The organism is Enterococcus mundtii (assembly GCF_013394305.1).
GTDB classification, from domain to species: Bacteria; Bacillota; Bacilli; order Lactobacillales; family Enterococcaceae; genus Enterococcus_B; species Enterococcus_B pernyi.
On sequence record NZ_AP019810.1, the window covers coordinates 1,615,172 to 1,672,842 of the forward strand.

Annotated in this window: 52 protein-coding genes and 1 riboswitch (1 of these 53 cut by a window edge); of the genes, 38 read left to right on the forward strand and 14 right to left on the reverse strand. The window is 37.3% G+C overall.

The window, feature by feature from the left end; translation table 11 throughout:
- A protein-coding gene (locus HZ311_RS07665) for an ATP-binding cassette domain-containing protein (protein ID WP_010734530.1) crosses the window boundary here: on the reverse strand, nt 1-498 show its beginning. 1,098 nt of this gene lie to the left of the window's left edge; only the first 498 of its 1,596 coding nucleotides appear in the window; it begins with the start codon at nt 496-498; its stop codon lies beyond the left edge, outside the window.
- A gap of 650 nt (nt 499-1,148) precedes the next feature.
- Between HZ311_RS07665 and HZ311_RS07670 the strand changes: the two genes are divergently transcribed.
- From HZ311_RS07670 to HZ311_RS07730, 13 genes are all read left to right on the forward strand, one after another.
- The gene (locus HZ311_RS07670) at nt 1,149-2,219 is read left to right on the forward strand and encodes a radical SAM/SPASM domain-containing protein (RefSeq protein ID WP_041684159.1); all 1,071 of its coding nucleotides are present in this window, start codon (nt 1,149-1,151) and stop codon (nt 2,217-2,219) included.
- Between the two features lie 17 nt (nt 2,220-2,236).
- Nucleotides 2,237-2,500 (forward strand): hypothetical protein, encoded by a 264-nt coding sequence (locus HZ311_RS07675; RefSeq protein WP_010734528.1) that lies wholly within the window; start codon nt 2,237-2,239, stop codon nt 2,498-2,500.
- 696 nt (nt 2,501-3,196) lie between these two features.
- Nucleotides 3,197-3,940, forward strand: a complete 744-nt coding sequence (locus tag HZ311_RS07680; RefSeq protein WP_010734527.1) for an ATP-binding cassette domain-containing protein — start codon at nt 3,197-3,199, stop codon at nt 3,938-3,940.
- Nucleotides 3,915-4,586, forward strand: a complete 672-nt coding sequence (locus tag HZ311_RS07685; RefSeq protein WP_023518871.1) for a methionine ABC transporter permease — start codon at nt 3,915-3,917, stop codon at nt 4,584-4,586. The genes HZ311_RS07680 and HZ311_RS07685 overlap by 26 nt, the downstream gene beginning before the upstream one ends.
- Nucleotides 4,587-4,596: 10 nt before the next feature.
- Nucleotides 4,597-5,412 carry a MetQ/NlpA family ABC transporter substrate-binding protein gene (locus HZ311_RS07690; RefSeq protein ID WP_178946566.1) on the forward strand — a complete coding sequence of 272 codons (816 nt, stop codon included), beginning with the start codon at nt 4,597-4,599 and terminating at the stop codon, nt 5,410-5,412.
- A 356-nt stretch (nt 5,413-5,768) separates the two neighbouring features.
- Complete coding sequence (locus tag HZ311_RS07695) at nt 5,769-6,935, forward strand: carbohydrate binding domain-containing protein (RefSeq protein ID WP_023518872.1); 1,167 nt, start codon at nt 5,769-5,771, stop codon at nt 6,933-6,935.
- A 556-nt stretch (nt 6,936-7,491) separates the two neighbouring features.
- A complete protein-coding gene (locus HZ311_RS07700; protein WP_153830001.1) occupies nt 7,492-7,665 on the forward strand; it encodes a hypothetical protein in 174 nt (57 codons plus the stop codon).
- Between the two features lie 566 nt (nt 7,666-8,231).
- Nucleotides 8,232-8,810, forward strand: a complete 579-nt coding sequence (locus HZ311_RS07705) for a recombinase family protein (protein WP_010734523.1) — start codon at nt 8,232-8,234, stop codon at nt 8,808-8,810.
- A gap of 290 nt (nt 8,811-9,100) precedes the next feature.
- Entirely contained in the window at nt 9,101-9,463 is a 363-nt protein-coding gene (locus tag HZ311_RS07710) for an LPXTG cell wall anchor domain-containing protein (protein ID WP_023518874.1), read from the forward strand.
- An 11-nt stretch (nt 9,464-9,474) separates the two neighbouring features.
- Nucleotides 9,475-10,266 carry a WxL domain-containing protein gene (locus tag HZ311_RS07715; protein ID WP_023518875.1) on the forward strand — a complete coding sequence of 264 codons (792 nt, stop codon included), beginning with the start codon at nt 9,475-9,477 and terminating at the stop codon, nt 10,264-10,266.
- 101 nt (nt 10,267-10,367) lie between these two features.
- On the forward strand, nt 10,368-11,423 hold the full coding sequence (locus HZ311_RS07720) for a DUF916 and DUF3324 domain-containing protein (RefSeq protein ID WP_023518876.1): 1,056 nt from the start codon (nt 10,368-10,370) through the stop codon (nt 11,421-11,423).
- A gap of 1 nt (nt 11,424) precedes the next feature.
- Nucleotides 11,425-14,427, forward strand: a complete 3,003-nt coding sequence (locus tag HZ311_RS07725; RefSeq protein WP_137071893.1) for a WxL domain-containing protein — start codon at nt 11,425-11,427, stop codon at nt 14,425-14,427.
- Between the two features lie 402 nt (nt 14,428-14,829).
- Nucleotides 14,830-15,300, forward strand: coding sequence for a TspO/MBR family protein (locus HZ311_RS07730; RefSeq protein WP_178946567.1), 471 nt, complete (start codon nt 14,830-14,832; stop codon nt 15,298-15,300).
- A 151-nt stretch (nt 15,301-15,451) separates the two neighbouring features.
- Here HZ311_RS07730 and HZ311_RS07735 read toward each other — a convergent pair whose 3' ends face one another.
- The 3 genes from HZ311_RS07735 to HZ311_RS07745 all read right to left on the reverse strand — a co-directional run bounded on the left by HZ311_RS07735 (nt 15,452) and on the right by HZ311_RS07745 (nt 19,575).
- Nucleotides 15,452-16,180 carry a LytR/AlgR family response regulator transcription factor gene (locus tag HZ311_RS07735; protein ID WP_023518878.1) on the reverse strand — a complete coding sequence of 243 codons (729 nt, stop codon included), beginning with the start codon at nt 16,178-16,180 and terminating at the stop codon, nt 15,452-15,454.
- A gap of 14 nt (nt 16,181-16,194) precedes the next feature.
- Nucleotides 16,195-17,475 carry a GHKL domain-containing protein gene (locus HZ311_RS07740; RefSeq protein ID WP_023518879.1) on the reverse strand — a complete coding sequence of 427 codons (1,281 nt, stop codon included), beginning with the start codon at nt 17,473-17,475 and terminating at the stop codon, nt 16,195-16,197.
- A gap of 1,161 nt (nt 17,476-18,636) precedes the next feature.
- Entirely contained in the window at nt 18,637-19,575 is a 939-nt protein-coding gene (locus tag HZ311_RS07745) for an AraC family transcriptional regulator (RefSeq protein WP_023518881.1), read from the reverse strand.
- 113 nt (nt 19,576-19,688) lie between these two features.
- Here HZ311_RS07745 and HZ311_RS07750 point away from each other — a divergent pair, with 113 nt between their 5' ends.
- The 6 genes from HZ311_RS07750 (at nt 19,689) to HZ311_RS07775 (ending at nt 26,183) form a co-directional block, all read left to right on the forward strand.
- Nucleotides 19,689-20,969: an ABC transporter substrate-binding protein gene (locus HZ311_RS07750; RefSeq protein WP_096081296.1), complete on the forward strand. Its 1,281-nt coding sequence runs from the start codon at nt 19,689-19,691 to the stop codon at nt 20,967-20,969.
- Between the two features lie 47 nt (nt 20,970-21,016).
- Nucleotides 21,017-21,883: a carbohydrate ABC transporter permease gene (locus tag HZ311_RS07755; RefSeq protein ID WP_023518883.1), complete on the forward strand. Its 867-nt coding sequence runs from the start codon at nt 21,017-21,019 to the stop codon at nt 21,881-21,883.
- Nucleotides 21,880-22,719 carry a carbohydrate ABC transporter permease gene (locus tag HZ311_RS07760; RefSeq protein ID WP_178946568.1) on the forward strand — a complete coding sequence of 280 codons (840 nt, stop codon included), beginning with the start codon at nt 21,880-21,882 and terminating at the stop codon, nt 22,717-22,719. Before HZ311_RS07755 ends, HZ311_RS07760 begins: the two co-directional genes overlap by 4 nt.
- A gap of 11 nt (nt 22,720-22,730) precedes the next feature.
- Nucleotides 22,731-24,992, forward strand: a complete 2,262-nt coding sequence (gene yicI / locus HZ311_RS07765; RefSeq protein WP_023518884.1) for an alpha-xylosidase — start codon at nt 22,731-22,733, stop codon at nt 24,990-24,992.
- Nucleotides 24,993-25,454: 462 nt separating this feature from the next.
- Nucleotides 25,455-25,940, forward strand: coding sequence for a tyrosine-type recombinase/integrase (locus HZ311_RS07770; RefSeq protein WP_023518885.1), 486 nt, complete (start codon nt 25,455-25,457; stop codon nt 25,938-25,940).
- A 51-nt stretch (nt 25,941-25,991) separates the two neighbouring features.
- A complete protein-coding gene (locus HZ311_RS07775) occupies nt 25,992-26,183 on the forward strand; it encodes a hypothetical protein (RefSeq protein ID WP_023518886.1) in 192 nt (63 codons plus the stop codon).
- A gap of 102 nt (nt 26,184-26,285) precedes the next feature.
- Here the strand turns inward: HZ311_RS07775 and HZ311_RS07780 are convergent, their stop codons facing one another.
- Genes HZ311_RS07780 through HZ311_RS07790 form a run of 3 tightly spaced genes read right to left on the reverse strand, consistent with a single transcriptional unit; the run spans nt 26,286 to nt 27,748 of the window.
- Nucleotides 26,286-26,450, reverse strand: coding sequence for a hypothetical protein (locus tag HZ311_RS07780; protein WP_023518887.1), 165 nt, complete (start codon nt 26,448-26,450; stop codon nt 26,286-26,288).
- Nucleotides 26,443-26,898: a thioredoxin family protein gene (locus HZ311_RS07785; RefSeq protein ID WP_080674300.1), complete on the reverse strand. Its 456-nt coding sequence runs from the start codon at nt 26,896-26,898 to the stop codon at nt 26,443-26,445. Before HZ311_RS07785 ends, HZ311_RS07780 begins: the two co-directional genes overlap by 8 nt.
- A 4-nt stretch (nt 26,899-26,902) precedes the next feature.
- Nucleotides 26,903-27,748 carry a hypothetical protein gene (locus HZ311_RS07790; protein WP_023518889.1) on the reverse strand — a complete coding sequence of 282 codons (846 nt, stop codon included), beginning with the start codon at nt 27,746-27,748 and terminating at the stop codon, nt 26,903-26,905.
- A 299-nt stretch (nt 27,749-28,047) separates the two neighbouring features.
- Here HZ311_RS07790 and HZ311_RS07795 point away from each other — a divergent pair, with 299 nt between their 5' ends.
- Entirely contained in the window at nt 28,048-28,947 is a 900-nt protein-coding gene (locus HZ311_RS07795; RefSeq protein ID WP_178946569.1) for a helix-turn-helix domain-containing protein, read from the forward strand.
- Between the two features lie 327 nt (nt 28,948-29,274).
- Here HZ311_RS07795 and guaA read toward each other — a convergent pair whose 3' ends face one another.
- From guaA to HZ311_RS07810, 3 genes are all read right to left on the reverse strand, one after another.
- Nucleotides 29,275-30,840 carry a glutamine-hydrolyzing GMP synthase gene (guaA, locus tag HZ311_RS07800; protein ID WP_023518891.1) on the reverse strand — a complete coding sequence of 522 codons (1,566 nt, stop codon included), beginning with the start codon at nt 30,838-30,840 and terminating at the stop codon, nt 29,275-29,277.
- Nucleotides 30,841-30,898: 58 nt separating this feature from the next.
- Nucleotides 30,899-31,822, reverse strand: a complete 924-nt coding sequence (gene coaA, locus HZ311_RS07805; RefSeq protein WP_019723173.1) for a type I pantothenate kinase — start codon at nt 31,820-31,822, stop codon at nt 30,899-30,901.
- A 369-nt stretch (nt 31,823-32,191) separates the two neighbouring features.
- Entirely contained in the window at nt 32,192-33,118 is a 927-nt protein-coding gene (locus tag HZ311_RS07810) for a LysR family transcriptional regulator (protein ID WP_137071895.1), read from the reverse strand.
- A gap of 406 nt (nt 33,119-33,524) precedes the next feature.
- A riboswitch (M-box (ykoK) riboswitch) is annotated at nt 33,525-33,692 on the reverse strand.
- Between the two features lie 330 nt (nt 33,693-34,022).
- Here HZ311_RS07810 and HZ311_RS07815 point away from each other — a divergent pair.
- From HZ311_RS07815 to HZ311_RS16055, 13 genes are all read left to right on the forward strand, one after another.
- Complete coding sequence (locus HZ311_RS07815; RefSeq protein ID WP_023518893.1) at nt 34,023-34,628, forward strand: class I SAM-dependent methyltransferase; 606 nt, start codon at nt 34,023-34,025, stop codon at nt 34,626-34,628.
- 503 nt (nt 34,629-35,131) lie between these two features.
- The gene (locus HZ311_RS07820; protein WP_010734491.1) at nt 35,132-36,148 is read left to right on the forward strand and encodes a LacI family DNA-binding transcriptional regulator; all 1,017 of its coding nucleotides are present in this window, start codon (nt 35,132-35,134) and stop codon (nt 36,146-36,148) included.
- 141 nt (nt 36,149-36,289) lie between these two features.
- Nucleotides 36,290-37,591: a pyrimidine-nucleoside phosphorylase gene (locus HZ311_RS07825; protein ID WP_023518894.1), complete on the forward strand. Its 1,302-nt coding sequence runs from the start codon at nt 36,290-36,292 to the stop codon at nt 37,589-37,591.
- A 13-nt stretch (nt 37,592-37,604) separates the two neighbouring features.
- Nucleotides 37,605-38,267: a deoxyribose-phosphate aldolase gene (gene deoC / locus HZ311_RS07830; protein ID WP_023518895.1), complete on the forward strand. Its 663-nt coding sequence runs from the start codon at nt 37,605-37,607 to the stop codon at nt 38,265-38,267.
- Between the two features lie 18 nt (nt 38,268-38,285).
- Nucleotides 38,286-38,684, forward strand: a complete 399-nt coding sequence (locus HZ311_RS07835) for a cytidine deaminase (RefSeq protein WP_010734488.1) — start codon at nt 38,286-38,288, stop codon at nt 38,682-38,684.
- A 63-nt stretch (nt 38,685-38,747) separates the two neighbouring features.
- Entirely contained in the window at nt 38,748-39,833 is a 1,086-nt protein-coding gene (locus tag HZ311_RS07840) for a BMP family lipoprotein (RefSeq protein ID WP_010734487.1), read from the forward strand.
- Between the two features lie 248 nt (nt 39,834-40,081).
- A complete protein-coding gene (locus tag HZ311_RS07845; protein ID WP_019723072.1) occupies nt 40,082-41,644 on the forward strand; it encodes an ABC transporter ATP-binding protein in 1,563 nt (520 codons plus the stop codon).
- Nucleotides 41,637-42,770 carry an ABC transporter permease gene (locus HZ311_RS07850; RefSeq protein WP_010734485.1) on the forward strand — a complete coding sequence of 378 codons (1,134 nt, stop codon included), beginning with the start codon at nt 41,637-41,639 and terminating at the stop codon, nt 42,768-42,770. Before HZ311_RS07845 ends, HZ311_RS07850 begins: the two co-directional genes overlap by 8 nt.
- Nucleotides 42,770-43,726, forward strand: coding sequence for an ABC transporter permease (locus tag HZ311_RS07855; protein ID WP_010734484.1), 957 nt, complete (start codon nt 42,770-42,772; stop codon nt 43,724-43,726). Before HZ311_RS07850 ends, HZ311_RS07855 begins: the two co-directional genes overlap by 1 nt.
- Nucleotides 43,727-43,820: 94 nt before the next feature.
- The gene (deoB, locus tag HZ311_RS07860) at nt 43,821-44,987 is read left to right on the forward strand and encodes a phosphopentomutase (protein ID WP_023518897.1); all 1,167 of its coding nucleotides are present in this window, start codon (nt 43,821-43,823) and stop codon (nt 44,985-44,987) included.
- Between the two features lie 85 nt (nt 44,988-45,072).
- Nucleotides 45,073-45,888, forward strand: a complete 816-nt coding sequence (locus HZ311_RS07865) for a purine-nucleoside phosphorylase (protein WP_010734482.1) — start codon at nt 45,073-45,075, stop codon at nt 45,886-45,888.
- Nucleotides 45,889-45,911: 23 nt separating this feature from the next.
- A complete protein-coding gene (gene deoD / locus HZ311_RS07870) occupies nt 45,912-46,619 on the forward strand; it encodes a purine-nucleoside phosphorylase (RefSeq protein WP_010734481.1) in 708 nt (235 codons plus the stop codon).
- Between the two features lie 824 nt (nt 46,620-47,443).
- A complete protein-coding gene (locus HZ311_RS16055; RefSeq protein WP_080637952.1) occupies nt 47,444-47,695 on the forward strand; it encodes a CPBP family glutamic-type intramembrane protease in 252 nt (83 codons plus the stop codon).
- Nucleotides 47,696-47,967: 272 nt separating this feature from the next.
- Here the strand turns inward: HZ311_RS16055 and HZ311_RS07880 are convergent, their stop codons facing one another.
- Nucleotides 47,968-48,594: a hypothetical protein gene (locus HZ311_RS07880; RefSeq protein WP_041684161.1), complete on the reverse strand. Its 627-nt coding sequence runs from the start codon at nt 48,592-48,594 to the stop codon at nt 47,968-47,970.
- A 497-nt stretch (nt 48,595-49,091) separates the two neighbouring features.
- On the opposite strand from HZ311_RS07880, the gene HZ311_RS07885 reads away from it, so the two are divergent.
- Complete coding sequence (locus HZ311_RS07885) at nt 49,092-49,682, forward strand: response regulator transcription factor (protein ID WP_023518900.1); 591 nt, start codon at nt 49,092-49,094, stop codon at nt 49,680-49,682.
- Between the two features lie 375 nt (nt 49,683-50,057).
- On the opposite strand, the gene HZ311_RS07890 is transcribed toward HZ311_RS07885, so the two are convergent.
- The 3 genes from HZ311_RS07890 to rpiA form a co-directional block, all read right to left on the reverse strand.
- Nucleotides 50,058-50,744 (reverse strand): 2,3-diphosphoglycerate-dependent phosphoglycerate mutase, encoded by a 687-nt coding sequence (locus HZ311_RS07890; protein WP_010734478.1) that lies wholly within the window; start codon nt 50,742-50,744, stop codon nt 50,058-50,060.
- Nucleotides 50,745-51,020: 276 nt separating this feature from the next.
- Entirely contained in the window at nt 51,021-51,605 is a 585-nt protein-coding gene (locus tag HZ311_RS07895; RefSeq protein WP_010734477.1) for a recombinase family protein, read from the reverse strand.
- Between the two features lie 111 nt (nt 51,606-51,716).
- Nucleotides 51,717-52,400 (reverse strand): ribose-5-phosphate isomerase RpiA, encoded by a 684-nt coding sequence (rpiA, locus tag HZ311_RS07900; protein WP_010734476.1) that lies wholly within the window; start codon nt 52,398-52,400, stop codon nt 51,717-51,719.
- Between the two features lie 306 nt (nt 52,401-52,706).
- Between rpiA and rpsL the strand changes: the two genes are divergently transcribed.
- From rpsL to tuf, 4 genes are all read left to right on the forward strand, one after another.
- Nucleotides 52,707-53,120 (forward strand): 30S ribosomal protein S12, encoded by a 414-nt coding sequence (rpsL, locus tag HZ311_RS07905; protein ID WP_010734475.1) that lies wholly within the window; start codon nt 52,707-52,709, stop codon nt 53,118-53,120.
- A gap of 91 nt (nt 53,121-53,211) precedes the next feature.
- Complete coding sequence (rpsG, locus tag HZ311_RS07910) at nt 53,212-53,682, forward strand: 30S ribosomal protein S7 (RefSeq protein ID WP_010734474.1); 471 nt, start codon at nt 53,212-53,214, stop codon at nt 53,680-53,682.
- 78 nt (nt 53,683-53,760) lie between these two features.
- Complete coding sequence (gene fusA, locus HZ311_RS07915; RefSeq protein WP_010734473.1) at nt 53,761-55,845, forward strand: elongation factor G; 2,085 nt, start codon at nt 53,761-53,763, stop codon at nt 55,843-55,845.
- Between the two features lie 172 nt (nt 55,846-56,017).
- Nucleotides 56,018-57,205 carry an elongation factor Tu gene (gene tuf / locus HZ311_RS07920; protein ID WP_010734472.1) on the forward strand — a complete coding sequence of 396 codons (1,188 nt, stop codon included), beginning with the start codon at nt 56,018-56,020 and terminating at the stop codon, nt 57,203-57,205.
- Nucleotides 57,206-57,671 lie beyond the last annotated feature (466 nt).

Consider the following 57,671-nt stretch of genomic DNA (forward strand, 5'->3'; position numbering starts at 1 on the left):
ATTGATAAAAAGATAAGAGAAGATGTTAATAGGGATCAAAAGAAGCGTAATCAGGAAAATAGTTGCATCGAGAGTTAAAAATATACCTAACACGATAAGAATAGAGATGGCTGATTTCAGTACTAAAAAGAAGCTGGTCGTCATAAACATATAGGAGGTATCTACAATTCTGAAAATTCGAGTGACTAGATTACCAGATTCTAAATTGATATATTTCTCAAATTTCAAAGTATATATTTTGGCTAACAAATCGGAAATTGAGTTCAAATTGAATTTTTTTGCAAAATTTTCTCGGTAAATGATCAAACAAACCTGAAAAAGATAAGAGAGTGTCATGGCACCAATTATTAGGAAGATAATAGGAAAAATAGTGGTTGACTGATAACTATTGATACTATTAAGGATGAAGGGAGCAATCAAGGTGGTTAGTACGGTTACTAAAACTAATAACATAGATATAAATAGATATATGTAGCCTTTCTTTGAAAAAAAATTCATTTTCCATTACACTCCTTAAGTACGTGGTTGACAAATCATTATAAAGAATATTATACTTTTATTAGGAAAAAAATGGAAAGGTTATTTTTCTCTTTTTTTCATAAATTTGTGAGTGTGTAAAGACAGAAAAATTAGGTAGTTACTTAACAGAATTTATGTTGTTTCGTATGCTCATGCTGATTTTTTGATATGGTTTGAAAACGTAAAGGAGGAATAGTAATGTTCAAAAAACCTGACTTGAAAAGAATTACAGGTACATACGCAGTTCCATGCAACTGTGGGATTATTGCTGGTCAAGGATCGTAAATAGAGATGAGACGATGACAACATGTCTTACCTCAAGAAATAAGCTGAAGATTACGGAAATTGTTCATGCGATTTTTGTGACTTTCAGCTTGTTTTTTTGAAAGGGGTTTCAAATGTTTGCTACTTATTTTTGGTGCAGAAAGTGGGCGCTCCCTTCGGTTTACCCTGCGAAAATGAATTTGTGGTTTAAAAAATGAGGTGATTTTATCCGAATCAAAGAGAATCTTCATGCCTATCGATTCAATGAACAATTTATTGTACATAATGTCCTACGTAGTACATGGATATTAGTTGATCAAGAAGAATTAAACAAAATAAAAAAGCAAGATTACAAACATCTACCAATGGCAACCCAGAAAAAGATGGATCTGTTTCAAATCCTTTTAGAAGACCCGATTGAAGTAGAAAAAACGGAGCATGGAATACCAGAGACAGCTTATTTGGTTATGACCCATCAATGTAATTTGAAGTGTGTTTACTGCTATGCAGAAGCCAGTCCTGAAAAGGAATATGAGGATAGTTTAAATTTTGTCGAATGGATCGACGTTCTCAATCAATTGAAGGATTGCGGTGTAAAGAAAATTATCTTTACTGGCGGTGAGGTTGGGTTAAGTAAGGATGCGCTAAAATATATCGATTATGCCAAAAAAATTGGTCTAACTATTGGTTTGATCACGAATGGGACTTTAGTGCGGAATGCAAAAGATGCAGCGTTTCTAGCTGAAAGATGTGCTTCGATCACCATCAGCTTAGATTCGATCGATCAAGTTGCAAATGATAAAAATAGAGGGAAAGGCTGCTATCGCATAGCAATGAGAGGGATTCAAAATCTATTAGACTTGAATTATCCAAATATTGCAGTCAATACGATCATTACCAATAATAATTTCAATAATATTGACGAAACGGTGGAATTTTTAAAGAAGAATAACATCAATTATAAATTAGGCGGATTCAGTGAACTAGGACGTGCAAAAATGGCAGAGATTTCTTTAACTGATAGTGAGAGAACAGAAATCGAGTTAAAACAAAAGAACAAAAATCGTTCACCATTTTTAAAACCTTTCACCATCAAAGAATCCTGTGGACTTGGCGTTGGAGAATTTGCAATCAATCCTGTTGGTGATATATTTGCCTGTAAACTGTTAGAAACTGCTGACTACAAACTGGGAAATATTAGAGAAAAGCAACTTAGCGAGGTTTTTGGCGAAGAGAATATTGCTTTTATTCGCTCTCAAAGCATCAATCATTTAACAAAATGTAATGATTGTTCATTCCGTTACTTATGCGGTGGAGGATGTCGTGCACATCATTATTATGCAACCAATGATACCCAAGGTGTAGACGAAGTAGAGTGTAATTTGATCAAGGAAATCCTAAAGCATCAAATGGTTCGTAGCTGTACAAATGAATAACGAAAAGAGTGGAAGACATGAAACTCAATGAGCACATCACTTATGAAAAAATGGGTAATGACTTATACATCATGGTCGAGGATGAACGTTATGTTTTAGACAATGACGTAGCAATTGATATATTTAATTTGTTAAAGGCTGAATCGACGAAAGAAAACATAAAAGCCTTTGTGCGAGACAAGTATCGTTTAGATCAAGAATTTACAGATGATGAAAAAGATAGTTATGTAGAGGAATTTTTGACCGTACTTAAAATTAATGGAATTATGATTGGATCTTGAAGATCGTTGAATCTAGCAAAATAAGCAGCAACCGATCAAATTTGATGGGTTGCTGCTTATTTTTTCGAGAGGAGACCGATTTGTTCTACTCTCGTTTTTAGTGATGCTGAAAGTAGCACGCCATTGACACGTATGGACGAAAAGTACTAAAAACTACTTCCCCAAACAATTTTTAGTCCCGATTGTTTCATCCACAATAATTGTATTCAGGATAGCAGTCCTTCGTTCGTTTATCAATAATCTAATTTTTGATACAATATAAGATAACGAACCAATCTATATTGTATTACTGAGCTATCCATTATCCAAAGTATAACATCTTTTTCCTTCCGCTCTATTTATTATTTTTTCTCATATTAAAAAAATAGTATACTAAATCAATTTGTTTTTAGATTTGATAAATTATTGAGTTCACTCATAAAAAAATATATTTCAATCTCAAGATAGACTGGTCGAAAATGAATAACCAAGCTATCTTTTCTAAAACTACTAGTACAGAAATCAAAACAGTGTATATTTATCTGTGAGTAAAAAAGTTGCTTTTTCCTTTCTTTTAATGGATTATAAAAATAGATGTTTTTGTACTTTATTTACTCTTTTAAAAATTCAGATAAATCTTTTATTAGCAATAAAATTAATACAGTTTTTTTTCTTTGTGTTATTCTTTTAATTGCATGTATAGACTGGAGGAAAAATGTGATCGAGCTAGTAAATGTGTCGAAGCAGTATGAAAAGACCAAGTCGTTGCATAAGATTAGTTTTACTGTAAAACAAGGGGAAGTGATCGGGATCGTTGGGAAAAGTGGTTCTGGGAAATCGACCTTGTTACGTTTATTGAATTTGATGGAAACGCCTACTGAAGGCACAATCAAACTAAATGGTGTAGATGTTCAGTCATTATCAAAAAAAGAGCGCCGGCAGCAACAACAAAAAATAGGCATGATTTTTCAACATCATAACCTACTTGAAAATTTACGTGTTTATGAAAATGTTGCATTACCATTGAAGTTACAAAGGAAAAAAGAGCCTAAAAAAATCAATGATCTACTCGATTTTGTTGGCATGAGTCATAAAGCAGAAAGCTATCCAGTCAAACTTTCTGGCGGAGAAAGACAACGGGTTTCTATTGCAAGAGCGTTAAGTAGAGATCCGCATTTGTTACTTTGTGATGAAGCAACGAGTTCTTTAGATGAAGAAAATACAGAAAGTGTGGTTCGCTTATTACATAAAACACATGCCGAGTTTCAACCGACTATTTTTTTTGTTAGTCATGAACTGGAAACGGTCAAACGCTTATGTAAACGGATCTTAGTCATGGAAAATGGGCATCTGATCGGTGAATTGATGAATGACCCAAAACAGTACGAGGAAGAGGAACTAACTTATTTTGAAAAAATAAAAAGGAGTTTGACTGATGAACTTGCCCACAGCATTGATTGAATATTGGCCGTCTCTAATCAATAGTTTGAAAGAAACGGGCATCATGATGGCGATTTCCATGTTCGTTTGTGTGTTGGGAGGTTTGCCAGTAGGATTAGGTCTATATTTGACAAATCCCAAGGTCAGAGGGACACACCCTTGGTTATACTGGTTACTCAACTTCATTGTGACAGTCGTTCGCTCGTTTCCTTATCTTTTATTAGTGATTGCGTTGATCCCAGTGACGCGATCAATTTTAGGAAAGGCCTTTGGACCTGTTCCTTCATCTATACCACTTAGTATTGTAGCAGTCGCGATTTTTGCTCGTTTAGTGGAGCAAGTGTTGTTAGATGTCCCTGAAGAGATCTATGCCTTATCGAATTCTTTAGGCGCTTCCAGATTTCAATACATCTGGCACTTCTTATTTGTTGAAGCGCGAAGCGGCTTAGTGTTGGCTTATACTACGACAACAGTTAGTATGATCTCTTATTCCACCGTCATGGGTGTCGTAGGTGGTGGCGGAATCGGTGATTTTGCTGTCCGTGTCGGCTATCAACGGTATGAGTATGGTGTCATGTATGTTGCTATTGTGATCATGATCGCTTTGGTCTTCTTTTTACAAATGTTTGGAAATTTTGTTGCACAATCATTAGATAAACGAAAGTAGGAAAAAAGTTATGAAAAAGTTTTATTTATTTGCGTTTGCTTTAGTTGGAGTTCTAGTTTTAGCGGCTTGTGGTGGAAGCAATGAAACCGCAGAAAGTAAAAAAGAAATCACTGTAGCGGTTCAATTGGAATCCTCAAAAGATATTCTAGAAATTGCCAAAAAAGAAGTAGAAAAATCAGGCTACACGATCAATATCATGGAAGTCAGTGATAATGTTGCTTATAATGATGCCGTCCAACATAAGGAAGCAGATGCAAACTTTGCGCAACACGAACCCTTTATGGAACGATTCAATCAAGAAAAAGACGCTGATTTAGTAGCTGTCCAACCAATCTATTTTTTTGCCGGCGGATTTTATTCAAAAGAATATGATGATGTTAATGATTTGCCAGAAAATGCAAAAGTCGGTATTCCGAGTGATCCAACAAATGAAGGTCGTGCGCTAGCGATTTTGAATGAGAATGAGATCATTCAATTGAAAGATGGAGTTGGTTTTGATGGTACAGTCGCAGATATTATAGAGAATCCTAAAAATCTTACCTTTGAAAGTATTGATCTTTTGAATCTAGTAAAAGCTTATGATGAAAGTGATATTGCGATGGTCTTTTGTTATCCAGCATATTTGGAACCAGCAAACTTGACGACAGAAGATGCCTTGTTACTTGAAGACGAAGCAGCAAGTAAACATTATGCGTTGCAATTAGTTACTCGAGAGGAAGAAAAAGATAGCGAGAAAATCAAGGTGTTGAAAGAAGCGATGACTACACCAGAAGTCGCTGACTACATCAAAAATAATTCAAAAGGCTCAAATATCCCAGCTTTTTAAACAACGTGCTCACCATAACGAAAAATGTTGTGAGTGATATCTTTAGGTGTTATGTTTTGATAGATTGATTTTCTTGGATAAAATAAAAAAATACAGCCATGTGCTGTATTTTTTTATTTTATCCAAGAAAAGGAATAATTGAAATCATTCGATAAACTTAGTGGACTGTTGATTTTTTGCGGTTATTATACATTACTTTTTTTTTGTTCATCGTTATGTTTCCATAAAAATATTTTTCCAGAAAAAAGTGTTTTCTTATTGAGATATTTATCAGTTATTCTTTTTAAAGAGCGAGATAGATTATGTTTTATGGTTTACTGTATAACGAACTATCCGCTATCAATAAGGAGCTTGAGATGAAAAAAAACAACTTGAAAAAAATTGCAGCAACAAGCATGTTACTTCTTTCGTTAGGAGGACCAGTCGTGACATCTGCGGCAAGTCAATCAACAGGTGATTCGGCGAATATCAGTAATCAGGTAGAAGAACAGTTGACGATCAAAAACGGTGATTTCAATGAGGGTTTGAACCATTGGATCGTTTCTAGTCCAGGTACACAGAATCCAACAATCGAAGAGTTAAGCGGGAATAAATATGCAGTTGCTACTTATGGAGAAAACATTCATCAATATTTGGCACTGAAACCAAACACGACCTATACATTTGGCTATGATGTAGCAGGTAGTGCTGATTTTTCAGCAAAAGTTGAATTTGGTACGATGAATCATGATGAAGGTTTTATTTCGTTAGAAGAAACATCACACAACAATGAAAACTGGACACGTAGAGAATTTACATTTACTACACCTGAAACAGACAATACATACATTATTCGTTTCTCTTCAACAGGAAATGGCTGGGCGAAATTTGACAATATTCAAGTAGAACCAGAAAAAACAGAAACGAGTTTATTGACTGTAGGAACACAAGATCGTGAAGCTTATGCGTATTTAAATCTAGATGCAGAACGTTTCAACAGTTCAGAACGATTGATGGTCTATATTGATGGTCGTTATCATTTTGAAACCTATAAAGGTAAAGCTTACTATTCATTTACAAGCAAAACCGATGAAGGTACTCAAGTACGTCGTAGCATTTCCGGTGTCAAAGGACAAGTAATCGAAGTCTATACCGCACCAAATTCACCTGGTCACAGCTCAACAGGCAAGCGCTTGTTAGAATCGATCACATTAGAAGAAGATTTAGCAGTGGACACTTCTTTATTAGAACATGCGGTGAAGAATATTCAATTATCAGGAAACAGATTAGACGTTGATTTTGATCGTGCAAGTTTCGAAGGGAACAACCGAATGATCATTCGTAAAAATGGTGCCTATGTCGCAGAAATCCATAAAGGCAAAGTTTATTATGCATCGGTACGTGAAAGAGCAGAGGACAGCGTAAAAGTTAGTAAAACAATTGATTATAAAGCTGGCGATGTAATCTCAGTTGAATTAAGCAGTGGAACACCTGGTGGTTCATCGAATTCGTTGCAAGTATTAGCAACGTATGAAGTAGAATAAATCGATCATAAGAAAAAAGATCAAAAACTTAAAAAGTTTTTGATCTTTTTTTTTGATACGATAAACGGTATTATGTCTCAAGGAGCTAATCCATTGCCTGATAAATCCCCTAGAATATCTTGGTTTTGATGTTTTTTCTTTTAAGAAAAAACATGTTGCAATAGTATACAAATAGTATTTATCAATACAAACGAGATGGGAAAGAAAAAATGAAATTAGTGTAAAATTTTTATTAGGTGCAGCGGCATGTGCAAGTTTCGGCTTATTCTCCGGAGGTAATGATGTAGATGCAGGTACTGTATCAGCTAATGGTGGAATTGACTATAGAGAACTATTTGATAACAGAGAAATAAAAATTAAAAGTGTAGATGATCCTTCTTATGCTCTCACGTGGATATGGGAGACAAATTGGGATGAAGTTAAAATGACTAAGGATACTGAACATGATAGACGAAAATGAATCTTGAAGTATGATGATGCGTCAGGTACCCACATAGTTCAAAGTAAACTACCTTATGTAAATGTTAATGGGATTCAATATGGAAATTTATATTCTTTGTCCGGTTGTGATCAAAATAGTGATAGACTGGTAGGAGCGAGACCATTAGCTAATCCAATTGAAGGACGACAATGGAAAATTCGTCATATGATGACAGATCCACAAAAAGGGGATGCCTATCGATTGATCAATAATCATGAACAGCGAGTATTAAGCCACAGAGGACTTTAATTTGGAGGTAGAAATATTGAGTTACTCAAGAATTTACTAATGCTTCATACCAATACTTTATTATTGAATAAACTAAATCCTTTGGGCCTTTGTATCTTTTCTGATTATGACGATTGTACAAAATGAGGTCTTTTTTCAACTATACGACTTATCAAATGATATTCCAGTGTCCTCAGGAGCTAGAGATGCTTGGAAGCTTTAACAGGTAGAAAAAAACGATTACGAAGATTTGATATCTGAAAAGTACTTTGATTTCAAAAAAGCTAAAGTCGAATTCGAGGAATCGATGCTAATTTTAAAGTTAATCAATCGAAGTAGAAGTAAACTTCGATTGATTATTTTTTGTTCTGAATTGATTTTGGCAAACTAAGCCCTAGATCAAGGAAAATATTCATGGTAATTTAGAAAGTTATGATAACCATAAGCGACTCGTTGCATGCTTTTTTTATTACAGTAGTCATTTTTACAGTTAAGTCATTGTATAATTGGCTCTACTCATATCTATTCTATAAATATATTATTGATAATTATGAGTTTTTTATTAGATAACTTATTGGAGGAATTATATGACTAGAAAAATTTACGGCTATGCTCGAGTTTCAACTAAACAACAAGATCTTTCGCGACAGTTAGATTTATTAGAAACTTATCATTGCGAAAAAATATATACTGAAAAAATCAGTGGTGTCCGTGCAAGTCGTCCAGAACTAAATAAACTAAAAAAACGTGTAAAGACCGGTGATCAAATAGTCATTGAAAGCTTCTCACGATTTGGACGTAGCACAAAAGATTTAATTAACCTTGTTTATTTTTTTGAAAAAAAAGGAGTTAAAATAATCAGTATAAAAGAAAATTTTGATACTCAAACTCCTCAGGGAAAATTAATGATCACTGTTTTCCAAGCTTTTAGTCAATTTGAACGAGATATTATTGTTGAAAGGACCCTTGAAGGATTAAACTCTGCACGTGCAAGAGGTAAGGTTGGTGGCCGGCCAAAGGTAGATCAAGACGTTCTTCAAGAATCACTCTCATTACACCTTACAAAAGGATTATCTGTCTCAGAAGTTTGTAAAAAAACTGGGATTAAACAATCAACTTTTTATCGCTATTTAAAACTAGAGAGGAATCTTTCTGAATTGAGTTAGTTCTTATGGCCCAGTATTTTTTAAGTGACCAAAGAAATATATCACTTTATTTGGAAAAATATTTCTGGTATAGTATGATGTAAGTATAAGTCATGTATAATAGTTATTGGCTTAACTTTTAATTCTCAAAAACCTTCGTTTTTAGTAATTTAAATTCGTTATTTATCATTATAAATAGGGAACCTAATCTAATCACTTTTTCAAGACATCTGATGGTATCAGATGTCTTTTTTTTGTGCTGTCCTTAAAACGAAGATTTTTGAGACATCTAAGAATATAGGAGGAGGGGTATGAAACACTTAAAAAGATGCATATTAAGTATAGGTGTAGTATTGATTCAAGTTTATGCACCACTAGTTGTTCATGGGACAGAAGTACACTCGGTGGAAACTGAAGGAACAATTGGTTTTACTGGGGTATATGAAACACCAGGAATACCAGAGCCAGCACCAGAAGTTGAGGTAAAACCAAGCTTTCCCAAAGAAATTGTTCAATCACCATCAGAAGTGCGAAAGAGTGAACATAAAAAATTACCTCAAACGAACGAGAGTCAGATGAGTGCTTGGAAAATATTGGGCATTCTGATCATCGTAGTCATACTTGGCTTTTGGTTTTGGAAAAAACAAAAAGAAAAAAACAATCAAAGAAAGTAGGATTTAAATATATGAAATTCGTTAGATTAGCAACCATTGCAACATTATCAACTACTATTTTCGCCGGAGGAGCGATTTCTGCGTTTGCCGACGAGACTCGTCAAGTGACGACCAACGGAAATATCGAATTTACACCTAGTACAGACGAACCAGAAATCGTTGTTCCACCAGTAGAAGAACCAGATGTAGAGATTGAACCAGAAGTACCCGGAACCACGGGTCCTTTGTCAATTGTAAAGGCTGCGACAATGAATTTTGGTTCACAAGTGATTTCAAATCAAGATCAAACGTACAATATGATTGCAGAAAGACAACAGAAGACCGGGACGACTGGTGAGGAAAATAAAGTTCCTTTTGCCAGTTTTGCACAAGTTTCTGATACTAGAGGAAGCAATGCAGGCTGGAATTTGAAAGTCAGTCTAAGTGACTTTCAAGCGGGAAATACGCAAAACGCTATCTTGAGAGGAGCCAAAGTCACTTTAAAGGATCCACAAATTCGATACATGGGGAACAATCAAGAGTTAGCTCCAGCTGCACATGCAAATACTTTGGAATTGGAGCCTAATAGTGGCGCAGTTTCAGTTATGACCGCTGAGTCAAGTAAAGGAGCAGGGCGTTCATCTGTTGTTTGGGGAAATCAACCAGACTTAGATGCCCAATTTGAGGCAGATCCAAGTGCAACTGTGACAAACAATGCCATTCAATTATTTGTACCTGGCGCGTCAGCCAAAGACGCGACCACTTATACCTCAACATTGACATGGGAATTAACGACTACACCAGGTAGCGATGTAGGAGCCTAATAGATTGGTGTATCTAATGATGGATTAGGGTCATGACTAAAGTAGCGTTACATAATATGTAGCGCTGCTTTTTTGAATGAAACATCGAAGGAGTGTGTTTGATGATAAAAAGTACGATATATCAAATAAAGAGGAGGATTCAATGGAGTGGACGATTACTTATTATGTTAGCGTTTTTGTTCTCTCCAATTCTTGTTTCTGCAGAAGAAAATTTAAGTTTTTATGTCACACCAGAGTTTCCAGAGAGTCAAGTAGAAGGAAGTGGCCGTTACTTCGACCTTAACAGTGAACCTGGAAGTACAGAGGAATTGACACTGAAAATTCAAAATGCTAATGATCAAGCAAAGACGATTGAAATCACGGCTCATACGGCATTTACTAATGTCCAAGGAGTGGTGGAATATGGTAAAGATGCCGAAAAAGCAGACCCAACCTTACCCTATTCTTTGGCAGACTTAATTGAACCCCCAGTCCCTATTGAGCTTGCAGGAAACGAAACAAAGACTGTCAAAGTAATGCTAAACATGCCTAAAGAAGCTTTTTCAGGGTTTTTAGCGGGAGGCTTAAGAATTGCAGAGGTGAAAGAAAAGCCACAGGAAACAGAAACAAGTGGAGAAGGAGTGGCGATCAAAAATGAATTTGCCTATGTCATAGGTGTAGTGGTGAGTAATGATCGCTCTGCCGTAAAACCTGATTTAGATTTATTGGATGTCTTTGCCGATCAACTCAACTATCGCAATGTTATCAGTGCGAACTTACAGAACTTTACACCTACCTTTGTCAATCATTTAGAAGTAAAAGCAACGGTACAAAAAGAAGGGGAGAACGATATTCTCTATCGAGCTAAGCAAGAACAGATGCAAATGGCACCTAATTCTAATTTCAACTTCCCCATCTCTTTAGAAGGGGATCGCTTTCGAAGTGGCGACTACGTGTTGAAAATGACGGCACGTTCAGGAGAAGAGGAATGGCAATGGGAACGGAAATTTACCATTGAAGCAGATACAGCCCGAGCATTGAATCAGCAAGATGTCACAATTGATACGAGTATTAATTGGTGGCTCGTTGCCGCGGTCATCCTGATTCTTTTCTTATTGTTGATTATTGTTTGGTTACTTATTAAGAAGCAAAGAGCTAAAAATAAGGAGGACCAGTGAGATGAAAATTAAAAAAGTCTTGGTCGTGGCAAGTGTTAGTCTTCTTTGTTTTCCTTCGCTCTTTTTCTCAGTGATTTCAACGAGTATGCCTGTGTTTGCCATTGAGAATTCTGTGGAACTATCGAGAGAATCAGAATTGATGGATCCACTGACCAATACAACAGAAACAAAAGCGCCCATTTTTTCATTCGAAGAAAATCAAGAGCCATCTATAGCAAATAAACAGTTTCAATTAGTCGTACGTTCCAGTCAAGATGTTTCCGAGTTTGTGTTGAATCTCCCAGAGGGAGTCAGTATCGTAGAAGACAAATCTGCTGATAGTAAGTTCACTAATATAGAAGGAGGCCAGTGGCAAGTACGGACGAATTCTCCACAAATGATCTTTTCCATTCCACTAGTTGTAGAAAAAGCAGGAGCCTATGAGATAGCTGTCGGAGAATCAAAAATGACGCTTAACATTCAATCAGAGGAGAGTCAACAACCCAGTGAACAAGAAGTCACTTCCTCGGAAGAAAAAGAAACAGCGAAGACCGAAGAATCAACAGTCGAAGAAGAAGCGAGTGTATCAAGTGATGAAAAATCATCAACCACAGATACTTCGCAAAATGATCCAGAACAAGTAACAGAAAGCGCTCGGTCAACAAAAGAAGCGAGTGTCCAAGATGTGGCGAATTGGGAAGAGTTTATCCGTGCATTTGTAGATCCGTCAATAACAACGATTAATGTTGTTTCTGATTTTCAAACACCAGATAATCCTCGACTCAATCTAACGGATATTACAACAGGTGGAACGAATAATCCTAATGGTGGGACAGCATTTGTTTATCTTAATGTAGCTAATATCTCTAGAAATCTAACGGTCGAAGGAAATGGCCATCAAATTGATTTTCGCGCAATCACTTTATGTTTTAACAATATTACGGCTAATTCTTCAACTCCTTGGAATATCGCGTTAAAAGATTTAGAGATATACCACGGAAACTATTATGGACCGTTGACTTTCAATGATTTGAACGTGACGAATCAAACTGCTAGTCAGATCACTTACCATAATATTACGAACTACGGAAATCAACTGATTCATTCACCTTACAGTAGTATTAAAATCTCAGGTAAATCAAGTAGTAAACAAGTATCAGAGTATACTTCCTCTTTTGGTACGTGGCGCATCAATGCACTAGATCAAACGAATATCTATGCTTCAAATTTAACGATAGTTGAAGATGCTGAGGTTGAATTAGAAACAATTAGCGCAGGTAATTTAGATTTAGGAGGAGTAGTACACCCCAATAACAACTTTAGAATGGAAAAAAATTCATCTTTAAATGCTGTATCAAAAGGAAATGCTGGCGAAGCTGATGGAACAAGTTTACTCGTTCGAAGAGGCAGTGTTGAAATAGATGAGGGTGCAAAGCTGAACTTAGTACCACAAAATCTAAGATCAGCAATTTCTTTACGTACTGCGAACTCATCGCTCAGAATAAAAGAAAAAGGCGTCCTTACCATCGATTCTCAAGGAACAAAGGCGAATGCTAATGGTGCCCTATATAATATTATTTGGATGGCGGCAGGAAGTAATCTACTAGTAGAAAGCGGGAGTACACTGAATATTGTTGCTACTGAAATGGCTGCCTCACCATCGAATCTTTTACATGTTAATGGAGATGCAACGGTATCCATCGGCAAAGATGCCACCTTGAATATAAAAAGTGACAGCACCTCAAATGATCAAAATTTGATGTACTTCGCTTCTGCTGGGTCAACTTTTGAATTTTCTGATGCTCAAGAAGTCAATTTGGAACGAACTGGAACGATTGCCGGAACGTCGACCGCCAACGGATTGATTAATATCGCAGGAAGTACCGGTCTATTAGATATCGATGTCCAATCAGTGAAACAATGGGCAAGAGGAAATTTTGAAGAGATACCTGATCATTCATGGACACCTATCTTCAATTTGAATCTACGCTATACAGGAATTGTACCTAGGATTAACGATGATGTTTCTTCTATTCCACAAGAAACAGCGGATAGTTTTAAACAATATTTCACTACGCAAAATGTCCAACGGGTTTTATTTGAAAAAATTCCAGATGTCGAAGTCACGATTGATCCGTTAACAGAAGATCCGAATGAAGTGAATTCTCATACGATTACTGGAAAGGCGAATCCTAATAGTATGATCCGCTTCTCAGGCGATCCGGCGATTCCTGCAGGCTCTATTACTTCACCTGATATTTCTGAAAGTGAAAAGTATCATACAACGGCAGATGAGAATGGGGATTATCGTTATGAATTACCGGAAGATCGACGATTCACTGCTGGAAATACCGTGACAGCCTATGCTTTTTTGAATGGGAAAAATGATACCGCTAGTACAATGGTAGAGGAAAAAATTGTGGTGGCACCTGTGGATCCATTAGATCCTGAAACGGAAGTTGAACCGGAGAATAAACCAGAAATCCCAGAAGATCAAGGACGTTTGAGTCTAGATTTTGTGTCCCAATTTAACTTTGAGACACAAAAAATATCTGTTAGTGATCAAACGTATTACGCCCAACCACAACGGTTATTAAATGAAGATGGAACGGTTAACGAGACGAAAGAGCGTCCAAACTATGTGCAGATCAGTGACCGTCGTGCCGCCAATGAGCGCAATGGATGGCAATTATCAGTTACTCAGAACGGACAATTCCGTAATGAAAGCGGACATGAATTGATTGGGTCTGAAATCCAGTTATTCAATCAAGAACTAGTGACTGCACAAGGCGGGACTAAACCTGAACTACAGGAAGAACCTGTACAAAGAATCGTACCAAATACAAGGAAAGTACTCATACAAGCAAACGGAGAATCTGGTACAGGAACGTGGATCTATCGTTTTGGGGATCAACAAACGGCAGATAAAAGTGTCAGTCTCTATGTCCCTGGAGGGACAAATCCAGAAGCAACTAGTTATTCGACCAAGCTGACATGGGAATTAAGTGCAGTTCCTGGTAATTAAAGGAAAGAGAATCGTTCTCTTTCCTTTCTTTGTATAGGAGTAAATTCAGGGAAACTCGTTTTAGTTTGTTTAGAAGGTTCAAGTTTGAACTTACATAAATCATCAATATATATAATTTATCCTTAGTAGGATAATTCATATTTAATGAATAAAATTTTGAGTAAAATACGATTATGCTCTAAAAAGAACACTTTATGAAAAAAATAACTTATCCTTTTATATTCATATTATAATTTTCTTAAAGAAAGGAATGAAGGATATGAAGAGAATAAAGTAAATATTGTGAATAAGTTAAAAGAAATATATATCATTTAACCGCTGAAGTTTCTACTCAATAAAGATAAGATGATGAAAAAAAGTTGATAGAAAGTGATTAAATAATAGAAAGGAATTTTCTCAAACATGAATTATTTAAAAGATTATCGTTTATGGTTATGTCTTGTAGGAATCGTTGGGTTAGGATTTTTATCAAGTATTTTTAGTGGCAACCCAGGAGACTATTATTATTCTTTACAGTTACCGCCATTTGCACCGCCTAGCTGGATATTCGGACCGATGTGGACCCTTCTATATATTATGATGGGAGGCGCGTTGTATTTAATAATCAATCTACCTTCTACAAAAATGAAGGGCAGATTATTAATCCTATTTGCGATTCAGTTTATTTGTAATTTTTTATGGACGATATTATTCTTTAATTTGAAGAATAGCTTTATTGCAGCTATTGATATCAGCTTACTTTTAGTTTTCTTAACGATTTTACTCTATCAATTGTGGATGAATAGTCGGAAAGCTATGCTATTGATGATTCCCTATTATATATGGGTAATATTTGCTACTATATTAAATTATTCAATTTATTTTTTGAATTAATTCACGTGGAAATATATCAATATTAGTCTCTAAATAATAAAATTTTTTATTGAATAAAGTATCTTTTGTTGAAATTACTAATACCACACAGACTGAACGATCACTTCAGTTTGTGTGGTATTTTATATAAATAGTCAATTGAATTTAATTTTCAAGTAATTAGTTTTTTCAGACCACGAATGGATACTGGAATAATGTCCCCGTTTTCTAAAGTAACTTCCCGTATTTTTTTATTAATCATTTGAATATTCTGGGTATTTACTACAAATGATTTATGGCAACGAATAAAGTGATGGTTTCTATCTTCAATCTCTTTTATGTTGCCATAGAACTGGAATTGACTATAAGGGAGATGTACCTCTAATTTATGAGGTACACCAGGAGAAGTAGAAAAGTATTGGATATCTTTAACAGGTAAAAATTTGATTTCATCGTTGAATTCGATTTTAAACATCTCTTTTTCTAAAGGAGCTATTTGAAGATCTTTAAATAGCTTACTTAAAATACGTTCGATATTATCTTTCAAATGTAAAATATCTTCCTTGATAATATAATCAGTGGGTTCAATATTATTTTTCAAAATAATCAACGAAAGATCAGTATAAGAAGTGACATAAATTATTTTACCAGATGGATCAAGATCACGAATTTTTTTACCGAGTTCAATCCCATTCAATTCACTGTCCTTCAATTCGATATCTAAAAAATAAATACCAAAAGGAGATGTATTTATTTGAACACTTGTGAGTAAATCTTGGGGATTTGAAGTAACGAAATGGATATAGTAGCCTAAATTTTCAATCATGATTCGATTCTTTATGACAGTAGTTATCATCTCCAGTTGTTTCGGATCATCTTCACATATATATATTGGAATCATTAAAAAAGCTCCTTTTAATGTGTTTGTATATAAATTGTTTGAGAAAAACGCTGATTTTCAATTGAAGTTTCAATCAATAGATAAGGGTTCGTTTTTGCCAAATTATCCAGGATATGCAGACCCAGTCCTTCATTTTTAGGATTGCTCTTCGTAGAAAAACCCTTTTGTTTTAATTGGTTAAGTGGTAGTGTATTGATAGTTGTATTAACTACTCGAATAACTAACGAATTTTTCTTCTTTAAAATTAACAATTCGATTTTTTTCTTTTTTGTCACAGCAGCTCCTTCTGTTGCGTTATCTAAGACAATACCAAGTATACGAACTAAATTAACCGTATGCTTGGAATCAATTTTTACTTCTTCAGGTATGGTTATCTGTAGAGAGATACTTTTCTCTATTGCCATCATCAATTTTAATGACAATAAACTTCTTATTTCCGGTACATTTATTTTATCTAATAAACTAAGATTTACTGGGGTAAGATTCATTATCTCACGTGTAGGAAGTATATTTTGATCGTAATATTTTTGTAGTCCTTCTAGATCCTCTTCAATAATATAACTATTCATCGAAAATAATAGATTCTGATAGTCATGCTTGAATTCCCTAAGTTCTTGATAATTTTTCTCAATATCTCTTATATAATCTTGTTGTAGCTGGATTCGTTGTTCTAATAATTGTTCTTCCATTTTTGCATTTGAAATTTTCCAATAATAAATAAAAATAATTAAACCAATACATAGATATAGAATAAAAAAAGTAGTATTTAATGCAAGAACTTCCGGATTTCCTCCCGAAAAACGAGTATATAAGATAATAATATAATAAGTTGAAAGAATAAATACACCGATTGTACCGATTATTTGGTAATCAATTACATAAGACCAATTATCAAGAGATTTTCTAAAACTATAAGCAAGGATAAAAGACAAAAGAGCTGAAAGCGCAATATGAAAGTATTGCGAGCTGTCTCCGGGTTCGATCACTGGAGAACCAAATACTATAAAATCTCCTATACTTGCTAGATGATCTCCTAGTAGGGAAGATAATAATCCCAAAGTTAAAGCATATACTAAGGGTCGATGTGATGAAGATAAACAATGGAATATCATAGCTAACATAAAAATTGCTATTAGTGTAGAAAAAATCCCAAATAGTGGGTACAAGACACTTAATAAGATAGCATTTAAACAAGTAACAATTAGAAAAAGAGATTTATGTACTATTTGATAATCGATGAGTAATATACAAATTGTATATATGAAATATTGTAAGGCTATAGGCCATAAAAACATAGAATACATCTCCTAATGTGTTTTCTAAAATTATAACATAAAGCTTATAATATAATTTTTTAGTAATTAATTTAACCTTTTTAATTGTATAGAAAATTACGTTTTCTATACAGTTGGATATTTTACAAGTTATATTAAGTTTAATAAGAGTTTTTCTTTTAGTCAGGGTATGTTTTATTGTGATGGTTTATCAATATATATAGAAATGTACTAAAATGAGATTTTCAGTTAGGGTATGATATTTATGCTGTCTGCTACCCTGGCCTATTCTGGCAAGGGGAGGAGGTTGTATTATGAATTACCTTTTCGATATGTTTTTTGCAATCGTAGCAGAAGTAACCGCGCATTACATCTGTAAATGGCTTGATTGCAAAATTATTGCCAAAAAAGACAGTAAGCCTACCTTTAATCTGAATAGAACGTAAAAGAAAACCACTAGCCCGCCAGCTAGTGGTTTTTGGTGTATCATGAATTACCTTTTCGTTAAAACAACTATACCATATCTACTAAAAAATACAATCAGTAGATAATGGACGAATTATCATTACCACTTTGATGAAAAAATGAATAATCATTTACCAACAAGATATTGAAAGGCAGGATCGTACTCTGTTGATGCTTGAGATATTAATACATCCATCTCATCAGTTAAGCTTTGTTTTTTTGAATTGCTGCTTGAAGTTTTTCCTTATCTAAAAATCTAAAAAATTATATCTTCAGGATGTAACCCGTTTTCTTTGAGAAACGCCTTTGAAATTGTTCATACTACTTAATTATCCAAATTTTCTTTCTTCAATTGCCATATTCTTCACCCTCCCCTTTTCTCTTTGTATATACCGTATATACGCTTGTTGATATTAAATCAACTGTATTGTCTCTTATGTCTAATTATATAGAAAGATAAATTTTCCTTTACATTATTGTTTTCAGCTCAGTTCGCAAAGTAAGTGAAATACAAAGTCGCTTATTCCGTGAGTGGAATATAGCTGATACGATAAGAAAATCTTTCAAATTAGCGAAACAAGATGAATTAGTTTCTATTGACAGTGAAAGTAAGAAGAGTTGACAAATAAATCAAAGATATCGTCTATACAAGATGTTGCTGTTTTAGAATAGATCTTTTCTCGTAACCATTGTTCAACTAACGAATCAAGCGCAAAATCAATGATTTTTTGCGTTTTTTTTTCGATAATTTGACGGAGTCATTTGGGTTTCACGTTTAAAAAGGCTACTGAAATAATTCGCGTCTTCAAAACCAGCTTCCAAGGCAATATCGATGATTTTCAACTCAGTATGCAGTAACAGGTATTCGGCTTTTTTGATGCGCATTTGATTTAGATACGTAAAAAAAGTCATACGGAAATGTTTTTTAAAGAAACGACAGAAATGCTCTTTGCTATAGCCAATATGACGACTGATTGCTTCAAGAGTGATGGTGTTTTGGTAATTTTCTTCAAGGTATAGAATGATTTTTTTACAGCGATAGGTGTTGAGTTTGTTTTTACTAGCAACTAATTTTGTAGGATTTACCTGAGTACTGCAGCGCGAAAAATGTTTGAGCAGTAAGAATAATTGTGCTTTGATCGTCAGTTCAAAGCGAGATTCTTTCAAGGCAAATGTATCAATGATCGTGATAACAAGTTGTTGGATCTCCAAAATATCTGAGCAATCATTTGTAAAATGGATCGCTACTTGTTCTGGTGAATGGAGCAATGGATCAAGATAAGTTTGCTGAATATGATCAGAAACGCGACTTTCAATGAATGAAGCATCAAATACGATGGCAAAAAATGCACAGGCATTCATTTGATGATTGAGTGCTTCATGTAATTGATTCGCAGGAATAAACATAACCTCTCCTTCGTGAACAACGTAAGTTACTCCTTCTATTTTGACTTCCATGAGTCCTTGATAGACATAAAGAATCTCTAGTTCTCGATGCCAATGGGGGTGGATCATATTTTCCTGATGGGTTGGGTGATTCGTATAGTGAACGGCAATTGGAAACAAACTATCCCCATGTTCGGTCATTTCCTTTAGCGTGGTATCAATATCTTGTTGACTAGGATTGGGGGTAAAAATATCGTTTGGTCTAAACATCACATTTCCTCCATTTTGATCAATATTACAAGGTATTTTGATTAAGATAGCGATTACATACCGTTGTAAATATCAATATAATCAATTTGTTAATAAGAGGAGGAGGAATAATCATGAAGAAACAACGAGGATTTTTAATACTTGCTTTTATCATGGTGTTTGGAATTACTGGCTGCGGGACGGCACAAAGCGGGTCTTCAGATGATGGTAGTGTAACATTAGAGATTTTCAATATCAAGACAGAAACAGCCGAGCAAATGGATGCCTTAGTGGAGGATTTCGAGAAAGACCATCCGCAAATCAAGATCAACTTGACGACGGTTGGCGGAGGAACTGATGCGACGGCAGCGTTACAATCAAAGTTTTCCTCAGGAGATGAACCGGATATCTTTATGTTGGGTGGCTTAGCAGATACGCAGATTTGGCAACATAAACTCTATGATCTTGGGGAAACGACATTAGCAAAACAAGCAATTGAGGGGACATTAGAGGGGGCTACACTCGACGAGACGGTCTATGGGGTACCGATGAATATCGAAGGATATGGCTGGTTGATCAACCAGGATATTTTTAAACAAGCTGGCATCGATAGTGGATCGATCAACTCATTTGAGGCATTTGAAGAAGCCGTTCAATTATTGGATAGTAAAAAAGACGAACTTGGGCTACAAGGCGTATTTGGTTTTAGTGGGGCAGAAACGTGGGTATCCAGTCAATATAGTTCGAATTTTCTTGCTCCGGAGTTTGAGAACAGCTTAGAAAAGACTTATCAAGCGTCTGAATTAAGCGTAGATTATGCCGAGCAAATGAAAAACTACACCGACTTGGTCATTAAGTACAATGCACAACCAATGGAGGCAATGGATTATAGTACATCTGTTGAAGAATTATTTGCCAGTGAAAAGGTGGCTATCATCCATCAAGGAAATTGGATCGTACCAACATTAGATAGCTTAGATGAGACGTTCACGAAAGAAAAACTAGGGATTCTTCCTATGCAAATCGAAGCATCGGGAGAAAGCAACATCGTGGCGGGGCCAGCTTGGTATTGGGGGGTCAATAAGGATAAAGATCAAGCAGTCATTGATGCGTCGATCGAATTTTTAACGTGGATGTATACGGATGAGCAGGCGATGACAGCAATCGTTGATGAGTTTCAATTTATTCCGGCGTATACCAACTTTTCGAGCGAAGCGATCAATGATCCGTTATCCAAGGAAATCTATACGTATTTAAGCGAAGGTAAAACCGTTCCATGGGTCCATAATTCCTATCCAGATGGATTTGGACAAAATATATTTGGTGTCCAGATCCAAGCGTATGCAGCCGATCGAATCTCTTGGGAGGAATTTATTGATACCTTGCAGACCAGTTGGACACAAGAAAGGAAGTAAGCGGTGATCGGTTGATTTTTATCTAGCGAGATACAAGGAGGGTTCTCATGTTAACAAATCGCACAAAAGCTTTTTGGTTATTACTTGCACCAGCGTTATTGGCGTTAGCGATCGTTTTGTTCATTCCATTAATGACAGGGGGGTATTACTCACTCACAAACTGGAATGGCAATACAGTAGGTGAATTCGTTGGATTTGAAAACTATCTTCGGGCATTTAATGATCAAGGATTTATCGACAGTTTACTGTTTACCGCAAAATTCTCATTTTTCAGTGTGATTTTGATCAACATCGTGGCTTTAGGTCTAGCGATGTTCGTGACACAAAAATTAGGTAGATGGACGACTTTTTTCCGAACGATCTTTTTCATGCCAAATCTGATTGGAGGGATCATCCTAGGATTTATTTGGCAGTTTATTTTCAATAAAGCATTTGAAAGTCTAGCAACTATGACGGGTATCAATTTTTTTGCCGGTTGGCTGAACACGCCAGAAACGGGGTTTTGGGGGCTCATTATTTTATTTGTTTGGCAAATGAGTGGCTATATGATGCTGATCTATATCTCATTTCTCAACAATATTCCAGAAGAGATTCTGGAAGCGGCAGATATGGATGGGGCAAATCCTTTGCAAGTCTTTTTCCGTATCAAATTACCCATGTTGATGCCAGCTTTCACCGTCACTTTGTTCTTGACGTTGTCCAACGCATTTAAAATCTATGATCAAAACTTAGCCCTGACACAAGGTGGTCCGTTCAATTCCACCCAAATGGTGGCGATGAATATCTACAATGAAGCATTTGGAATGCGAAAAATGGGGTATGCACAGGCGAAAGCGATGATTTTTCTGGTCATTATCGTGATTATCTCAGTGGTTCAAATCTCACTGACACGGAAAAAGGAGGTCAGCGCATGAAGCAATCAAAAGTGAAACATCCACGACAGGTTAAGAAGTCTCTACTGATTTTTAGCGGATTGTTACTTGCTAGTCTGTGGTTTTATCCATTTTTCTTAGTGGTGATCAATTCATTCAAAACTAAAGCAGAGATATTCCAAAACACACTCACTTTACCAACTGGGCTAACATTTGATAACTATATCGAGTCGTTCGAGCGATTGGATTTTTTCAAAAGTGCAGCTAATTCGTTACTGATAACGATCGGATCACTAGTGTTGATCGTGTTCGTTTCTTCAATGGCGGCCTATGCGTTATCGAGAAACACGAGTCGCTTAAGTTCATTTCTTTATTTTATTGTCGCAATTGGCTTATTGATTCCTTTTCAGGGAATCATGATTCCCTTGATTTCACTTTTTGGGCAAGTCAGTATGCTGAATCAACCAGGCTTGATGGTGATGTATCTAGGATTAGCAACAAGTATGTCGACCTTTTTATATTACGGTGCTTTACGAGGGATTCCGAAATCATTAGATGAAGCGGCATTGATCGATGGGGCAAATACCTTCCAAATCTATTGGCAAGTCATTTTTCCTTTGCTGAAGCCTACGACAGTGACAGTGATCGTGTTGAACGCCTTATGGTTTTGGAATGATTATCTGTTACCTTCATTAAGCATCAACAAAGCAGGGATGTATACAATTCCTTTACAGATGTTTTATTTCTTCGGCGAATTCAATAAGCAGTGGCACTTAGCACTGGCTGCGCTAGTGATCGTCGTCTTACCGATTATTATTTTATTTGTTGTCTTGCAAAAACATGTCGTAAAAGGCATTTCAGATGGCGCAGTGAAGTAGGAGGAAAATAAATGAAGTTTACAAACGGCTATTGGTTGGCAAAAGAAGGATTTCATCTTGAACACCCGAATCATGTCTATGAAGCTCAAGTGAAGGAGGATAACTTAACTCTTTTCTTGCCTTATAAACCGATCCAGACAAGAGGAGATACCTTGAACCTAGGGATGACGACCTTGTCTTTTGAATCACCAAGAGAAGATATTATCAAAGTACAACTGGTGCATCATGACAAAGCACAAATCGGTCCTCATTTTCAACTAAACAGACAGTCATCTTCTGTCATGATCGATATAGAAAATGAAGAATTTTATACGTTTCAATCAGGAAAATTAGTCGCACGAGTGCCGAAAAACGCCACATTCCAAATTGATTTTCTCGCGGAAGGGAAGCTTTTGACGTCTTCTATGCCAAAAGCACAAGCCACGATTCAAAGTAGTGACGGTATCCATTATATGCGGGAACAGTTGTCATTAGATCCGTATGAATATGTCTATGGCTTAGGTGAACGATACACCCCATTCATCAAAAATGGGCAAATCATTGACTGTTGGAATCAAGATGGCGGTACTGGTAGTGAACAAGCGTATAAAAATATCCCATTTTATTTAACGAACCAAGGGTATGGTGTCTTTGTCAATCATCCTGAAAATGTCTCATTTGAAGTTGGTTCGGAGAATGTTTCACGCACACAATTTAGTGTAGTAGGTGAACGATTGGAATACTATGTCATCTATGGACCCGATATGAAAACGGTCTTAAGAAAATACACTGATTTAACGGGTAAACCCGCATTGCCACCTGCATGGTCGTTTGGTTTGTGGTTATCAACTTCCTTTACGACGGACTATCGTGAAGAAACAGTCATGGGATTTATTGAAGAAATGCAGACACGAGAGATTCCGTTTGATGTTTTTCATTTTGATTGTTTTTGGATGAAAGAATTCGAGTGGTGCGGTTTTGAATGGAATCGCGAGCTGTTTCCAGATCCGCAACAACTGATTGAAAAAATCCATCAGAAGGGCTTGAAGGTCTGCGTATGGATCAACCCGTATATCGGACAAAAAGCGGCGGCCTTTCAAGAGTGTAAAGAGAAAGGCTATTTCATCAAAGATAAACATGGCGAAGTTTGGCAATGGGATCTTTGGCAAGCGGGTCAAGGAATCATTGACTTTACAAATCCAGAAGCACGTCATTGGTACAAAGAAAGGCTGAAGGAACTCATAGAAATCGGTGTCGATTCCTTCAAGACGGATTTTGGTGAACGTATACCTACGGATGTGAATTATCACGATGAGTCTGATCCGCAAAAAATGCACAACTATTATGCGTATCTTTATAACGAAGTCGTCTTTGAATTATTAGCAGAATTACGCCCAGATGAAGCGGTCGTATTTGCTCGTTCTGCTTCGGTTGGTTCACAAAAATTCCCAGTTCATTGGGGTGGGGACAACTTATCGGAATACCCGTCCATGGCAGAATCATTAAGGGGTGGACTCTCATTTGTGTTATCCGGCTTTGGCTTCTGGAGCCATGACATTGGTGGATTTGAAGAGAATGCGACAGCGGATATTTATAAACGTTGGACACAATTCGGATTACTATCTACTCATAGTCGCTACCACGGCAACATTGAGTATCGAGTGCCATGGAACTTTGGGGAAGAAGCTGTGTTGGTCAGTCAACGATTTTCTAAATTAAAAAACCGCTTGATGCCTTATATCTATGAGCAAGCGGTAGAAACAGCGCAAACAGGTATCCCGATGATGCGCCCGGTGATGCTGGAATTTCCAGAAGACTATACGACGCATACGATCGATAAACAGTATATGTTCGGTGAACGGTTGTTGATTGCACCGATTTTCAATGAGCAAGGAAAGGTCACTTTTTATTTACCAGAGGGACGTTGGACGAATTATTTAGATAATCATGTATATGAAGGACAACAATGGCACACACAGACCTATGATTACTTCCACTTACCCCTCATGGTCCGTCCTAATTCATTGATTATTGAAGGTTCCGTGGATACGACCGCTGCATATGACTACACGAAAGACTTGACCGTACATGTCTTTGAGCTGACTGACACAGTGACGCAACAAGTGGTAGATCAACGGGGGTTTCCAGTTGGTACGATCACTGTTACCCCTGAAGATGATACCTATCAGGTCAAGATAGAAGGGTTATCACATGTTCAAGTCGTGCTTAGAAATCGGAAAGTACAAGGATGGACGGAACATCCACTAGGCTGTTCCATCCTCGTTGAACACTAGAAGAGTCGTTTGATTTGAGACAACCAAAAAGACGAAACGACACTTTCACATCAACCAATGGGAGTAGGTAGAGTGTGCGTGCTGTTTCGTCTGTCTTGTCTAGCTATCAATGGTGGTTCCGAATGAATGGGAAATCGAAAGAGAGAAATTACTCTCCCATCACCATGACGTGACAGGTTCGGTTTCGTACACGGTTTTGGTCAAAGTCTATGAAGTATTAGAAGATATAAATGTGGTTCTGATACGTATAGATTCACCTTTTATGTAAAAAAATAGGTAGTTGAAGTGATTGGGATGCTTAGTGAGAAACTTTAAAAATGATTTAAGACTGGAAGCCTAGATACCTCTCAGTCTTTTTGTTATTCATTCCAACTTTTATTGACAAAGAGCCTGTTTCGTATTCCATTAGTTACAAAACAAAAAACTGTGAATCCCTTCATTAACAAAGGATTCACAGTTATTTTGATTATTCTATTCCCACTCCACTATGAAAATAGTATTACTTATGAATTTGTTGAGCTTAAAACTAAAGCTAGTAAACGAGTGATTGCTTTAGATGATGTAACAATTAAATATTTACATGAAAGGAAACAACGGCAAGATGAACAAGGTGGAATTACATTCGTATTGTCATATAATAGCGTTCCAACACAAAAACATACGATTCGGCATACTATAAGAAGACATGCTGACATTGCAAAAGTACACAGTATACGAATACATGGTTTAAGACACTCTCATGCATCTCTCCTTATTAGTATGGGTATGAATGCTCTTTTGGTAAAAGATCGTTTGGGTCATGAAGACATTCAAACTACTTTAGGAACTTACGGGCATTTATATCCCAATACGAATTTTACAGTTGCGGAATCTTTAAATAATTATATAAAGACTGAGATGCCAAAAGAAAGTTTAGTAAAAGATGTTAAGAACCAATTTAAGAAATAAAAGGAGTAGCTGTGATAAAAGTATGATAATGAAAAGACAAAGAGCCGACAAATGTTGATTAAAAAAATGAAGATCGCACAAAAGGCACCACATTATCTGGTCGCCAATGCAGACCATGGTTCAGAAAGCAATTACCGCTATTTGGAGGAAGAACTTCCCCGGCATACAAAAGTTAGGCTTGCTCATTATAGCAATCAACATGATGAAATTGAAAAAAAGCAGTGCCTTATCTACCCAAAATGAAAAGAAAAACAAGGAGCACTCGAAAAATCACATGATTTTCGAGTGCTCCTTGTTTGGGGAGAGAGTGTAACTAATGAACGTATGACACACTCTGGGGCTATATCAATTCTTAAGCTTATTTAATTCGTCACGCATTTCATTTAATTTGTGAAGTACATCGTCAAAGTCTTTTCTATTCTGCAAAATTAAAGTTTGAATTTGGACAATACAAGAAATTAACATCAAGATAACAATTGAAATAACAACGAAAAAAACAATATTATCCACTTTCATGCTCCTTTCCATTATCTCCGAAATGAAGAAATTCCAATATTGACGCTTTCGTTTGTTTCCCGCTTTTTTTGTAAATAACTTCTCCGTCAGAAATTTTTATAAGAGTGGGCACTGCATCAATAGATAAGTTTTCAGCAATGTCATCTAATTTCTTTGAATCAATTTTCCTAGCTTCATCAGTATTATAATAGAATATTTTTTCAGAAGCATCATTAAGAACATCTCTGAGTACCGGTTCAAATTCGTGACAATCTGGACAAGTGGGGCGTCCGATGTAAACCATAATATCCTCGTGCATATTCAGCTTGTTCTGTAATTCTTCGGATGTAATTAGTGGCAATACATCTGATAAACTAGCAAAACTTCGATAAGAAAATACAGATATTAACGATATTACAATAATAAAAACACTTATAATGAAACTCTTTCTTCTTTTGCTCATATATTTAGAGTTTGAAACAACCGCCGATTGTTGTCAACGATACACCAGCAAATGCACAAAATCCACCGATACAAGCTGCACAAGCAGTGCCTAAAGTGGCAATACTTAAAGCGCTACAAGCTGCAAGAATAACTCCTGCTAAATAATAACTAACACCCAAAACAACAACAAGACAAGCGATTATCTGCACAGCTCCTCTTTTGTTGGAATTTTCTAGTACTTCATTTGTAACATTTTGAATGTCATTTTTGATTTGTTCGTTAGAAACGAATGTATCATCTAAAATTTCATGATTTACCAAGTTATTGTTTGAATAAGAATGAATTTCAAATGTATTTTTTTGTGACTTAGTAATCAAAGTTTCTTGAAGTGCTTTCAATTCTCCATTTGAAGAATAAGTTGCAGTAACATTACTAATGAAACTATAGTCTTCACTAGCAACAGGGAGAGTAATTACATAATATTCTTCATTTGTTATTTTATCTATCGTTTGTACAACAACTATTTTTGCTTTGTCTAGGTAGGTGTTATCGATGTGCAGCTGTACTTTATTGTTCGCTAAATCTTTTGAAAAATAGTTGGTTACATTTTCTTTTTCGATTTGGCTTACTTCAAAAGTATTTTGAGAGGTTTCTACCATTTTATCTACTAATGTATTCTGTTCATCAGTAAGTGAGGTTAAGTCAACTCCCATTTTTTTAATCTCTTGCATGATTGATTCTTTGGTTTTAGATAATTCATTAGTATTTTTGATTTCTGATGCTTTAGCAATACTTGTCATTGAAGGTACTATAAAAGAAGCTAACGTAATAACTGTCAGTAATAATGTTAGGAACTTGAATTTTTTCATATAAATATTCTCCTTACAAATTGAATTTACATAACCATTGGAGTTGCTCTTAATTTCCTGAAAATTATCGATATATTAATCCATCAGTCATCAGTTCAAATTCTTCTGTTTTACAAGGTAATTCATTGATTATTGAACATCAATGAACCACTCTCTGAATAGTTGCATTAAAAAATCAAACATATTTTCACCACCTTATTATTTTATTCTTCACATATGGTATTATAGTAGCAAAGAAAAAGGAATTTAAATTATGGTCAAAATTTTCACATCAAAAAAAATAAAATAACGGAGGATGTATGGAGGTTTATGAGCTATTGAGAAAACTTCGTGTAGAAAGAGGTCTTTCTCAAAAATATTTATCCGATAAAATAACAACCAGAGAAACTTATGTGAAATACGAAAATGGCAAAACAAATATTCCGTTTGTTATTTTAATTGGATTACTGGAAAAAAGGAATTTAAATTTAGATGAGTTTATTTTTTACCTAGACAAGGATAGTGTAAGAGAAAAGAATTGGAGCTTAAAGAAATTAGTAAAGAATATTAGGAAAGATGAACTAAATTTCCAACGTACATTGCGAGTACTTCGAGAGAAAGCTAGAGATACAAATGATATAGTAGATATTAGGAATTATTTAGTTGTTAAGACAGTGGAGTGGTACCAATTAGTAGATAGCGAAAGAAAATTAAGTAATTCTGATAAAAAATATTTATTGAAGCTAAAAAATTATTTGGAAGCTGTTGATGAATGGGGTAGATTTGAAATAGCAACCTTTAGTACACTTTTATTTGTATTTGAAACAACTTATATAAAAGGTCGGTTAGCAGATATTGAAAGGAAAATAGAAAAAAATAAAGATTTTGAGATTTTTCATTCAATATTACTTGGTATGTATAACAATGCTTTTTTATTAATGCTCGAACGCAAAGAATCAAATTTAGCTAAAAAATATTTAGAGAAGATAAGTGATGTTCGTCATAGTCTTTTATTTTTTGGAGATACAGGAGTTTACTATAATTTTTATAAATTACTTTTCAATCATTTAACAGAAGAATCTGGACGAGTTGCTGACTTGTTACAGTATTTTCAAGGGTTAAAAATGGTAGGTTCTCATAGCTTATCCAGACGTTTTAAAAGCGATTTAAGGAAGTTTGAACTTATTTACAATATTACACCAATATTTTTTGTGGATTAATCATTACAAGCGTGGGTGAAAACGGGAACAATTCTGGAACATGCACTGCACTATCATTTAGAAAAGTAGTGAAATTTTTTCTCACTAAATTTATTAGTACATTAACTACTCATTAGTCTTAAGTATTAATTGAGGATCACTGGGACTATAAAGACATTCAATTTACTTTAGGTACTTCTGGATAATCATATAAATACTGAATTATCAAAAAGAGTTTTGCCAAAGATGTAAGAAATGAAATAACGATTAACTGTGATAAAAGTGTGATAATGAAAAAACAAACAGCCGACAAACACTGATTTAAAAGAGTTTGTTGGCTGTTTGTTATTATTCCCACTCCACAGTTGCTGGTGGTTTAGAGGTAATATCGTACACGATACGGTTCACGTGTGCGACTTCATTGACGATACGTACAGAGATTTTTTGTAGCACATCCCATGGGATACGTGCAAAGTCAGCTGTCATACCATCGATCGATGTGACCGCACGGATACCGACTGTGTAGTCATACGTACGACCGTCGCCCATGACACCAACAGAACGGATACCAGGTAAAACAGTGAAGTATTGCCAGATGTCACGGTCAAGACCGGCAGCGGCGATTTCTTCGCGTAAGATCATATCTGATTCACGGACGATCTCCAATTTTTCTTCAGTGATTTCACCTAAGACACGGATACCAAGACCTGGTCCAGGGAATGGTTGGCGCCAAACGATTGAGTCAGGCATACCAAGCTGTGTCCCTAGTTCGCGGACTTCGTCTTTGAATAATGTGTTCAATGGTTCGATCAATTCAAATTGCATGTCCTCAGGCAAGCCACCTACGTTGTGGTGTGATTTGATCGTTTGGGCAGTTTCTGTTCCACTTTCGATTACGTCGGTGTAAAGTGTTCCTTGTGCTAAGAAAGACACACCTTCTTCGCCGGCAAGCTTTGTTGCTTCGTCGTCAAATAAGTATACGAATTCGTTACCGATGATTTTACGTTTTTCTTCAGGATCAGAGACACCTGCAAGTTTATTTAAGAAACGTTCTCTTGCATCTACTTTGATGATGTTCAAGCCGAATTTTCCGCCTAAGCTTTCCATGACTTGATCCGCTTCGCCTTTACGCAATAGACCATGGTCAACGAAAATCGATGTTAATTGATCACCGATCGCTTTTTGTAAAAGGACACCAACGACACTTGAATCCACTCCGCCAGATAAACCAAGTAAGACTTTTTTATCGCCAACTTGTTCACGGATTTTTTCGATCTGCATGTCGATGAAATTGTTCATTGTCCAATTGCCTTCACAGTGACAGATGTCAAAAGCAAAATGACGTAATAATTCGATCCCATATTCTGAATGACGGACTTCTGCGTGGAATTGGATACCGTAGAAGTTACGTTCTTTGTCTTGGATCGATGCAATTGGGCAATCGCTACTTGTAGCAACAGTTTCAAAACCTTCTGGTACTTTGGTTACTAGATCCCCATGGCTCATCCAAACGGTTTGTTGTTTCGGTGTTTGGCTGAATAGTGCCGCATCATCGGCTGTTACTTCAAGCAATGCTTTGCCGTATTCACGGTTTTTCGCAGGCTCAACAGAACCGCCAAGTTTGTACGTGATCAATTGCATACCATAACAAATACCCAACACTGGAATGCCTAAATTGAAGATTTCAGGATCAATGCCAAAAGCATTCTCATCATAGACACTGTTTGGTCCTCCAGAAAGGATGATCCCTTTCGGATTCATAGCTTTCACTTCTTTAGCTGTAATACGGTGGCTCAATAATTCAGAAAAAACACCTAAATCACGGATGCGTCGTGTAATCAATTGATTATATTGACTACCGTAATCTAGTACGATGATTTTTTCAACGTTTGTCATATCGGCAACGTTCGTCACATTTATTACCCCTATCCCTTTAAAATTTATCTCAAAATAGTTGAACTATTTTAAAATGCTAATATTTTCGCATGAAAATCGAATCGATAATATGATTTTCAGTTTTATGGAGAATTATATCGGCTCTTCCACGAGTAGGCAAGATATATTCGTTTAAATTCTTCAAATTCACATTTTTCCATACATCTCTTGCCATTTTAAATGCATCTTCACGATTACCAATGGCAAATTGGTAGTAATAGTTTTGTGGATGTTGAAAAGCTGTATCAAGTAACGCACCAAAGCGATCCAAATACCATTTTTCGATCAATTCAGAATCTGCATCAACGTAGACAGAGAAATCAAAAAAGTCACTGACGTAAATCTGTTGATTAGCTGGTAGTTGAAGCGTGTTGATTCCTTCGACGATCAAAATGTCCGGTTGTTGGATCAGTTCATATTCATCGGGAATAATATCATAGACATCGTGAGAGTAGACGGGAACTTTGGTTGTTTCTTGACCGGATTTCACTTGATTAAGAAAATCGATCAACCTTTCCATGTCATAGCTTTCCGGAAATCCTTTCCGGTCCATAATACCACGTTCTTTTAAGACTTTATTCGGATATAAAAAACCATCTGTGGTGATCAGCTGGACATTTCTTCGTTTGAATGTCCGAGACAAAATCATTTGCAATAAGCGCGCGGTGGTGCTTTTACCAACTGCGACACTTCCGGCAATCCCGATAATAAAAGGTGGGACTTGAGTATATTTATGAAGGAATAACCCTTTGCTCAGAGAGAGGGATTCAAACTCTTTCATATGCAGAAAAATCAAGTGCGCAAGTGGTACATAAATGTCGCGAACATCTTGCATGGAAATACGGTCATTCAAACTTTTTATACTATCTAGTTCATCTTGTGTCAATGGAGCTTGACCATTTCGGTAAAATTCGCGCCACTCTTCTCTTGCCACACGGTAATAATTCATTGGATCATTCATACATAGCCTCCTAGATTCTCCCATCAATGGACCTATTTTAACATAAATGCGTGTCAAACCCTACCACTTAGGCGAGAAACTAATTGGTTTTTTCTCATATCAGAGGATGGAAGAATAGGCGTTCTTTCTTTTTTGATAACTGAAAAGAGGCGAGGAGAATAGAGGATTGTGTAAGAAAAAAGTAACAGTTTAACTCAAAGTTAGCTGAAATGGCAGGAATAGAAGTAACATTTTGGGAAGTAAATAGACACCCACCAAAATTTGAAGAACAAATTCAGTGGATGCCGCCTTACTTTTCGAAGATTAATCTCTCTGGGATCTCTTATCGGTGTTCATTTACGACATTGAAATACTTGTTTTATTTTGATTTCAGTATTTATCGTTTTGGCAGTAATAGGTGCCAGTATCAGCAGAGTCCATCATTTGTGTAGTGTGACATGTTTGATTAAAAATCGCTTGGATTTCTTTTTCAACCTCTGGATAGAAGTAAAAATTTTCTGATTCACTGTTTTTATAAAGATAAAAATGAATGGTTGGAAATGTTGGTAGAGAGACAAAACAAACAGGTTCAATAGCTAAAAGTTCTTGCACAAAGGTATTGGCTAATAGCATTCCTTTTCCTTCTGTAATCATTTTCGCTGCCCCTAAACTATCTGGACAGACGACATATTTTGGTTCATTGATCAGCTGCTTGACTACTTTTTTCGTAATCACTTGATGTTCTACATGGTCGAGTAAAAAGATAAAAGGTAACTCTTCTAGTACTTCCGCGGATAATATCCCATCTGGTTTTACAAAATAGTTACTGATTGCTACTTTAAGTTCCAAAGTGGCTAACCTTGTTTGAATAAATTTAGGGTGATCTAAGGTAGCAGAAGTAATGGCAAAGTCGATTTCTTTCTGGCTTAGTTTATTTAGCAGATCCAATGAAGGAATATAACGGTAGTCGATCGTAAAGTTTTGATGCCGGATTGGATATTTGTTTGCTTCAAAGATAAACGAAGCATCGCTTGTACCGACACGCAAAGAAGGATAGTCTACTGATTCATTTAATGAGATATTCAGTTTCTTCGCTTCCGCCAAAATCAATTCTACGGAAGGAAGGATTGATTTTCCATGGGTACTCAATATGATCTTTTTCCCGTGACGTTCAAACAAATCTGTCCCGATTTCTTGTTCTAAACTTTTTAAAGAACTACTTAACGAAGAAATACTAACATGTAGCTCTTTTGAAGCTTGCGAGAGGCTGTTGAAACGGGCAATCATATAGAAATATTCTAATTTTTCGATCGACATACAGCTATGCCTCCTTTATCATTTTATTCTCCTTTTAAATGTCTCATGGGCCTCTTAAAAAAACAATAGTTATCGTGAAACACACATAGAGATTAAACAATCCTTAACATTCTGTGAAATAAATCACTATGAGATTGGATGTGAGTTGGTCATTAATAAGTTTTTTGCTGGGAGGACAGTCATTGATTTGTTGTAGTGGATGAAGCGAATCTCAACCAAGTAAGGAAATCGAAATAGTTGAAAATAGCAATAGGATACCAAGACAGCCATTTTTACGTCAAGCGTTGGTCATCGTTTTCTCGGTGGTACGATTTTTGCTGACAACCTAAAAAAACCTCCTCAATACATAAAGGTCGGCGTACTCAAATAAACATTGGAACGTGTAATTTGCAATTGTGGTGCGAAATTGTAATCACGTTAATTGAGCTTTGACTTTCTGAGACGTAAGAAACAAGTTCTAGTTATCTTGGAAAAGCCTTAATTCGACAATCCCTGCTTTACTCGTTACTGTCTCTCGACATTTCCGAGCGATAACCTATGTTCTTCAGAGTAACCTCACCTAATATGATTATTTTTTCATCCACATCATATCGGTCAGCGGAAGTAAGAGTCAATAATGCTCATTTGTTTAATTGGATGATTCTCTCACGATTTGTCATCATAAAGGCGATAATATCAAGGGTTATGCTCGTTCGATGTACCCTGTTCCTACTTTCACGAAACAGATTACGCAAATACCGAAAAAGGACAAATAGAGAAATGTTAAGGGATGTGATTTTTCCTTCTGTATTGCATTAATTCGCTTGATTTTGTAAAAGACAATCGAAGACATACAGTTTCGCTTGCACCTTCTCATGGAACACGTTAGACTATGAACAACTAACAGATAAGAAGGATGGAAACTATGACGAATCATTATTATTCCGAACACCCAGAGATTGCTCATGAGTTTGACGAATGGTCATTTGAGCTAAGAGGGAAAACTTTTCAGTTCGTGACGGACTCGGGTGTGTTTTCACGTGAAACAGTTGATTATGGCTCACGTGTATTGATCGATGCCTTTGAATGGGCACAGCTACCAGATGGCAAAATTTTGGATGTTGGCTGTGGTTATGGTCCAATCGGACTTTCTCTTGCCTATGCGAGTGAACGTTTCGTGGAGATGGTAGACATTAATGCTAGAGCGGTTGATTTAGCCCAAGGAAATGCGAAGCGAAATCGAATCAAAAATGTAGCGATTTACCAGTCAAACATTTATGAAGAGGTGACAGAAACAGATTACGCTGCAATTGTCAGCAATCCGCCGATTCGTGCAGGCAAAAAAGTCGTACATGAAATCTTGACAGGTGCGTATCCTCGTTTACGTACGGGCGGTACTTTAACGATCGTCATTCAGAAAAAACAAGGGGCACCTAGCGCACAAAAGAAAATGCAAGAAACATTTGGGAACGCAGAAATCGTGATCAAAGATAAAGGCTATTATATTATCCGAAGTGTGAAAGAAGACTGAAAGCAACTGAATAAAAGCAACGAAACAGTCGAAGAAATAAGCAGTATTTCTTTGACTTTTTTTGTTTGTACAAGAAGTTGCTCAATGGATGTGGAAGGAAAATGACAGGACAAATAAAGTGAAAAATAAGGAATGCAAGATAGAAAAATAACATATTATTTAATGCTTTTACATATCTAAAATAACAGTGAAAAAGCACGTCGAGCTTTTTTAAAAGTCTATAAAATCAGAGCAATTTACATACACTAGGGTGGGGCGGTCGATTTTTAGAGTATAGATGTTACTACATCAAATAAACGAATCGTCATCGGTGATGGGTAAATAAAGTAGGATGAGGGGAAATGAGAGTGAACCACGAAACATAAGACATTGTTATAAAATTTATCTAGTGAATCTCTATATGATACTCATTTACTTTTGACCAAGCCTTTTTTCCCTCTATCCATTTCGAAAACCATTTGGTACACTGTTAGGGAATTTACATATATAAAGGGGGAACAAAAGTGAAACTGACAATTCGAGATATTGCTGAGATGGCAGGTGTTTCAGTGACGACTGTGTCACAGATTTTAAATAATAAAGGCAGCCGTTTTAGTGAAAAGACACGAAAAAAAGTGTTGTCGATCGTAAATGAACATCATTACAAGCCAGATTATTTTGCTTCCAATGTGATCAATCGTCACTCAAAAACGATTGGCATGATCGTGCCAGATGTGACGGATTTCTTCTTTTCTAAAGTGATCGAAGGGGTTGAAAGTTATTTAAACCCCTTAGGATATGTCATCATTCTTTGTAACTCCAGACATAGTCAAGACAATGAACTGAAGTATTTAAGGGAGCTTTCTCATCGATCCGTAGATGGTTTATTGTTAGCGACGCCGAATGTGTTGCCTCAAGAGTATGCACTTGATAGTAGTTTTTATAACAACATGCCGATCATCCTGATCGATCGTGGGTTGAATCGTCGAGATAACGGTCGCTTGATCGTGAAAGAATATGAAGGCGCTTATCAAGCTGTCTCGTTATTGATCAAAAATGGTCATACTAAAATTGGTATGCTAAAAGAGACAACTGGCTATTATCAGTTAGAAGAGCGATTCAATGGTTATCGTCATGCACTAAAAGATCATGGACTGGCGTTCAACGGTAAGTTTGTAGAAGAAGGAGACCTGACTGTCCAAGGAGGGTACGAAGCAAGTAAGCGCTTGTTACGTCATAAAGATGTAACGGCGGTATTTTGTGGGAATGATGCCATGGCGATTGGTTGTTACCAAGCAATCGATGAAATGGGCAAGCGTATTCCAGAGGATATTTCGGTCATCGGCTTTGATGGATTAAAATTGTCTGAGTATATGATCCCTAAGTTGACAACGGTCAAGCAACCGAGTTTCGATATCGGTTTTTATGCAGCTCGCTTTTTGATTGACACGATTGAATTTCCACAAAGAAAAGTTCCGAACAAAGTCTTTGAAACAAAATTAATTATTCGTGAGAGCGTAAAAACATTGACAAAGGTCTAGTAGGGCGTTATATTGCTTATGTAAGTGTTTACAAAGTTGGTAAGATACATTGCAGGGAAATAGTAAACCGGTTTACTAAAGTGGTTTACCTTTTTCGAAATTCCTGTATAATACCGAATGAAGAACGAGGAGGATTACGGCATGCGGATGGTCGATTTGATCGAAAAAAAGAGAGATGGACACCAATTATCAAAGGAAGAGATTTCGTACATTGTCACGAACTACACAAATGATAACATTCCTGATTACCAAATCAGCGCATTATTGATGGCTATTTTCTATCAGGATATGACCGATGAAGAAATCACTGATCTAACGTTGGCAATCGCTCATTCTGGCGATGTGATCGATTTAAGTTCCTTAGATGGGATCAAAGTCGACAAGCATTCTACCGGAGGCGTGGGGGATACAACTACCCTGATTTTAGCACCTTTAGTAGCAAGTGTAGGTGCAACTGTGGCAAAAATGTCAGGGCGTGGTCTTGGCTACACAGGTGGCACATTAGATAAGTTAGAAGCTATTCCTGGATTTCGGATCGAACTATCAGATGAAGAATTCATCCGCACCGTGAACGAAAGTAAAGTAGCGGTGATCGGCCAATCGGGCAATCTCGCTCCAGCAGATAAAAAATTGTATGCCTTGCGTGATGTGACGGCAACGGTCAACTCGATCCCATTGATTGCTAGTTCGATCATGAGTAAGAAAATCGCTGCAGGAGCGGATGCGATCGTGCTAGATGTGACGACGGGTGACGGTGCCTTCATGAAAAATATCGATGACGCGAGACGCTTGGCGAAGACCATGACACGGATCGGCAAATTAGCCGGTCGCCAAACAGTAGCAGTGATCTCTGATATGTCTGAACCGTTGGGTGAAGCAATCGGCAACAGCTTAGAAGTCGTTGAAGCCATTGAAACACTTCAAGGGAACGGACCGGAAGATTTAGTTGAAATGTGCTATGCTTTAGGTAGTCAAATGGTCGTTTTAGCCAAAAAAGTGGCATCGATCGAAGAAGCGCGCGAAATGCTAAAAGAAGCCCTTGAATCAGGGAAAGCTTTAGCTAAATTCAAAGAAATGATCCAGAACCAAGGGGGCGACCCAACAGTTGTCGATGAACCTGCGCGGTTGTTAACTGCTCGTTATATTTATGAACTGCCAGCGAAGACAACAGGTGTCGTGACAAAAATCGTTGCGAACGAATTAGGGATCGCAGCAATGATGCTTGGTGCAGGACGTAAAACGAAAGAAGATTCGATTGATCATGCTGTTGGTTTACGATTGAATAAGAAAATCGGTGATAAAGTAGAAGCTGGCGAATCGCTATTGACGATCTATAGTAATGAAGAAGACATTTCGCCAGTGATCGACTTGTTATATAAAAATATTGAAATCGGTGATACGGCGGAGAAGCCTATCCTGATTCATGACATCATTACAGAGTAGAAGGAGAAGAGACATGGAATTAAATCGAATGATCGACCACACAATTCTAAAAGCAGATGCAACAAAAGCAGATGTGATGCGCATTATTGAGGAAGCAAAAAAACATCATTTCTATTCAGTATGTATCAATCCAACATGGGTTGCCTTGGCGAAAGAGGAATTACAAGGTGAGCCAGTCGCTGTTTGTACCGTTATTGGTTTCCCATTAGGAGCAAATACGGCCGAAACAAAGGCATTTGAAACAAAGAATGCGATCGAAAATGGCGCAGATGAAGTGGATATGGTCATCAATATCGGTGCCTTGAAATCTGAACAAGACGATGTCGTGAAAAAAGATATCGAAGCCGTAGTCGAAGCTGCTAAAGATCGCGCGTTAGTTAAAGTAATCATTGAAACAGCCTTGTTAGAACAAGCGGAAATCATCAAAGCTTGTGAATTAGCGAAAGCTGCAGGAGCTGATTTTGTGAAAACATCTACTGGTTTCTCAACAGGTGGCGCGAAAGTGGAAGATATCCGCTTGATGCGTGAAACGGTTGGTCCAGAAATGGGCGTCAAAGCTTCAGGAGGTATCCACAATGAAGCGGAAGCCCTGGCAATGATCGAAGCCGGTGCAACACGAATCGGTACAAGTGCTGGTGTATCAATCATGTCCGGTTCAACTGGCGAAGGCTATTAATATTCTAAGGAGAAAAAGATGTCAGAAATCAAACAAGAATGGATCGATATCGCTATCGACGCTTTGGATAAAGCGTATGTGCCTTATTCCAAATTTCCAGTAGGTGCTTGTTTAGTGACAGCATCTGGGAAAACCTATCAAGGATTGAATATCGAAAATGCGTCATTTGGCTTAACGAATTGCGCAGAACGTACTGCGTTTTTTAAAGCAGTATCTGAAAAAAAAATGGACTTTACACATCTAGTCGTTGCAGGTCATACACCTGAGCCGATTTCTCCATGTGGTGCTTGTCGCCAAGTAATGGCAGAATTTTGTGAGCCAGAGATGCCAGTCACGTTGGTTGGCGACAATGGTGTGACGAAAACGATGACCGTAAGAGAGTTATTACCTTACGCATTTTCAGAAAAAGATTTATAAATTATGTTCAATTCAGTCAGCTGACTGTTGAAAAAACAACTACTTTTAGGGGGCTTTACAGAAATGAAAAAAGCAAAATTATTTGGTTTAGGTGCTATCGCACTATCAGCAGGCTTACTTTTAAGCGCATGCGGTAACGGCGGTTCAGATTCTACTGATTCAACCGGTGGAAACAGTGCATCAGGAACAGCAACTGCAGCATTGATTACAGATACAGGTGGCGTCGACGACCGTTCATTCAACCAGTCAGCTTGGGAAGGGTTAGAAGATTGGGGTAAAGAGGAAGGCTTGTCACGTGGAAACGATGGCTTCCAATATTTCCAATCTGCCAATGAATCAGATTATATTCCAAATATCGATCAAGCGTTAAACGCTGGCTTCAAGACAATTTTTGGGATTGGTTTTAAATTGAAACCTGCAATCGAAGAACAAGCAACAAGTAACCCTGAAACAAACTTTGCAATCATTGATGATGTGATCGAAGGAAAAGACAACGTCGTTTCAGCAACATTCAAAGATAACGAAGCTTCTTATCTTGCTGGAGTTGCAGCAGCTTACACAACTGAAACAAATGTGGTTGGATTTATCGGTGGCGTTAAAGGGGAAGTAATCGACCGTTTTGAAGCTGGTTTCAATGCCGGAGTTAAAGCAGGCGCTGAAGCGTTGAATAAAGACATCGAAGTATTGAACCAATACGCAGGTGATTTCTCAGCTCCAGATAAAGGACGTTCAATCGCACAAGGTATGTACGCACAAAACGCTGACATCATTTTCCATGCTTCAGGTGGTACAGGTAACGGTGTCTTCCAAGAAGCAAAATCATTAAATGAATCAGGCGACAAAAAAGTTTGGGTAATCGGTGTTGACCGTGACCAATCTGACGAAGGAAACTACACATTGAATGGTGAAGACAAAAACTTCACATTGACATCAACACTTAAAGGTGTAGGAACAGTTGTAAAAGATTTAGCACAACAATCAGCAGAGGGTGACTTCCCTGGTGGCGAACACACTGTTTATGGTTTGAAAGAAGACGGTGTAGGTATCACTGAAGGCCAACTTTCTGATGAAGCGAAAAAAGCAGTAGATGAAGCAAAAGAAAAAATCATTTCAGGTGACATCGAAGTTCCTGAAACTCCTGAAAGCTAATAAATACCATTTCTATAGCCTTGTTGGACAATTGTTTAACAGGGCTATCGTTTAGTTATCTACTTAATGTTGTTTTTTTATGCAAGTTGCTAGGTATCCCGATTTGGATAAGGGAACAACTTGTAACAAGTAGCTTAGCTCCTTGGATTTTGGTTACTCGATGAGCGACGTTTTGTGAACGATCGTCATCGTCCCTTTTATTTTTTAAACAATGTCGTCTGGATATAAATTGTTAGGATGTGAAAAATGTGGATCAAGAAAATATTGTCATCGAAATGCGAAATATCACGAAACAATTCGGTACTTTCAAAGCAAATGACAACATCAACCTTCAAGTGAAAGCAGGAGAAATCCATGCCTTGCTTGGTGAAAATGGTGCAGGTAAATCAACGTTAATGAATGTTTTATCCGGTCTTTTAGAGCCAACATCAGGTGAGATTTTGATGCACGGCAAAGAAGTAAACATCACGAGCCCGACGAAAGCCAATCAATTAGGGATCGGAATGGTGCATCAACACTTTATGTTAGTCGATGCATTCACAGTAACAGAAAATATCGTACTAGGTAGTGAGCCAAGTACAGGCGGTATCTTGAACCGTAAGAAAGCCCGGGAAGAAATCAAACGATTATCTGAACAATATGGCTTAGCAGTGAATCCGGATGCGTACGTTCGTGATATTTCTGTCGGTATGGAACAACGTGTGGAGATTTTAAAAACACTCTATCGTGGTGCAGATGTCTTGATTTTTGATGAGCCAACAGCCGTACTGACGCCGCAAGAAATCGATGAATTGATCGTGATCATGAAAGAATTAGTCAAAGAAGGAAAGTCGATCATTTTGATCACACATAAATTAGATGAGATCAAAGCAGTTGCCGATCGTTGTACGGTCATTCGTCGTGGTCAAGGGATTGGAACGGTCAATGTGAAAGATGTTTCTTCGCAACAGTTAGCCGATATGATGGTCGGAAGAACCGTCTCATTCAAAACAATGAAAAAAGAAGCACGTCCACAAGAAGTGGTGCTTTCTGTTGAAAATCTTGTAGTTAAAGAAAACCGCGGATTAGAAGCAGTGAAAGATTTGAGTCTGGAAGTCCGAGCAGGGGAAGTCTTAGGTATTGCTGGAATCGATGGAAATGGACAATCGGAGTTGATTCAAGCGTTAACCGGTTTACGTAAAGTAGAAAGTGGAACGATTCGTTTGAAAGACGAAGAGATCACGAATAAAAAACCACGTAAAATCACCGAATCTGGGCTAGGACATGTGCCAGAAGATCGACATAAATATGGTTTGGTCCTTGATATGACTTTATCTGAAAATATTGCCATGCAAACCTACTATCAAAAACCGTATAGTAAAAATGGTCTGTTGAACTATGGTGTGATGAATGAACATGCTAGAGATTTAATCGATGAGTATGATGTGCGGACAACGAACGAATTAGTACCAGCGAAAGCTTTATCTGGTGGGAACCAACAAAAAGCCATCATTGCTCGCGAGATCGATCGTGACCCTGATCTACTGATTGTTGCGAATCCAACACGTGGATTAGATGTTGGTGCAATCGAGTTTATCCATAAACGTTTGATTGAGCAACGTGATAAGTTCAAAGCAGTTTTATTGATTAGTTTTGAATTAGAAGAAATTTTAAATGTGTCCGATCGTATTGCGGTAATCCATCAAGGAAAAATCGTGGGGATCGTTGATCCAAAAGAAACATCTGAAAACGAGCTAGGTCTATTGATGGCGGGGTATACTTTAGAAGAAGCACGTAGAGAGTTAGAAAAGGTTGGTGACACACATGAATGATCGTAGCGAAAGGTTCCGTAATCTGCTAGTGCCTATATTTTCGGTTATTTTAGGGTTGATTCTAGGTGCTATTTTGATGGTTGCCTTTGGTTACCATCCAATCCAAGGATATTCTTCCATGTTGAATGCTTCGTTAGGTTCACAACGAAGTATCGGTGAAACATTAAGACAAGCAACACCTTTGATTTTTACAGCCTTAGGTTTTTCTGTTGCAAATTCAGCCGGATTCTTTAATATCGGGCTTTCTGGACAAGCACTGTGTGGCTGGATCATAAGCATTTGGACCGCGTTAGCTTTTCCAGATCTACCAAAAATCATTCTCTTGCCAATGTGCGTGATTTTAGGTGCACTTGCTGGGGCAATGGCCGCAGCTATTCCAGGATTGTTACGTGCGTTCTTTGGAACAAGTGAAGTTATCGTAACGATCATGATGAATTATATTTTGCTCTATTTAAGTACGTATACACTTCATGAAATAATGCCTGAATCTTATCGTTCAAGTTTAGACTCTTCAAATATGATCAGTGAGAATGCATCTTTACGTATTCCTTGGCTGACCCAGATGTTTGGAGGCTCTCGTGTGAATGGCGGACTCTTCTTGGCACTGATTGCGTTAGTGGTTGTATGGATCGTCATGAAGAAAACAACCTTAGGCTTTGAGATCCGTTCTGTTGGATTGAATCCATATGCCTCTGAATATGCGGGAATGAGTAGTAAACGAACAATTGTCTTATCTATGGTTATCTCTGGTGGATTAGCCGGACTAGGTGGTGTGGTCGAAGGACTAGGAACATATCAAAACTTCTTCGTACAGACAACCTCATTATCCATCGGGTTTGATGGTATGGCCGTGTCATTATTAGGTTCTGGTTCTGCGATTGGGATTTTGTTATCTGCGCTATTATTCAGTGTCCTAAAAATCGGTGGATTAGGAATGCAGACTGGTGCTGGAGTACCATTTGAAATCGTCAATGTATCGATTGCCTTGATCATCTTCTTCGTGGGGATCAACTTCTTGATTCGTTTCCTTATGGCGAAATTCTTCCAAGGGAAAAAACAAGAGGAAATCGTCGCAACGATTGAAACGAAACCAAATCAACAAAATCAAGAAGGAGGAGAGCTGTAATGTCAACAGTAGAACTGATTTCCTTGATCCTTACATCAACACTTGTTTATTCAACACCGTTGATTTTAACCTCCTTAGGCGGAACGTTTTCTGAACGAAGCGGGATCGTCAACGTTGGGTTAGAAGGCATCATGGTGATGGGGGCGTTTAGTGCGGTCGTCTTCAACTTGACGATGAGTGACACATTAGGCTCAATGACTCCTTGGATTGCTATTTTAGTCGGTGGCGTAGTTGGTGTTCTCTTTTCCTTGATCCATGCAGTCGCAACAATCAGCTTGCGCGCAGACCATATCATCAGCGGAACGGTCATCAATTTGATGGCACCTGCTTTAGGTGTATTTTTGATCAAAGCATGGTATGGTAAAGGACAAACAGACAATATCTCACAAAACTTAGGTTACTTTTCATTTCCTGGATTATCTGAGATTCCAGTGATTGGTCAAATTTTCTTTAGAAATACATTTTTACCAGCGTATTGTGCGATTTTAATTGCTGTTATCGCATGGTTCGTCATCTTCAAAACTAAATTTGGTTTACGTTTACGTTCTGTTGGGGAAAATCCTCAAGCTGCAGATACACTAGGGATCAATGTATATGCGATGCGCTATTCAGGTGTCTTGATTTCTGGTCTTCTTGGAGGCATGGGTGGAGCTGTGTTCGCTCAATCGATCTCTGGGAACTTTTCAGCAGGAACGATTGTCGGTCAAGGGTTCATCTCAATGGCTGCAATGATTTTTGGTAAGTGGAATCCACTAGGTGCGATGGGTGCATCCTTATTCTTTGGTTTTGCACAAAGTTTGAGTATCATCGGCGCGCAATTACCAGTGATTTCTTCAATTCCACCAGTTTTACTACAAATTGCGCCTTATCTATTAACGATTATCGTTTTAGTGGCGTTCTTAGGTAAAGCATCTGGACCAAAAGCCAACGGTAAGAATTATATAAAATCCAAATAATCGTTTAGTGATTAAAAAGGGCGGGTTACGGGAAGTTTTTTTCGGCTCGCCCTTTTTACTTTATAAAGAAAATAAATAGAAAGAAGGAATACTCATGTTTAAACGCGTACATTTGATCGTCATGGATTCAGTCGGAATCGGAGAAGCACCTGATGCTGAAAAATTCGGAGATAAAGGTTCGGATACATTAGGTCACATTGCTAAAGAAGCTGGGTTGACGATACCGAATTTGGAGCAACTTGGATTAGGAACGATTCGTCCTTTAGAAGGGGTCGAAGCAGTGCAAGATCATCAAGGGTATGCGACCAAATTGGAAGAAGTTTCTGTCGGCAAAGATACAATGACAGGACATTGGGAAATCATGGGCTTGAATATCAAAACACCATTTCGTGTTTTTCCAAACGGCTTCCCGGATGAATTATTGAAGAAAATCGAAGAATTCTCTGGACGTAAAATTGTTTGTAACGAACCTTATAGCGGAACAGCAGTCATTGACGACTTTGGTGAACATCAAATGAACACCGGCGACTTGATCGTTTATACGTCAGCTGATCCAGTGTTACAAATTGCTGCACATGAAGAAATTATTCCTTTAGAAGAACTTTATCGGATTTGCGAATATGTTCGTGAAATTACAAAAGATGATCCTTATATGATCGGTCGGATCATTGCCCGTCCATATCTTGGTGAGCCAGGTAACTTTACGCGAACAAGCAACCGTCACGATTACGCATTAGATCCATTTGGACATACGGTTTTAGACTCATTGAAAGAAGCCGGCAAAGATGTTATTGCAGTCGGTAAGATCAATGATATTTTCAATGGCCAAGGCATCACCGATTCTGTTCGTACAAAGAGCAATATGGACGGTGTAGATCAATTATTGAATGTGATGAAACAAGACTTCACTGGGTTGAGTTTTACAAACTTAGTCGATTTTGATGCGTTATACGGTCATCGTCGCGATGTGGTTGGTTATGCGCGTGCTATCGAAGATTTTGATTTGCGTATTCCAGAATTATTAGATGCAATGGCTGACGATGATCTATTATTAATCACCGCTGACCATGGGAATGATCCAACTTTCACTGGTACTGACCATACTCGCGAATACGTGCCATTACTTGCTTATAGTAAACAAATGAGTGGGCAAGGTAGTTTACCACAAGGTTATTATGCGGATATCTCTGCAACGATTGCCGAAAACTTTAACGTAGCAGCAACTGAAAATGGCGAAAGTTTTTTAAAACTATTGAAATAACGACGTGCATCATCCATCAATGAATCATCATTGGCTTTATTATGTAAGATAGAATAATCAAAATTTTATATATAGGAGAAAAACAATGAAATTAAATGAGATGTTACAAGAGACGACTGCGTTTATCAAAAGCAAAGGTGTCGGAACGATCGATTTTGGCATGATCTTAGGTTCAGGTTTAGGTGAATTAGCAGAGGAGATCGAAGAAGCAATCGTGATTCCTTATGATAAGATTCCGTTCTTTCCAACTTCGACAGTCGTTGGACATGCAGGTCAACTTGTTTACGGAACACTTTCAGGCAAAAAAGTATTGGCGATGCAAGGACGTTTCCATTTTTATGAAGGTCATTCGATGCAAACAGTCACTTATCCTGTGCGAGTGATGGCTGCGCTAGGCGCGCATTCAGTTGTTGTGACCAATGCGTGTGGTGGCGTGAATGAATCATTTGCACCAGGTGATTTGATGCTGATCACGGATCATATCAACTTTACAGGTCAAAATCCATTGATTGGGCCTAATGACGAAGAAATGGGGCCTCGTTTCCCTGATATGAGTGAAGCTTATACAAAAGCGTATCGCGAAATGGCAAAAGCAGCAGCGACATCATTGGACGTAGAATTAAAAGAAGGCGTGTATATGGGCTATTCCGGTCCAACGTACGAAACACCAGCTGAGATTCGCATGTCTCGCGTGATGGGTGCAGATGCAGTGGGCATGTCGACTGTACCAGAAGTCATTGTTGCAGCTCATAGCGGATTGAAGGTCTTAGGGATTTCTTGTATCACTAACTTGGCTGCTGGTATGCAAGCAAACTTGAATCACGAAGAAGTCGTTGAAACAACTGAGAGAGTCAAACAAACATTTAAATCATTGATCAAAGAAACACTTTCTTTACTATAAAAAATTGATTGAGAGGTCCGGAAATGAGTGTTCATATTGAAGCAAAACCAGGAGAAATCGCAGACAAGATTTTACTTCCTGGCGATCCACTAAGAGCGAAGTATATTGCAGAAACTTTTTTAGAGAATCCCGTTTGCTATAACCAAGTACGCGGTATGCTTGGTTATACTGGAACGTATAAAGGGGAAAGAGTCTCTGTTCAAGGAACAGGAATGGGTATGCCCTCAGCGATGATCTATGCGCATGAGTTGGTCAATTCCTATGACGTAAAAAAATTGATTCGTGTTGGCACATGTGGTGCCTTGTCAAAAGACGTACACGTTCGTGACTTGGTCTTAGCACAAGGAGCCGCGACAAGTTCTTCTATGATCGAAAAGAATTTCAACGCGTTCCATTTTCCACCAATCTGTGATTTTGACTTGTTGTTGAAAGCATACGAAGTAGCGAAAGAAAAAGGTTTTACTACACACGTTGGCAATGTACTATCAGAAGATTCTTTCTACAAAGACGATTTGACAGAGACATTCAAGTTAGCAGAACTTGGTGTGATGGGCGTGGAAATGGAAGCTGCTGCGTTGTATTATCTAGGTGCAAAATACCAAGTGCAAACATTAGCGATCATGACGGTCAGTGACCATCTGATCACCGGTGAAGAAACAACTGCCAGCGAACGTCAGACAACATTCAATGACATGATTGAAGTAGGATTGGAAACGGCGATTCAAGGGTAGTAATTGTAATGAAAGAATTTGATTAAACGTAAAAGTCATAATAGGGAACTATTTTGGCTTTTACGCTTTTTGCGTAAGTGTTACTGTAGGTTACTAGTAGATAAAAAATACAAATGTTATCTGTACAAGATTTTACTAATAGGTTTCTTTCTCTGCACCTTGCTATACAAAAAAAGGAAGGGGTATAATGAAAATAAGTAATACTTAATGTTTTTAGATAATTGAGAAAAGTAGGATGAAAATAACAAACAGTACTTTTACATAGTAAGTTGATAAATTGGAGGGGAGATATAAGAAGATATTGTTTGTTTAATAAATATAAGCATTATATGTTAGGAATGCGATAAGAAAGAGAATGACAGTGTTTTAACTATCTATGCGATTACTGCTTGCTTTTTCAGGAGACGGTGAGAAGGGGGACAAGATGACTCATCGTTCGATTAATTGGTGGTCAAGATGAAGGTAGATCACATTCGGTTAACTCTAAATAAAAGTATCATTCTAACTGTCTGGATAACCATTTTTTGTATAACAAACTTCGGAATAATAATAAGTAAGACCATTCTCATATTATTAGAAAATAACCAATTGATTCTAAATCTGATAATGATTTTATTTATTTACTTACTTTGCATGTCCGAATTAAATCGAGCATTACAAGGTCTGAATCTGTCAATGATGAAACAAGTAGGATTCACTTTGCTACTTTTGTTAGTGATGAATTTTATATATATGGTACTTGTATTTGGTAGTTTTGAAGTAGTCTCACAAAATTACGATAGTGTTGTTCTATTTTCTGTCATAGTGATTGCCCTAATAAGTGAATAGTTTACCGTTACCTATTTTTGAGTATAACTGATTCTAATTGGTTAAAAATAGTGTATGGGTTGGTTTCAACAGGATTGTTTTTCTATGGGCATAGCTTTACATATGGCGGAAATTTATTAGCAATGGTCCAAATTCTATTTTTGACTTTAGCTACAACATATCTATACGTGAAAACCAACAATATATTACCTGCTATTATGTTACATAGCTTATATAATCTATTTGTCCTCTCGCTATTTATGAGCTAATAAATAGCCCAGCTTAGAAAGAATAGCTAGGCTGGGCTATCAGTAAAATGTCTAATATTATGGATCTTTCGAGTTATTCAGAATGGATTACTGATTGATTCATAACCTAAAAAAGGAAATTTAAAGTATACAAAGACAAATCATAACAAACAAGGTATACAGAACTAATCCGATTCTACTTAATTTTGTCTCCTTACCTTTCTTGATCTTGTAATAGTAATAGCTGTATAGCGAGAAGAGATAGACTACCACTATTAAAATCTTTCCTAAGATCATAGCTTTTGAATTGGACTTTGTGTTAGTGTATTCAAACTTGCAATAGGGAACTCATCTGTAGCTGTGATGCGACAGCCACCTTTTGATGATCCAACATTGATCCATTTCTTCATATCAGAATTTGCATCTCTAAAGCGAGTACCTAATATTGTAGAGCCAATTAATCCAAGTAATGCGCCTGCTGGTCCTCCAGCCATTGCTCCTCCGAGAACCCCTACAGATTGTAGTAACGTTGCACAGGTTCCATAGTCGTCGCGAAGATTAGCCATGGAAGATTTTGAAGAAGCAAAAGCATTATAACCCCCTGTTTTAAACATTTCTGAGTAGGAAGCTCTGCCTGAAATATAGACAGTTGATTGCGCCCCATCGTATTTGTTTATTAAGTAAAATGCTTCTTCTTCAGAAAGTGAAGTATTTCCGGTTAATTGTTTTTTTGATTGAATCATTTGATTGAACTCTTGTTCAAACGCTAGCCACGTATCATTTGAAACACGTGTTACAGTAGCTTTTTGTTCTTCTGGAAGCTCGGAAGCATAAGCGGTTAAGGTTGAGGGGAATATGACGGATAAAATACAGAGTAGTCCCAAATTAGCAATAAAATACTTCTTTAACATTTTTTTCATGATCAATTATTCCTTCTTTCCAAAAAAATTATTTATTTTATAATAGTGTTTTTTGTATCAAAGTATGCATTTCTTGTATGTAAAAGTATCCACTATTTTAAAATGCTGAGTTGTTCTATCTCTTGACAACATTAATTGTAGAATAAAAAAATGCTTTTTAAAATAAGCAATGTGAGTTATTTTATTTCTCGTTTTACCTATTTAAAAACGAGTAGGCATGAAATATAATAAAAATAGAGAGTTTTTTTGTAAGCTTTTGTGTTCAATTATTGTGTAATAGAGAACTATCAGGGAGATACAGTTTGGTATAAATATAGTCACTGAATCAACAGAGGAAACTTGAGAAAAAGTTTTCAAGGGAATTTATTGGCTTATCTTCTTAGCTATTCTCCACACCTTATATAAATTACCAATGCTCTTTAGAAATAGCACTGTGTTTTTATTTAGAATTATCGGAGTATTTCATCGATTTAAATCGAAAGGGATGACAGATAGTAATGAAAATTATCTTATTTGATGACCATGAACTTTTTTTACAAAGCCTTGAATTATATTTAAGGAAGTATTTTGATCACTTTGTTACATGTAATCACCGTAAAGATTGTCTTGAAGTAGTCAAGCAAGAAAAACCAGATATTGTGTTGATGGATATTCGGTTAGGTGAGAAAAATGGATTAGAAGAAGGGGAAAAAATACTCAAGTTGTTTCCAGAAACAAAACTAATGTTTCTTTCAGGTAGCACATTGATAAGAAATTATGAAGAAGCAATAAACATGGGGGCAAAAGCATTTGTCAATAAAACAAGTTCAGTGGAAGATCTCGTGACGAAGATTCATCTAGTAAATGGGGGAGATACTATTTTTCCAGAATATGAAAAAATATATGTAAGTTTAACAAAAACGGAAAAAAAAATTTTGCAGTTGGTAGCTCAAGGTAAGAGCCAACAAGAAATTGCTGAAATTATTTATAGTAGTCGACGGACGGTTTCAACTCATATGCAACACATTTTCAACAAGTTAAATGTTCACTCTACCGTTACAGCTGTAGTACGTGGGATTGAGTTAGGAATTATTACAATTGAGATGTAGTTCTTATTTAAAAGTATGAGCATATTTTTTACATAATCATCTTCATCTACTTTATTGAATAGACAATTTCACATTAAGTAGTATATAAGTTTAGATGTCAATCTTACTATTTATTCGTTTAGTTAGATGAGTATTAACAATAAAACATTAAAGAAAGTGGACACTATCGCTTGGGGAATAATGTGGGTAGTGTCTATATTATTTTTTAGTCATTACTTGTATATGAAGAATAAGATTCTTTACCTAGTAACATTGATACTCTGAGCATTAAAGAGCTAAGACTACAGTTTATCCAATGTCTAAAAAAAAACAGCCCCTTCATCTCTTACAATAATAGGAGGTGAGGAGGCTGTCATACTTACAATAGAATATCTATTATAAGTAGTATTTTTTGATGACAGTCAAGTCGTCGTTTAATTCATAAACAAGTGGTTGACCTGTTGGGATTTCAAGATCCATGATGTCTTCATCAGAGATTCCTTCGATGTGTTTTGCTAATGCACGCAAAGAGTTACCATGTGCAGCAACTAAGACAGTTTTGTTGTCTAACAAAGCTGGTGCAATTTCGTCTTGCCAGAATGGCAATGCGCGTTCTAAAGTAACTTTCAAGTTTTCTCCACCAGGTACGTCGCGTTTGTCTAACATTGCATAACGACGATCGTTTGCTGCTGAACCTTCATCAGTTGCTTCCATTAATGGAGGAAGAGTGTCGTATGAACGACGCCAGATGTGAACTTGTTCGTCACCATATTTTTCTGCTGTTTCTTTTTTATTTAATCCTTGTAATTTACCATAATGACGTTCGTTCAAGCGCCATGATTTGATTTGTGGTACCCAAAGTTGATCTGAGTATTCTAAAATCAAGTTACAAGTTTTGATGGCACGAGTTAATACAGAAGTATAAGCAACATCAAATTCGATTCCAGCTTCTTTGATTTTACGTCCGCCTTCTTTTGCTTCTTCGATTCCTTCTGGTGCTAGGTTTACATCTGCCCAACCAGTAAATTGGTTCAATGCATTCCATTCGCTAAGACCGTGACGAGAAAAAACTAATTTTGGCATGTTTAACTCTCCTTTAAAATAAGTGTTATTTCTGAAAATTTCAGTTCTGCCTTATTGTACAATGTTTTTCATAAGATTTCCATTGTAAAATGAAAGCTGTTTGTTTAAAAGACCACAGACGAACTAAAAAAAAGGCTGTAAACAAGCGTTATTACAGAGCTTTCACTCAAAAAACTTGTTTGACAACCTTTTTATCTATTAAGTAAAATAATTTCTGTTTGTTTAGTGTGGGTTCTTTCGATCAATTATTGAAATCAACGGGTTTGTACTTGCTAATTAATTGAATAATTGCTGAAGCTCTTTTTCAGGTAGGTTGATATATTTGTAGCAAGTGCCGACTGAAACGCCACATTTTGAAGAAATAAATTGGATCGTTTCTTTCTTTTCATAGTAGAGACGACGAATTTTTTTGATTGTTTTGGCATCGATTTTTGGTCGTCCGCCGATTTTTCCTTTTTTGCGTGCTTCATCTAATCCAATCAGCGTGCGTTCTTTGATCAATGCACACTCCATCTCAGCTAATCCTTCCATCAATTGGAAGTAGACCGTCCCCATAGGTTCGCGAGTATCGATTTTTTCTGTGATGCTGACTAGATGTAACCCACGGTCTTTAAATAATTTCGTGAATTCTGTTAGTTGTCTTGTCGATTTTCCTAGATGATGAAGCTGGCAAATCACTAATGTATCGCCTTGCTCCATTTTTTCGATGACTTTTTCTAAACAAATGGCGTCAGATAAACTGTCTTTTTGACCATACGTTTCGTGAAAAATTTCGTGACAACCAAAATCAGAGAGTTTTTGCATTTGAGCCGTCGAATCGACATCATTAATAGTTGTACGTGCATAACCGATAATCTTCATGGTGATTCCTTTCTAGCAAAGTTTTCTAAGTGTTTGAGACAAGTAAAAATGTAGCATAAAGTAACTGAAAAAGATAGTTTTTTTAGGCATTTTCAACGAATCTCTTTCGCATTATTTTTGAAAGGGAGTATCGAGTACAGACACGCCATTTTCAGAGGCAACGACAACCTTTGAAACCATATTTAAAAACAAGCCGTGTTCGACGACACCGACTAATTGATCCAAATAAGTCGCTAATTTTTCGGGATCTTCGATTCGTTCTAAATGAAGGTCAATAATATAGTGCCCACTATCTGTTACGACGGTCTCACCAGTTTCTGTTTGACGTAATACAGGCTGATAGTTTTTTTCTTTAAAAAGACGCATCAGTTGTTGAGAACCATAGGGGATGACTTCGACAGGGAGTGGAAAGCGCCCAAGTTGATCCACCATTTTTGATCCATCGACGATCCAGATCGTTTGTTTTGAATAAGATGCAACGATCTTTTCAAATAAAAGAGCAGCACCGCCACCTTTGATCCCCTGAAAATCGGCACTGATTTCATCGGCACCATCGATCGTCAAATCGACGACTGGGACTTCATCAATACTTTTCAAAGGGATACCTAAGCTTTCTGCTTGTGCTTTTGTACCGCTAGAAGTAGTGACACCAGTGATTTTCAATCCTTCTTCGCGCATGCGTCGGCCAATTTCTTCTACCATATAATAGGCAGTAGAACCAGTTCCAAGTCCAACGATCATGCCATCTTCAACAAATTCTGCAGCTTTAATGCCTACTAATTGCTTTAAGTTCATTTCTATCCCTCCAGCATTTTTATAGCTCTTTAACTGCTATTTTAGCTTGATTTAATCGAAAAAGATAGAGAGCATAACACAATTTTTATAGGATAGAAAAAAATGTATATGTTTGGTTGACATTCTTTTTTATCCGTGATATTCTAACCAAGGTGCTTTATCTACAGGTCTCTGTTAAGAGACGTGCTGACTGTTTATCAAAGCATATTTGATAAAGATGCATAACTGCATTTATTTTTTATCGCAAAAAAAGAACCACCTGGATGTGTGGAACTAGATGTGAATCGTGGGAAGGAGGAACTAGGAATGCCTACAATTAACCAATTAGTACGTAAACCTCGTAAATCAAAGGTGGAAAAATCTAATTCACCTGCTTTGAACAAAGGATATAACAGCTTTAAGAAAACTCAAACAAACGTGAACTCTCCTCAAAAACGTGGGGTAGCTACACGTGTGGGAACAATGACACCTAAAAAACCGAACTCAGCTTTACGTAAATATGCTCGTGTTCGTTTGTCAAACTTAATTGAAGTTACTGCTTATATCCCAGGGATTGGTCACAATTTACAAGAGCATAGCGTGGTACTATTACGCGGTGGACGTGTAAAAGACTTACCAGGGGTACGTTATCATATCGTTCGTGGTGCACTAGATACTGCTGGTGTGAACGACCGTAAACAAAGCCGTTCTAAATACGGTACGAAAAGACCTAAAGCTTAATTTTAATTATTTACTACAAATGAAAATCGAACCTACTATATAATAGTCGTTCGATCAACTATGAAGAATATTTCGGAAGGAGGAGTTACGGATGCCACGTAAAGGTCCTGTTGCAAAACGTGATGTTTTACCAGATCCTATTTATAACTCAAAATTAGTAACTCGCTTGATCAACCGTGTAATGGTTGACGGAAAACGCGGTGTTGCTGCTAATATTATCTATAATGCCTTTGATTTGATCAAAGAATCTACAGGTAACGATCCATTAGAAGTGTTTGAACAAGCAATGAACAATGTTATGCCTGTTCTTGAAGTTAAAGCACGTCGTGTTGGGGGTTCAAACTATCAAGTACCAGTTGAAGTTCGCCCTGAACGTCGTACGACTTTAGCGCTACGTTGGGTAGTTAACTACGCTCGCTTGCGCGGTGAACACACAATGGAAGAACGCTTAGCGAAAGAAATCATGGACGCTGCAAACAATACTGGAGCTTCTGTTAAAAAACGCGAAGACACACACAAAATGGCAGACGCGAACCGCGCATTTGCTCATTATCGTTGGTAAGATCCTCTCTGTCTGTCGGCTAATCCCACAGCAGAAAGTCAATTTACAATCGATTTAAACAAAGAGAGGAGTAAGAAAATGGCAAGAGAATTTTCGCTAGAAAAAACTCGTAATATTGGTATCATGGCTCACGTTGATGCAGGTAAAACTACAACAACAGAGCGTATCTTGTACTATACTGGTAAAATCCATAAAATCGGTGAAACTCACGAAGGAGCTTCACAGATGGACTGGATGGAACAAGAACAAGAACGTGGTATCACGATTACATCTGCTGCCACTACTGCGCAGTGGAAAGGTTACCGCGTAAATATCATCGATACACCAGGACACGTAGACTTCACAATCGAAGTTCAACGTTCTCTACGTGTATTGGATGGTGCTGTAACTGTACTTGATGCACAATCAGGTGTTGAACCTCAAACTGAAACTGTTTGGCGTCAAGCAACTGAGTACCGAGTACCTCGTATCGTATTCTGTAACAAAATGGATAAAATCGGTGCAGACTTCTTATACTCAGTAAAATCATTGCACGATCGCTTACAAGCGAACGCGCATCCAATCCAATTGCCAATCGGTTCTGAAGATAACTTCACAGGTATCATTGACTTGGTAACGATGAAAGCAGAGATCTACACAAACGATCTAGGCACAGACATCCAAGAAACTGAAATTCCTGAAGAATATGCAGAACAAGCACAAGAATGGCGTGAAAAATTAGTCGAAGCTGTTGCTGAAACAGACGAAGAACTAATGATGAAATATCTTGAAGGTGAAGAAATCACTCAAGAAGAATTGATTGCCGGTATCCGTCGTGCAACAATCAACGTTGAGTTCTTCCCTGTGTTAGCTGGTTCAGCATTCAAGAATAAAGGGGTCCAATTGATGTTGGATGCTGTTCTTGATTACTTGCCATCACCACTTGATATTGAAGCAATCAAAGGTATTGACTCAAAAACAGACGAAGAAACAACTCGTCCTGCAGATGACGAAGCTCCTTTTGCTTCATTAGCATTTAAAGTAATGACTGACCCATTCGTAGGTCGTCTAACTTTCTTCCGTGTCTACTCTGGTGTCCTTGAAAGTGGTTCATACGTATTGAACGCATCAAAAGGCAAAAAAGAGCGTATCGGTCGTATCCTACAAATGCACGCAAACACACGTCAAGAAATCGACAAAGTGTATTCAGGTGATATCGCCGCTGCTGTTGGATTGAAAGATACAACAACAGGGGACACATTGTGTGCATTAGATGCACCAGTTATCCTTGAATCAATCGAATTCCCAGAACCAGTTATCCAAGTCGCTGTTGAGCCTAAATCAAAAGCTGACCAAGATAAAATGGGTGTTGCGTTGCAAAAACTTGCAGAAGAAGATCCTTCATTCCGTGTTGAAACAAACGTTGAAACAGGTGAAACAGTTATCTCAGGTATGGGTGAGTTGCACTTGGACGTATTAGTAGACCGTATGAAACGCGAATTTAAAGTTGAAGCAAACGTTGGTGCGCCTCAAGTTTCTTACCGCGAAACATTCCGTGAAGCAACAAAAGCGGAAGGTAAATTTGTACGTCAGTCTGGTGGTAAAGGTCAATACGGTCACGTATGGGTTGAATTTACACCAAACGAAGAAGGAAAAGGCTTCGAATTCGAAAACGCAATCGTTGGTGGTGTGGTTCCACGTGAATACATCCCAGCAGTTGAAAAAGGATTAGAAGAATCAATGAATAACGGTGTTCTTGCTGGATACCCATTAGTGGATATCAAAGCAAAACTTTACGATGGTTCATACCATGACGTCGATTCAAATGAAACAGCGTTCCGTGTTGCTGCATCAATGGCTCTAAGAGCTGCTGCAAAACACGCACGTCCTGTGATCCTTGAACCAATGATGAAAGTTACGATTACTGTACCAGAAGATTACTTAGGTGATATCATGGGACACGTAACAAGCCGACGCGGACGTGTCGAAGGAATGGAAGCACACGGTAATTCACAAATCGTTAATGCAATCGTTCCATTGGCAGAAATGTTCGGATACGCGACTACATTGCGTTCAGCAACTCAAGGTCGTGGTACATTCATGATGGTATTTGACCACTACGAAGACGTACCGAAATCTGTTCAAGAAGAAATCATTAAGAAAAACGGCGGAAAAGCTGAATAATTTCTTAAAGCAAGGTAGTCTCGTGAAGAGATTTATCTAGAGACTGTATTTTTTATGCAGTTTCGTGTAAAATAACTTTTGATGATACGGGCATGTGATCGGCAATTTTGTCTATCACATACCTATCAGACAAATAAAAATTAAACTGTAATTTTAGGGAGGATATTTTAAAATGGCAAAAGAAAAATTTGACCGTTCGAAACCACACGTTAACATTGGTACTATCGGACACGTTGACCATGGTAAAACAACTTTAACAGCTGCAATCACAACTGTACTATCTAAGAAAAACGGCGGCCAAGCAATGGCTTACGATCAAATCGATGGTGCTCCTGAAGAACGCGAACGCGGAATCACTATCTCAACAGCTCACGTTGAGTACGAAACTGACGCACGTCACTATGCTCACGTTGACTGCCCAGGACACGCGGACTACGTTAAAAACATGATCACTGGTGCTGCTCAAATGGACGGAGCAATCTTAGTTGTTTCTGCTGCTGACGGCCCTATGCCTCAAACTCGTGAACACATCCTATTATCTCGTCAAGTTGGTGTACCATACATCGTTGTATTCTTGAACAAAGTAGATATGGTTGATGACGAAGAATTACTTGAATTAGTTGAAATGGAAGTTCGTGACCTATTAACAGAATACGAATTCCCTGGTGACGATGTTCCTGTAATCGCTGGTTCAGCTTTAAGAGCTTTAGAAGGCGACGCTTCATACGAAGAAAAAATTCTTGAATTGATGGCTGCAGTTGACGAATATATCCCAACTCCAGAACGTGATAACGACAAACCATTCATGATGCCAGTTGAGGACGTATTCTCAATCACTGGTCGTGGTACTGTTGCTACAGGACGTGTTGAACGTGGACAAGTTCGTGTTGGTGACGTTATCGATATCGTTGGTATCGCAGAAGAAACAGCTCAAACAACTGTAACTGGTGTTGAAATGTTCCGTAAATTATTAGACTACGCTGAAGCAGGCGATAACATTGGTGCGTTATTACGTGGTGTTTCACGTGAAGACATCCAACGTGGTCAAGTTTTAGCTAAACCAGGTACAATCACACCTCATACAAAATTCTCTGCAGAAGTATACGTGTTGACTAAAGAAGAAGGTGGACGTCACACTCCATTCTTCACTAACTACCGTCCACAATTCTACTTCCGTACGACTGACGTAACTGGTGTTGTTGAATTACCAGAAGGAACTGAAATGGTTATGCCTGGCGACAACGTAACAATGGAAGTTGAATTAATCCACCCAATCGCTATCGAAAACGGTACTAAATTCTCAATCCGTGAAGGCGGACGTACAGTTGGTGCCGGTGTCGTTACAGAAATCAAAGCTTAATTCATTTTAAGCCTAACAAAGTAACATTTATTCGGACGTTGAAGTTCGAGGTAAGGATCTTGATCCTTTGCCTCGAACTTTTTTTATTTCAGCAAACAATTGATTAGAGGAGAGGCTATGAAAGAGAGGAATATCCAAAAATATTCTTAATATGTAGTGAATTGCCTTTTTCCTCTAAATAGGAGAATGGAAATTGGAAGGAAAAACCACAAATCCTTCTATAAAAAAGAGGAGGATTTCTCTTTTTTTAATTGAATGAAAATTTATGAAAATAAATTGTTTTTTACAGCAAAAAAACCTTGCGTTGTGAATTTAGATATATTATAATGACAAAGGTGCGTTTACCTTAGGTGAATGGCACAGACGAAATCAAAATGATTTTGTCGGCTAAGAAACGAGAGGTTGCGACACGCCCGGACGCTTTGCCACGAACGAGCGTGACGGAAATTTTCGTGGAGCTATGTCT

Bases quoted from the DNA above. Each gene is read 5' to 3' on its own strand.
- HZ311_RS07670 (WP_041684159.1), top strand. From the start codon at position 1,149: ATGGCAACCCAGAAAAAGATGGATCTGTTTCAAATCCTTTTAGAAGAC.
- HZ311_RS07675 (WP_010734528.1), top strand. From the start codon at position 2,237: ATGAAACTCAATGAGCACATCACTTATGAAAAAATGGGTAATGACTTA.
- HZ311_RS07685 (WP_023518871.1), top strand. From the start codon at position 3,915: ATGAACTTGCCCACAGCATTGATTGAATATTGGCCGTCTCTAATCAAT.
- HZ311_RS07690 (WP_178946566.1), top strand. From the start codon at position 4,597: ATGAAAAAGTTTTATTTATTTGCGTTTGCTTTAGTTGGAGTTCTAGTT.
- HZ311_RS07695 (WP_023518872.1), top strand. From the start codon at position 5,769: ATGAAAAAAAACAACTTGAAAAAAATTGCAGCAACAAGCATGTTACTT.
- HZ311_RS07705 (WP_010734523.1), top strand. From the start codon at position 8,232: ATGACTAGAAAAATTTACGGCTATGCTCGAGTTTCAACTAAACAACAA.
- HZ311_RS07710 (WP_023518874.1), top strand. From the start codon at position 9,101: ATGAAACACTTAAAAAGATGCATATTAAGTATAGGTGTAGTATTGATT.
- HZ311_RS07715 (WP_023518875.1), top strand. From the start codon at position 9,475: ATGAAATTCGTTAGATTAGCAACCATTGCAACATTATCAACTACTATT.
- HZ311_RS07720 (WP_023518876.1), top strand. From the start codon at position 10,368: ATGATAAAAAGTACGATATATCAAATAAAGAGGAGGATTCAATGGAGT.
- HZ311_RS07725 (WP_137071893.1), top strand. From the start codon at position 11,425: ATGAAAATTAAAAAAGTCTTGGTCGTGGCAAGTGTTAGTCTTCTTTGT.
- HZ311_RS07730 (WP_178946567.1), top strand. From the start codon at position 14,830: ATGAATTATTTAAAAGATTATCGTTTATGGTTATGTCTTGTAGGAATC.
- HZ311_RS07735 (WP_023518878.1), bottom strand. From the start codon at position 16,180: ATGATTCCAATATATATATGTGAAGATGATCCGAAACAACTGGAGATG.
- HZ311_RS07740 (WP_023518879.1), bottom strand. From the start codon at position 17,475: ATGTTTTTATGGCCTATAGCCTTACAATATTTCATATATACAATTTGT.
- HZ311_RS07745 (WP_023518881.1), bottom strand. From the start codon at position 19,575: ATGTTTAGACCAAACGATATTTTTACCCCCAATCCTAGTCAACAAGAT.
- HZ311_RS07750 (WP_096081296.1), top strand. From the start codon at position 19,689: ATGAAGAAACAACGAGGATTTTTAATACTTGCTTTTATCATGGTGTTT.
- HZ311_RS07755 (WP_023518883.1), top strand. From the start codon at position 21,017: ATGTTAACAAATCGCACAAAAGCTTTTTGGTTATTACTTGCACCAGCG.
- HZ311_RS07760 (WP_178946568.1), top strand. From the start codon at position 21,880: ATGAAGCAATCAAAAGTGAAACATCCACGACAGGTTAAGAAGTCTCTA.
- yicI (WP_023518884.1), top strand. From the start codon at position 22,731: ATGAAGTTTACAAACGGCTATTGGTTGGCAAAAGAAGGATTTCATCTT.
- HZ311_RS07775 (WP_023518886.1), top strand. From the start codon at position 25,992: ATGTTGATTAAAAAAATGAAGATCGCACAAAAGGCACCACATTATCTG.
- HZ311_RS07785 (WP_080674300.1), bottom strand. From the start codon at position 26,898: ATGAGCAAAAGAAGAAAGAGTTTCATTATAAGTGTTTTTATTATTGTA.
- HZ311_RS07790 (WP_023518889.1), bottom strand. From the start codon at position 27,748: ATGAAAAAATTCAAGTTCCTAACATTATTACTGACAGTTATTACGTTA.
- HZ311_RS07795 (WP_178946569.1), top strand. From the start codon at position 28,048: ATGGAGGTTTATGAGCTATTGAGAAAACTTCGTGTAGAAAGAGGTCTT.
- coaA (WP_019723173.1), bottom strand. From the start codon at position 31,822: ATGAATGATCCAATGAATTATTACCGTGTGGCAAGAGAAGAGTGGCGC.
- HZ311_RS07810 (WP_137071895.1), bottom strand. From the start codon at position 33,118: ATGTCGATCGAAAAATTAGAATATTTCTATATGATTGCCCGTTTCAAC.
- HZ311_RS07815 (WP_023518893.1), top strand. From the start codon at position 34,023: ATGACGAATCATTATTATTCCGAACACCCAGAGATTGCTCATGAGTTT.
- HZ311_RS07825 (WP_023518894.1), top strand. From the start codon at position 36,290: ATGCGGATGGTCGATTTGATCGAAAAAAAGAGAGATGGACACCAATTA.
- deoC (WP_023518895.1), top strand. From the start codon at position 37,605: ATGGAATTAAATCGAATGATCGACCACACAATTCTAAAAGCAGATGCA.
- HZ311_RS07835 (WP_010734488.1), top strand. From the start codon at position 38,286: ATGTCAGAAATCAAACAAGAATGGATCGATATCGCTATCGACGCTTTG.
- HZ311_RS07840 (WP_010734487.1), top strand. From the start codon at position 38,748: ATGAAAAAAGCAAAATTATTTGGTTTAGGTGCTATCGCACTATCAGCA.
- HZ311_RS07850 (WP_010734485.1), top strand. From the start codon at position 41,637: ATGAATGATCGTAGCGAAAGGTTCCGTAATCTGCTAGTGCCTATATTT.
- HZ311_RS07855 (WP_010734484.1), top strand. From the start codon at position 42,770: ATGTCAACAGTAGAACTGATTTCCTTGATCCTTACATCAACACTTGTT.
- deoB (WP_023518897.1), top strand. From the start codon at position 43,821: ATGTTTAAACGCGTACATTTGATCGTCATGGATTCAGTCGGAATCGGA.
- HZ311_RS07865 (WP_010734482.1), top strand. From the start codon at position 45,073: ATGAAATTAAATGAGATGTTACAAGAGACGACTGCGTTTATCAAAAGC.
- deoD (WP_010734481.1), top strand. From the start codon at position 45,912: ATGAGTGTTCATATTGAAGCAAAACCAGGAGAAATCGCAGACAAGATT.
- HZ311_RS07880 (WP_041684161.1), bottom strand. From the start codon at position 48,594: ATGAAAAAAATGTTAAAGAAGTATTTTATTGCTAATTTGGGACTACTC.
- HZ311_RS07885 (WP_023518900.1), top strand. From the start codon at position 49,092: ATGAAAATTATCTTATTTGATGACCATGAACTTTTTTTACAAAGCCTT.
- HZ311_RS07890 (WP_010734478.1), bottom strand. From the start codon at position 50,744: ATGCCAAAATTAGTTTTTTCTCGTCACGGTCTTAGCGAATGGAATGCA.
- HZ311_RS07895 (WP_010734477.1), bottom strand. From the start codon at position 51,605: ATGAAGATTATCGGTTATGCACGTACAACTATTAATGATGTCGATTCG.
- rpiA (WP_010734476.1), bottom strand. From the start codon at position 52,400: ATGAACTTAAAGCAATTAGTAGGCATTAAAGCTGCAGAATTTGTTGAA.
- rpsL (WP_010734475.1), top strand. From the start codon at position 52,707: ATGCCTACAATTAACCAATTAGTACGTAAACCTCGTAAATCAAAGGTG.
- rpsG (WP_010734474.1), top strand. From the start codon at position 53,212: ATGCCACGTAAAGGTCCTGTTGCAAAACGTGATGTTTTACCAGATCCT.
- fusA (WP_010734473.1), top strand. From the start codon at position 53,761: ATGGCAAGAGAATTTTCGCTAGAAAAAACTCGTAATATTGGTATCATG.
- tuf (WP_010734472.1), top strand. From the start codon at position 56,018: ATGGCAAAAGAAAAATTTGACCGTTCGAAACCACACGTTAACATTGGT.